The following is a 57671-nucleotide window of genomic DNA, read 5'->3' as shown; positions in this document are numbered from 1 at the left end:
TGTGCTGGAGGAGATGAAGGAGCACGGGTACACGCTGGGCGGTGAGCAGTCCGGGCATGTGATCATCCTCGATCACGCGACGACCGGGGACGGCACGCTGACGGGCCTGATGCTCGCGGCTCGGGTCGCCGAGACCGGGCGGTCGCTGCGGGAGCTGGCCTCTGTGATGGAGCGGCTGCCGCAGGTGCTGATCAATGTGCCTGATGTCGATCGGTCGCGGGTGAAGACGTCCGGGGAGCTGGCTGCCGCTGTCGCGGAGGCGGAGGCGGAGCTGGGGTCCACGGGGCGGGTGCTGCTGCGGCCCTCCGGGACCGAGCCGCTGGTTCGGGTGATGGTCGAGGCGGCGGATATTGATCAGGCTCGGGCTGTTGCCGGGCGGCTGGCCGATGTTGTGAAGTCGGCGCTGGGTTAAGACTTCGGGTTCGGGGTGGGGGGTTCTGTGCTTCGCGGGCTGCGGGTTGTCTGTGGCTTGTCGGGCCCACGCGGCGGAGCCGCACATTGAGCACAGCCCCGCGCCCCTAGGTGGGCACCCCTGCCCGGCGTTTCGATCGTGCCCAGAACCACTTCTGGGCCAGCAGCGTCAGGGTGCCTGCCAGGACGATGCCCAGCAGGTTCAGCAGGAGCTGTTCCGTCGAGCCCCAGGTCTGTTTGGTGTCGCCGAAGCTCAGGGCCACCGCCGCGTTGGCGGCTGCCGGGACCGTGGTGACCGAGATGGCCACGCCGACCAGGGTGCCCGACTTCGACGAGGTCAGGGAGAGGGTGCCGGCCGCGCCGGCCAGGACCGCGACGATGAACGAGAGCCAGTCGGGGGCGTAGACGAAGCCGGTCTGGGGGCGGTCGGCGTCCAGTTGCTCCTGGCTGAACAGGTCGATGGCGTCCATGAAGAAGCTGAAGCCGACCGTGACCGCCATGGCCACCGCGAAGCCCACCAGCAGCGCGATCAGCGACCGCATCGCCAGGCGGGGGGCGCGCTGCACCAGGGCCGTGCTGAATCCCGCCAGGGGGCCGAACTCCGGGCCCACGGCCATCGCGCCCACGATCAGGATCGCGTTGTCCAGCACCACACCGCAGGCCGCGATCATCGTGGCGAGCGTGATGAACGCGAGGTAGGTGAAGGAGAGCGTCGACTCCTCGTGGGTCGCGTCCGTGAGGTGCTCCCACACGACCGCGTCCGCGCCTTCGCCGGGAGCTTCCGCCTCGGCCTTGTCCGCGCGCTTGGACAGGGAGAGGTTGATGTTCTCCACGGCGATGGAACCGCAGTCCTCGATCTCCAGGCGCTGGAGCCCGGTGAGGAGTTCGTCGCCGGCCTCCCGCGCCACATCGCACAGCACCACGTCCCCGGCGGGGTTGCGGGCGGCGCCCGGCAGCACCACGAGGTGGGTGGTGCCGACGGTGGCCTCGATCAGGCGGACCACGGTGTCCGTCTTGTCGGACGGTGTGATCAGGCGCAGATGCAGCATGAGCGCCTTTCTACCAGCTCACAACTTCCGCAGGCTCAGTCGTTGCACCTTGTGGTCGGGGCCCTTGCGGACGACGAGGGCGGCGCGGCCACGGGTCGGGGCCACGTTCTCCACGAGGTTGGGCTTGTTGATCGTCCGCCAGGTCGTCCGGGCGTAGTCCAGGGCCTCCTCCTCGGAGACCTGGGTGTACTTGCGGAAGTACGAGGACGGGTTCTGGAAGGCCGTGTCGCGGAGCTTGCGGAAACGGTTCAGATACCAGCGCTCGATGTCCTCGGTGCGGGCGTCGACGTACACGCTGAAGTCGAAGTAGTCGGCGAGGCCGACGCGGGTGCGGCCGTCCTTGCCGGGGAGGGCGGGCTGGAGGACGTTCAGGCCCTCGACGATCAGGATGTCCGGGCGGCGGACGGTGAGCTTCTGGCCCGGGACGATGTCGTAGATGAGGTGGGAGTAGACGGGGGCGGTGACCTCGTCCTTGCCCGCCTTGATGTCGGCGACGAAACGGGTCAGGGCACGGCGGTCGTACGACTCCGGGAAGCCCTTCCTCGACATCAGGCCGCGGGCCTCCAGCTCCTTCGTCGGGAGGAGGAAGCCGTCCGTGGTGACCAGCTCCACGCGCGGGTGCTCGGGCCAGCGGGAGAGCAGGGCCTGGAGGAGGCGGGCGACCGTGGACTTGCCGACGGCGACCGATCCCGCGACCCCTATGACGAAGGGGGTGCCGGACTGGGAGCCCTGTTCGCCGAGGAAGGTGTTGAGCGCGCTTCTGAGGCCGTCCGTGGCGCCGACGTAGAGATTGAGCAGACGGGAGAGCGGGAGGTAGATGTCCCGCACCTCGTCGAGGTCGATGACATCGCCGAGGCCGCGCAGCTTCTCGACCTCCTCGGCGGTGAGCGACAGCGGCGTCTTGTCGCGCAGCGCGCTCCACTCGGCTCGGGTGAGGTCGACGTAGGGAGTCGCCTCCGGCCTGGGCCGGTGGGCGCTCCGGGGCATCGGAGAGACCGGAGAGATCACAGTCCATTGTTACGGGAGTACGAACGGACGGTGGGGTGGGATCCGTCACGCACCCAGGATTTCGGGACGAACACGGGCAAGGCGGGGAATGTCAGTGGCGTGCGTCACAGTTGTGGGAGAGGTGGGCCCAGGCCGGGGTCCACCCGGACATGACGAAACCCGTAGGGGTGACCCATGACGTATGCGATCGAGGCGGAAGGCCTGGTCAAGCGGTTCAAGGAGACCGAGGCGCTGGCCGGGGTCGACCTGGGGGCCCGGCAGGGCTCGGTGCTCGGGCTGCTGGGGCCCAACGGCGCGGGGAAGACGACCGCCGTACGGATCTTCGCGACGCTGCTCCAGCCCGACGGGGGGCGGGCTCAGGTGGCCGGGCACGACGTCGTGCGGGAGGCGGGGATCGTGCGCGCGCTGGTCGGGCTGACCGGGCAGTACGCCGCGGTGGACGAGAACCTGACCGGTACGGAGAATCTGCTGCTCATCGGCCGTCTGCTGGGACTGCCACGGCGGGAGGCGAAGGCGCGGGCCCGGGAGCTGCTGGAGCGCTTCCAGCTCACGGACGCGGCCGGACGGGCCGTGAAGACGTACTCGGGCGGTATGCGACGGCGCCTCGACCTCGCCGCGAGCCTGGTGGGCCGGCCCCGCATCCTCTTTCTCGACGAGCCCACGACCGGCCTCGATCCGCACAGCCGGGGTGAGCTGTGGGACCTGCTGCGGGGCCTGGTCGCGGACGGTGCGACGGCCCTGCTGACCACGCAGTATCTGAACGAAGCCGATGTGCTCGCCGACGACATCGTGGTGATCGACAAGGGCCGGGTGATCGCCGAGGGCACCCCGGACCAGCTGAAGTCCCAGGTCGGCGGCCAGGTGCTGCAGGTGCGGCCGCTGGTCGCGGCGGAGCTCGGGCGGGTGCACACGCTGGTGGCCCAGGCGGCCGGAACCCAGACCCAGATCGAGGGCGAAACGGTCACGGCCCCGGTGAAGGACCCCGAGCTGATGCCGGCCGTCGTGCGCACGCTGGACCGGGAGGGGATAGCGGTGGGCGAGCTGGCGCTGCGGCGCTCCTCGCTCGACGAGGTGTTCCTCGCCCTGACCGGTCACCGTGCGGAGCCCACCGATGAGCCGGAGGACGAGCCGGTTCCGGAGGACGCCGAGCTGGAGAAGGCGGTGAACTGACCATGGCCGCCACCACCCTCACGGCCCCCATCACCAAGTCGGGCCGGGTACGCCCCCTCTCCGGACTCCAGCAGATCTTCACCATGGCCTGGCGCAGCCTGGTCGCGGTCAAGCACAACCCGCTCGAACTGGTCGACTACAGCATCACGCCGATCATGTTCGTGTTCCTGTTCACCTATGTCCTGGGCGGGCAGATGGCCGGATCGCCCGAGGCGTATCTGAAGTACGCGCTGCCCGGGATCATCGTGCAGAACACCCTGTTCATGACGATGTACACGGCGATGGCGCTCAACACCGACCTCACCAAGGGCGTCTTCGACCGGCTGCGGAGCCTGCCGATAGCCCGCTCTGCGCCGCTGATCGGCCGGATCACGGCTGACCTCGCCAAGCACCTGTGGGCGCTGCTGCTGATGATCGGGCTCGGGCTGCTGCTCGGCTTCCGTGTCACGGGCGGGCTCGACGGCTTCCTGCTCGGCACCCTGCTGGTCATCGTGTTCGCGGCGGCCGTGTCGTGGAGCGCGGTGCTGATCGGGATGCTGGCGGGGGACGCGGAGAAGGTGCAGGCCTTCGCCTTCACCCTCATCTTCCCGATCACCTTCACCAGCAGCGCGTTCGTCAGGGTGGACACGATGCCGGGGTGGCTCCAGGCATGGAGCGATGTGAACCCGGTGACCCATCTCTCCGACGCCTTCCGGGGGTTGCTGCTCGGCGGGCCGGTGGCGGAGCCGGTGATGTGGTCGCTGGTGTGGGCGGCGGGGATAGCCCTCGTGTTCTATCCGCTGGCGATGAGGGCGTACCGGGCGAAGACGTGAAGCCGTCGATACGGCTGATACGTAAGGGCGTGGGAATTTCCGAAATCGGGCACGAAGTGGCCGGTTCGGCGGCGGATTCGATCGTAGGCTGCCGCTCATGTGCGGAATCGTGGGATACGTGGGGTCTCAGTCGGCGCTCGATGTCGTGATGGCCGGGCTGAAGCGACTGGAGTACCGGGGATACGACTCGGCGGGCGTGGCCGTGCTCGCGGACGGCGGGCTGGCCGCCGCGAAGAAGGCCGGCAAGCTCGTCAACCTGGAGAAGCAACTGGTCGAGCGCCCGCTGCCGAGCGGCTCCACCGGCATCGGGCACACCCGGTGGGCGACACACGGCGGACCCACGGACGCGAACGCGCATCCGCACCTGGACAACGCCGGACGCGTGGCCGTCGTCCACAACGGCATCATCGAGAACTTCGCCCTGCTGCGGGCGGAGTTGGCGGAGCGGGGCCATGAACTGACCTCCGAGACCGACACCGAGGTCGTCGCGCATCTGCTCGCCGAGGAGTTCTCCTCCTGCGCCGACCTCGCGGAGGCGATGCGGCTGGTGTGCCGGCGGCTGGAGGGGGCGTTCACGCTGGTCGCGGTGCACGCGGACGAGCCGGACGTGGTGGTGGGCGCGCGCCGCAACTCGCCGCTGGTGGTGGGCGTGGGGGAGGGCGAGGCGTTCCTGGCCTCGGACGTGGCGGCCTTCATCGCCCACACCCGCTCAGCCATCGAACTGGGCCAGGACCAGGTCGTGGAGCTCCGCCGCGACGGCGTCACGGTGACCGGCTTCGACGGCAGGCCGGCCGAGGTCCACTCGTACCACGTCGACTGGGACGCCTCGGCGGCCGAGAAGGGCGGCTACGACTACTTCATGCTCAAGGAGATCGCCGAGCAGCCCAAGGCGGTCGCCGACACCCTGCTCGGCCGCATCGACGCGTCCGGCGCCTTGACGCTGGACGAAGTGCGCATCTCCGCTTCCGAGTTGAGGGAAGTGGACAAGGTCGTCATCGTCGCGTGCGGTACGGCCTTCCACGCGGGGCTCATCGCCAAGTACGCCATCGAACACTGGACGCGGATTCCCTGCGAGGTGGAGCTGGCGAGCGAGTTCCGGTACCGGGACCCGATCCTGGACGCGCAGTCCCTGGTCATCGCGATCTCCCAGTCCGGCGAGACCATGGACACGCTGATGGCCCTGCGGCACGCGCGTGAGCAGGGCTCCCGGGTGCTCGCGATCTGCAACACCAACGGCTCGACGATCCCGCGCGAGTCGGACGCGGTGCTGTACACGCACGCGGGCCCGGAGGTGGCGGTCGCCTCGACGAAGGCCTTCCTGACCCAGCTGGTGGCCTGCTACCTGGTGGCGCTGTACCTGGGCCAGGTGCGCGGCACCAAGTGGGGCGACGAGATCCGGGCGGTCGTCCGGGACCTCGCGGACATCTCCGGAGAGGTGGAGCGCGTCCTGGAGACCATGGAACCGGTACGTGCCCTGGCCCGCTCGCTGGCCGCCAAGAACACGGTGCTGTTCCTGGGCCGGCACGTGGGCTATCCGGTGGCGCTGGAGGGTGCGCTGAAGCTGAAGGAGCTCGCGTACATGCACGCGGAGGGCTTCGCGGCGGGGGAGTTGAAGCACGGGCCGATCGCGTTGATCGAGGACGACCTGCCGGTGGTGGTGGTCGTCCCGTCACCGCGGGGGCGGTCGGTCCTCCACGACAAGATCGTGTCCAACATCCAGGAGATCAGGGCCCGGGGCGCCCGGACGATCGTGATCGCGGAGGAGGGGGACGAGGCGGTGGTGCCGTACGCCGACCATCTGATCCGCATTCCGGCGACGCCGACCCTGCTCCAGCCGCTGGTGGCGACGGTGCCGCTCCAGGTGTTCGCCTGCGAGCTGGCGACGGCTCGGGGGAACGAGGTGGATCAGCCGCGGAACCTGGCGAAGTCGGTGACGGTGGAGTAGGGCCTCCCGACGACCAGGTCTGGTTCTGAACCGGTCCGGCGTCACCACGTCAGTGTGAGCGAGCCTCCCACCGGCAGGGCGTGCCAGCGTTCGGAGTACTCGTCGAGGCGGGAGACGATCCGGTCGACCACCGGGGGGATCTCCCGCACCGTCACATACGCCGGCAGCTCCGCCGCGTGACCGTGCCGCACCTCCCACACCGGCACCGCGATGCCCGCCAGCTCCTCCGACCTGGCCATGTCGGCCTGGGCCCCGGGGGAGGACTTCGGGCGCTTCGACTTGCGGTGCCGGGCGGCCTTGGCGCGCTCCGCGGCATCGGCCGGCCAGAACAGGCCGTTGTCGCCGGCGGCGATGCGGCCGTACACCCCGAGCCTGATGCCTGCCTCGGCCTCGACCAGGAAGTGCACCAGGTCGTGGGGGAGGTACGGGTGCCCGCCCGGGCCGTTGCGCGGAGCCAGCTCGGCGCCGGTTTCGCGGTGGACGGCAATGTCGTAGCTGGTTCCGGGGCCCTTGGTGAAGACGACGCGCATGCTCTGCACGGTAGGGGGCCGTCAGCGCCGCACGCACCCGTATTTCAGTCCCGCACGTCCCGCCAGGCCCTGGCGATCCCCTCCGCCACGTCCTGCGCCCCTACCGGCGCCCCGTCCGCCGCGTACCGCCCCGCAAGACCGTGCAGATACGCCGCCACGCTCCCCGCGTCCCGGGCACCGAGCCCCGAGGCCAGCAGGGAGCCGGCCAGGCCCGACAGGACGTCGCCGCTTCCTGCCGTGGCGAGCCAGGACGTGCCGGTCGCGTTGACCCGTACCGCCGTCTTCGCGTCCGGGTCGGCCACCAGCGTCGTCGAGCCCTTCAGCAGCACCGTGGCCCGGTAACGGCCCGCCAACTCCCGTACCGCGGACAGACGCGCGCCCTCGACCTCCTCGCGCGAGACACCGAGCAGCGCCGCCGCTTCCCCGGCGTGCGGGGTCATCAGGGTCGGTGCCGTGCGCGCCCCCACCGCCTCCCGGGCCGCCAGGCGCAGTCCGTCCGCGTCGATCAGCACCGGTACGTCCGCCTCCAGCACCTGCGCCACCGTCACCGCGTCGTCACCGGCGCCCGGGCCGACGACCCAGGCCTGTACCCGGCCGGCCTTCTTCGGCCCCTTGTCCGAGACCAGCGTCTCCGGGAAGCGGGTGAGCACCGCCTCCCCGGCCGGGCCGACGTACCGCACGGCTCCCGCGCCGCCCCGCAGCGCGCCCGCCACCGCCAGCACCGCCGCCCCCGGGTACCGCGCGGAACCGGCCGCGATACCCACCACGCCCCGCCGGTACTTGTCGCTCTCCGCCCCCGGCACCGGCAGCATCCGTGCCACGTCCGCGTGCTGCAAGGCCTCAAGTTGCGCCGCTTCCGGCAGTTCCAGACCGATGTCGACCAGGCGGACCGTGCCGGCGTACTCCCGCGCCGGATCCACCAGCAGGCCCGGCTTGTGTGTGCCGAAGGTGACCGTGAGGTCGGCGCGGACCGCCGCCCCCGGGACCTGGCCGGTGTCCACGTCCACACCGCTCGGCAGGTCCACGGCGACCACGGCGGCCCGGGCCCGCGAGGCGGCCTCGGCGAGGGGCGCCGCGTCCGGACGCAGACCGCCCTTGCCGCCGATCCCGACGATGCCGTCCATCACCAGGTCCGCCCGGTCGATCAGCGTCGCCGCGGAATCGGCCCCTGCCACGCTTCCGCCCGCCCTGCGCAGTGCCGCGAGCCCGCCCGCGTGGGCCCGTTCCGGCGCCAGCAGTACCGCCGTGACCCCCGCGCCCCGCCGGGCCAGCCGGGCGCCGGCGCAGAGCGCGTCGCCGCCGTTGTCGCCGCTGCCGACCAACAGCACGATCCGGCTGCCGTACACCCTGCCGAGGAGGTCCGCGCAGGCCGCGGCGAGGCCCGCCGCGGCCCGCTGCATCAGCGTCCCCTCCGGCAGCCGCGCCATGAGGTCCCGTTCCGCCGTCCTGACCGTCTCCACGCTGTACGCAGTACGCATACCGTCGAGTCTCTCGCGCCCCTCAGCCTTCCGCGACCACCACCGCCGAGGCCACGCCCGCGTCATGACTCAGCGACACATGCCAGGCCCGCACGCCCAGTTCCGCAGCCCGGGCCGCCACCGTCCCCGTCACCCGAAGCCGCGGCTGACCGCTGTCCTCGACGAAGACCTCCGCGTCCGTCCAGAGCAGACCCGCAGGGGCGCCCAGCGCCTTGGCCAACGCCTCCTTCGCCGCGAACCGGGCGGCCAGCGAGGCGACACCCCGCCGCTCCCCGCTGGGCAGCAGCAACTCGCTGTCCCGGAACAGACGTCGGGCCATCCCGGGCGTGCGCTCCAGGGATGCCGCGAAACGGTCGATCTCCGCCACGTCGATACCGACCCCGATGATGCTCATGCCGAGCACCCTATGACCGGTGCCGTGATGCCTGCGTACGTCCGAGTGACCCCGCCGCGCGGCACGTCCCCGGCGGTTCGGGGGCGCGGTTCGCTGATCGCATGATCTGTTCGCGTGTGGTGTGCCGGGGTGTCGCGGTGGTGATGGCCGCGGCTTGTGTGGTGCCGGTGGGGAGTGCCGTTGCGGTGCCCGGGCCTCCCGCGCCGGTGCCTGAGGCGGAGTTGGTGCCCGGGGTGGCGCCGAAGTCGTGGGTGATCGACACACCCGATCAGGTTCTGGCGCCGGACGTGTACACACCCGGCGCTCGTGAAGACGCGGTCGAGCCGCGGGAGGCCGAGCCGGGGGCTTACGACCTCGTCGAGTACGTCCCGCTCGGCGATGCCGTCTCCCGTGTCACGTGCAGCAAGCAGACCGGGCCCTATCAGCGGCAGGCCGAGCGGTGGCTCGGGCTCAAGGCGGACGGGAAGCAGTCCGCCGCCGACTGCCGGGCCGTCCGGGCCTTTCAGCTCAAGCACAAGATCAAGCCCGCCATCGGCTTCGCGGGGCCCGTCACCTGGGCCACCATGCAACTCGTCGGCGCGCGCAAGAACCCGAACGCCGCCAAGAAGTGTCCGGTGCGGCCGTATCGCGTCGCCTGCGTCGATCTCGGCCGGCAGCTGACCTGGGTGCAGAAGGGCACGAAGGGGGACCGGGTCCACGTATGGGGGCACAGGCCCTGAGGGCTCGACCGGTCTGTCAGACCCCTCTGAGACACTGGGGGCGCCATGACTGAAACAGCTGCCCCGCGGACCGCGCCCCTGCGGGCCCGCGCCGAGATCGATCTCGCCGCCGTGCGGGCCAATGTGGGGACCCTGCGCGCGCTCGCGCCGGGCGCGGCCCTGATGGCCGTCGTGAAGTCCGACGGGTACGGCCATGGCGCGCTGCCGTGCGCCCGCGCGGCCGTCGAGGCCGGGGCGACATGGCTGGGCACCGCCACGCCCGAGGAGGCCCTCGCGCTGCGGGCCGACGGGCGGCTGCCGGACGACGTCCGGATCATGTGCTGGCTGTGGACCCCGGGCGGCCCCTGGCGGGAGGCGATCGAGGCCCGTCTCGACGTCTCGGTGAGCGGGATGTGGGCCCTGCGCGAGGTCACCGCGGCCGCCCGCGAGGCCGGTCGTCCCGCGCGCGTGCAGCTCAAGGCCGACACCGGCCTCGGCCGCGGCGGCTGTCAGCCGGGCGAGGACTGGGCCGAGCTGGTCCGGGAGGCGCTCGCGGCCGAGGGTGAGGGGCTCCTGAAGGTGACCGGGTTGTGGTCGCACTTCGCGTGCGCCGATGAGCCCGGGCATCCCTCCATCGACGCCCAGCTCGAACAGTTCCGGGAGATGGTCGCGCACGCCGAGGGCCAGGGCGTACGCCCCGAGGTCCGGCACATCGCCAACTCACCGGCCACGCTCACCCGGCCCGACAGCCACTTCGACCTCGTACGGACGGGCATCGCCGTCTACGGTGTCTCGCCCAGCCCCGAGCTGGGCAGCCCCGCCGACCTGGGGCTGCGGCCGGTGATGACGCTGTCGGCGTCCGTGGCGCTCGTCAAGCACGTGCCCGGTGGACACGGCGTCAGTTACGGGCACAAATACACCACCGCGGGTGACACCACCCTTGGACTCATCCCCGTCGGGTATGCGGACGGTATCCCCCGGCACGCCTCCTCCGCCGGTCCCGTGCTGGTCGGCGGCAAGTGGCGGACGATCGCGGGACGCGTCGCGATGGACCAGTTCGTCGTGGACCTGGGTGGCGACGAACCCGAACCGGGTGAGCGCGCGGTGCTGTTCGGGCCCGGCGACGGCGGTGAGCCCACCGCCGAGGACTGGGCGCAGGCCGCCGGCACCATCGCCTACGAAATCGTCACCCGGATCGGAACCCGTGTTCCCCGCGTCTATGTGAACGAGGGCCAGGCTGGGTGATGGCCCAGTGGCCAACAGCAGTCCGGTGAAGAGGAGCGGTACGTGAGCGAGAGCAGTGCGGAGGCCGTCGCGGCCGTCGCCTCCGCCGGGAACTGGCGCCGCGCGACCGGTTTCGCGGGCGCCGCGATAGGCGTGGTCGCCGCGGGCGCGGCGGCAGGGGTCGCCATAGAGCGGCTCACCGTCGGCCGGGGGATGCGCCAGAAGGCCCGTCTCGCGCTCGACTCGGCGGGCCCCTACGGCTCGCTGCGCGGCATGCCCGGCAAGGTCTGCTCCGACGACGGCACCGAGCTCTACTACGAGGTCGACGACGTCGAGCCCGAGGGCGGCTCCGCCCCTCGCCGGCGCCGGCTCTTCGGACGCAAGGCCCCGGCCCCCGTCACGGTCGTCTTCAGCCACGGCTACTGCCTCAGCCAGGACTCCTGGCACTTCCAGCGGGCGGCGCTCAGAGGTGTCGTACGGACCGTGCACTGGGACCAGCGCAGCCACGGCCGCTCCGCGCGGGGCGTGGCACAGGTGCAGGAGGGGGTGCCGGTCGACATCGAGCAGCTCGGGCGGGATCTGAAGGCCGTCATCGACGCCGCCGTGCCGGAGGGGCCGATCGTGCTGGTCGGGCATTCCATGGGCGGGATGACCGTGATGGCGCTGGCCGACCAGTTCCCCGAGCTGATCCGGGACCGGGTCGTCGCTGTCGCTCTCGTCGGTACGTCGTCGGGGAAGCTCGGCGAGGTCAACTTCGGGTTGCCCGTCGCGGGTGTCAATGCCGTACGGCGGGTGCTCCCCGGTGTGCTGAAGGCGCTGGGGCAGCAGGCCGCGCTGGTGGAGAAGGGGCGCCGGGCCACCGCCGATCTGTTCGCCGGGATCATCAAGCGGTACTCCTTCGCCTCCCGGGACGTCGACCCGGCGGTGGTGCGGTTCGCCGAGCGGATGATCGAGGGCACGCCGATCGATGTCGTCGCCGAGTACTACCCGGCCTTCGCCGACCACGACAAGACCGAGGCCCTCGCGCACTTCGCGGACCTGCCGGTGCTGGTGCTGGCCGGGGTCAAGGACCTGGTCACGCCGAGCGAGCACAGTGAGGCGATCGCCGATCTGCTGCCGGACGCCGAGCTGGTGCTCGTGCCCGACGCCGGGCACCTGGTGATGCTGGAACACCCGGAAGTGGTCACCGACCGTCTCGCCGACCTGCTCACCCGCGCGGGTGCGGTGCCCGCGGGCGCTACCGTGGGTGGCTATGGAAGCAGCACCGCACAACCGGGCTGAGACCCGGCTGACCGTCACCGCTCCCGAGCAGATGCGAGAGCTCGGCCGCCGTCTCGCCAAGCTGCTGCGCGCCGGGGACCTCGTGATGCTCAGCGGGGAACTCGGCGCGGGCAAGACGACGCTGACCCGGGGGCTGGGCGAGGGCCTCGGGGTCCGGGGCGCCGTGACCTCGCCGACCTTCGTGATCGCGCGCGTCCATCCGTCCCTCGGGGACGGCCCGCCGCTCGTTCACGTCGACGCGTACCGCCTCGGCGGCGGGCTCGACGAGATGGAGGACCTCGACCTCGATGTCTCGCTGCCCGAATCCGTGATCGTCGTGGAGTGGGGCGAGGGCAAGGTCGAGGAGCTGACCGACGACCGGCTCCAGATCGTCATCCACCGGGCTGTCGGCGACACGACCGACGAGGTGCGGAAGGTGACGGTGACCGGGCTGGGCGCGCGCTGGGCGGAGGCGGGGCTGGAAGCACTGTCCGCCTGAGTCGTCCATGAACATTCCGACAAGACGTCGGCAAGATATTGCTTTCGGTGTCCCGGGCGTGGTCACATGGTACCCAGCCCGTAGTTAGGTGTACCTAACTACATCCGCCCCCGGCTCCCAGGAGGCGTCCATGTCGGTCACGCAGAGGGACGCGACGCATCCGCGTCCGTCGTCCGGAGTGTCCATGCGCGACCTGCTGGCGGCGTGCGCCGCGGCAGACGCCGTATCGACGCCCCCGCGCGCCCCGGAACCCAGGGCTCCGCAAACGCAGGAGCGTAAAGCGGCCTGAGGCCTAACGGATCACGACGACCTTCTGGCCGATCGTCGCGAAGTCCCACATCGCGTCGCCGTCCGCCCTCGACTCGCGGATGCCGCCCGTACGGACCGACCGGGCGGGTGCCTGGTTCGAGTCGTCCACCGCCGCGCTGAAGCCGATGGCCACGCCGTCCACGCTGGTGAAGCGGACCACGTGCTCGATCGGGACGCCGTCCGTACCGGTGACCGCGTTCGAGCGGGAGGTGACCGTGTAGACGCCCGGGGCGGGGTTCACCGTGCCGGGGTACACCGTGAAGGTGCGCTTGACCTTGCCGCCCGCGCCGACGAGCCAGACCCGGTCGTCGTCCACCGAGTACACCACCCGTTCACCCTTGCCGGAACCGGCGGGCAGGGCGGCGGGGTGCTGCTTGTCGCGGGGGGCCTTGGAGACGGCCGCGGCGGGCGCGCTCGTGTCCGCCCGCCCCAGGTCGGCCGGGACGGTCGACGAGGCCTGATAGGCGAGGAAGCCGACGGTCACGAGGGCCGCCGTGGTGAGCCCGGCCACGAATCCGGAGCTGCTGCCTGCCACCGTCGCCCACCTCTTTGTCGTACGTCGTGCTTCCCGGCGACGGTAGCAGCCGGTGACCGCTCCTCCCGGGCGGCCGTGCGGCGGCGCGGGGAGCCGTAGGCTGTTCGCGTGCTCTTGCTCGCTCTGGATACCGCCACCCCCGCCGTCACCGTCGCGCTGCACGACGGCACGGACGTCATCGCCTCGTCGAGTCAGGTGGACGCCCGCCGTCACGGCGAGCTGCTGCTGCCGGCCGTCGACCGCGTGCTCGCCGAGGCGGGGCTGAAACTGGACGCCGTCACCGGCGTCGTCGTAGGGACCGGGCCAGGCCCGTACACCGGGCTGCGGGTCGGTCTGATGACCGCCGACACCTTCGGGCTCGCGCTCGGCGTCCCCGTGCACGGTGTGTGCACTCTCGACGGTCTCGCGTACGCGGCCGACATCGACAAGGCCCCCTTCGTCGTGGCCACCGACGCCCGGCGCAAGGAGGTCTACTGGGCGACGTACGCCGACTCCCGCACCCGTCTGACCGACCCGGCGGTCGACCGGCCCGCCGACATCGCCGAGCGGGTCGCGGGGCTGCCCGCGGTCGGGGCCGGCGCGCTGCTGTACCCCGACACCTTCCCCCAGGCGCACGAGCCCGAGCATGTCTCCGCGGCGGCGCTGGCCGCCCTCGCCGCCGAACGGCTGGCCGCGGGGGAGGAGCTGCCCGCGCCCCGGCCGCTGTATCTGCGCCGGCCCGACGCCCAGGTCCCCAAGAACTACAAGGTGGTCACCCCCAAGTGACAGCGGTGCTGCGCGAGATGCGCTGGTGGGACATCGATCCCGTGCTGGAGCTGGAGAAGGACCTCTTCCCCGAGGACGCCTGGTCCCGGGGGATGTTCTGGTCCGAGCTGGCCCACGCGCGCGGGCCGGAGGCGACCCGGCGGTACGTCGTCGCGGTCGAGGGCGACCGGATCGTCGGGTACGCGGGCCTCGTCGCGTCCGGAGACCTCGCCGACATCCAGACCATCGCCGCCGCCCGCGACCACTGGGGCACCGGCCTCGGCGGGCGGCTGCTGACCGAGCTGCTGCGGGCGGCCACCGCGTTCGAGTGCGCCGAAGTGATGCTGGAGTGCCGGATCGACAACGTCCGCGCCCAGAAGCTGTACGAGCGCTACGGCTTCGAGGCCATCGGGTTCCGGCGCGGCTACTACCAGCCGGGCAATGTGGACGCCCTGGTGATGCGCCTGACCGACCCAACAACCTCCGTACAAGGAACCGAGATCCATGGCTGACGAACCCCTGGTCCTGGGGATCGAGACCTCCTGCGACGAGACCGGTGTCGGCATCGTGCGCGGGACGACCCTGCTGGCCGACGCCGTCGCGTCCAGCGTCGACGAGCACGCCCGCTTCGGCGGCGTGGTGCCGGAGGTCGCCTCCCGGGCGCATCTGGAGGCGATGGTGCCGACCATCGACCGCGCGCTGAAGGAGGCGGGAGTCTCCGCCCGCGACCTGGACGGGATCGCCGTGACCGCCGGTCCCGGCCTCGCCGGCGCCCTCCTCGTCGGTGTCTCGGCGGCGAAGGCGTACGCCTACGCGCTCGGCAAGCCGCTCTACGGCGTGAACCACCTCGCCTCGCACATCTGTGTGGACCAGCTGGAGCACGGGGCGCTGCCCGAGCCGACGATGGCGCTGCTGGTGTCCGGCGGGCACTCCTCGCTGCTGCTGTCGAGCGACATCACCTCCGACGTCCGGCCCATGGGCGCCACCATCGACGACGCCGCCGGTGAGGCCTTCGACAAGATCGCGCGCGTGCTGAACCTGGGCTTCCCGGGCGGTCCCGTCATCGACCGGTACGCGAAGGAGGGCGACCCCCGGGCCATTGCCTTCCCGCGCGGGCTCACCGGGCCCCGGGATCCGGCGTACGACTTCTCCTTCTCCGGTCTGAAGACGGCCGTGGCGCGCTGGATCGAGGCCAGGCGGGCCGCGGGGGAGGAGGTGCCGGTGCGCGATGTGGCGGCCTCCTTCCAGGAGGCGGTCGTGGACGTGCTGACCCGCAAGGCCGTACGGGCCTGCAAGGACGAGGGCGTCGACCACCTGATGATCGGCGGCGGGGTGGCCGCCAACTCCCGGCTGCGGGAGCTGGCCCGGCACCGCTGCGAGGCCGCCGGTATCGAACTGCGCGTGCCGCGGCCGAAGCTGTGCACCGACAACGGCGCGATGGTCGCGGCGCTGGGCGCGGAGATGGTCGCGCGGAACAGGGCGGCGTCGAGCTGGGACCTGTCGGCGGATTCATCCCTTCCGGTGACCGATCCGCATGTGCCCGGACACGATCACGTGCACGAGATCAGCAAGGACAACCTGTACCCGTGACGGTCGCGCTGATGTGGGAGGCGCGGGCGGCCGAGGGCCGGGGCGAGGAGCTGCTGGCCTGGGTCTCCGAGCAGGAGCTCCCTGAGCCGCCCCTGCGCCGGGAGACCTTCCGGGCCCCGCAGGACCGGGTGCTGGTCATCACCTGGTGGGACGGGGACTACGACGCCGTGGTCCCCGAACTGCCCGAGCCGGATGGTGAGTTGGTCACTCGGGCAGTGCACCGGTGGCGGTTCGAGGCAGTGGCCGGGGGCTGACGGACAGCCGCCAGGGCTTGTCCGGGTCGTGGCCCCGCCACAGCGTCTTGCCGTGCCGGCGCTCCCAGTTGACGGCCAGGTAGGCCTGGCCCAGCCAGGCCAGCGCAAGCCAGAGCGGGAACAGGGCGGCCGCGGGGTCCAGGGCGAACGCGAAACCCAGGGTCGCGGCCGTCATCATGGTGAACAGCCAGGGATTGACCGGACGCCGGCGCAGGGGCGTCTCGGCGGGCGGCTCCTCCAGGGGGACCGCGGCCTCGAAGTCCAGTACCTCGCTGAGCCACTTGATCCGGGTCGACTGGAGGAGCGTGAACACGGTCGCGAAGGCGATCAGGCCGAGCAGGAACAGCGGCAGCCCGGACGCGCTGACCAGCGCCCCGCGGGCGACGCCGGTCACCGGCACACAGACGGCGGCCACGGCCAACGCGCTGAAGACGGACCGCAGTTCATGGTGGACGTACCTGTCCATCGCAACCCTCCCCCGAGGATCAGGACACCACCGCCTCGCACACGAGCCGTCGGTCCGGGCCGAGCACCCGTACCGGGCCCACGAGAGTCAGTCGTGCCGTGTGCAGCACCTGAGCGCTGGATGTCCCCAACCGTAGTTCCAGCGGACCGGGTTCGACCACCTTCAGATTTGAACGATCGGTGAAGGCTGACAGGTCCGCGTGGAAGTGGAAGCTCACCCGACGGCTTTCACCGGGCGCCAGCTCCAGCCGCTGGTAACCGATCAGCCGGACATCGGGGCGGGTCACCGAGGCCACCGGGTCGTGCAGATACAGCTGCACCACCTCCGCGCCCTCACGGTCACCGGTGTTGCGGACGGTCACGCTCATCTCGTACGAGCCGTCCGTGCCGATCTCCGCCTCCGCCGCGTCCGACTCCCAGGCGAAGCTGGTGTACGAGCGCCCGTGGCCGAAGGCGTACAGCGGGGTCGGGTCCAGGTTGCTGACCTCGCCCGCGAGGCCCAGCGGCGGCTGGAGATAGGTCCACGGCTGGCCGCCGGGCACCCGTGGGACGCTCACCGGGAGGCGCCCCGACGGGTTCACCCGGCCCGACAGCACTCCCGCGACCGCCGGGCCGCCCTCCTCGCCGGGGAAGAAGGCCTGGACCACCGCGCCCAGGCGGCCGTGCCAGCGGCCCAGCGCGTAGGGGCGGCCGGTGAGCAGGACCAGCACCACCGGGACGCCGGTCGCCACCAGCGCGTCCAGCAAATCGCCCTGTACGCCTGGGAGTTGCAGGTCCGTCACATCGCAGCCCTCGCCCGAGGTGCCGCGGCCGAACAGGCCCGCCCGGTCGCCCAGTACCGCCAGGCACACATCCGCCTCGGACGCCCGCCCCACCGCCTCCTCGAAGCCGGAGGGATCAGGGTCCGACACCCCGCACCCTTCCGCGAACGTCACCTTGGCGTCGGGGAGTTCGGTGCGCAGCGCCTCCAGGACGGTCGGGATGTCGATGCCCATCGGGACGTCGGGGTGGTGGGTGAGGACATGGGACGGGAAGGAGTAGCAGCCCAGCATCGCGAGGGCGTCCGCCGCGCGCGGGCCCACGACCGCGATCCTGGTGTCCGGGGCCAGCGGCAGTACTCCGTCCGGGTTGTCCAGCAGCACCACCGACTCCTCCGCCAGGCGCCGGGCCAGGGCGCGGTTGGCGGTGGAGTCGAGGTCGATGCGCGACTGCGGTTCCGGGTCCCAGTCCTCGTCCAGCAGGCCCAGTTCGCACTTCTGGAGCAGGACACGGCGGGCCGCCAGGTCCACCAGTTCCTCGGCGATCTCGCCGGCGCGGACGGCGTCCACGAGCGGTGTGCCGTAGCACTTCAGGCTCGGCAGCTCCACGTCGATCCCGGCCCGCAGCGCCGCGTGCGCCGCCTCGGCGTCGGTGCCCGCCACGCGGTGCAGCGACTGGAGGAAGCCGATGCCGAAGTAGTCGGCGACGACCGTCCCGGTGAACCCCCACTGGTCCCGCAGGAGGTCGGTGAGCAGCCCCGGGTCCGCCGAGGCGGGGACTCCGTCGGTCTCGGTGTACGCGGCCATCACACTGCGCGCCCCGCCCTCGCGCAGCGCCATCTCGAACGGCGGCAGCGTCACATCGGCGAACTCGCGCACCCCCGCCCGCACCGGCGCGAGATTGCGGGCGCCCGCTGAGGAGGCGTACCCGGCGAAGTGCTTGAGCGTGGCGATCACCCCGGCGGACTCCAGGCCGCGCACATAGGCGGTGCCGATCGTGCCGGTCAGATACGGGTCCTCGCCGATCGTCTCCTCGACCCGTCCCCAGCGCGGGTCGCGGACGACGTCCAGGACGGGCGCGAGCCCCTGGTGGACACCGACCGAGCGCAGGTCCTCGCCGATCCGGCGGGCCATCTCCTCGACGAGCGGCGGGTCGAAGCTCGCTCCCCAGGCCAGCGGCACCGGATAGGCGGTGGCCCGCCAGGTGGTGAAGCCGGCCAGGCACTCCTCGTGGGCGACGGCCGGGATGCCGAAACGTCCGGCGGCCGCGATACGGCGCTGGGCGCGGGCCAGTGCCTGCGCGCCCAGCGCCGGGTCCACGGGGGCGGTGCCGAAGGAGCGGGTGAGCTGGCCGAGGCCCTGGGTGATCAGCTCGTCCCAGTCGTACTGGGCGGTCATCTCGCGTTGCAGCGGCGCGACTCCCTCGCCGTCCGTGGCGGCGCCCACCCATACGCCGTACAACTGGGCGGTCTTCTCCTGAAGGGTCATCCGGGAGAGCAGGTCGTCGACGCGGGCGGAGGCGGGCAGGGCGGGGTCGCGCCAGGGGGCGGTGGTCATGAAACTCCTGTCGGGGCGGTGGCCTCTCACGAATGAACGTATGACCTGTCGCGAATGTTTCGTTGTTCACCTCGAATGTTCCGGGAACCTAGGGGCGGTGAGAAGGGTTCGTCAAGAGGGGGCGCAGGGATACGATCGCCGCCATGACACCCTCCGAGCCCGCTGAAACCCGGACGACAACCCGCGCGACAGGTCGGTCCGCGCAGACCGCGACGCTCGCCGAGATCGCCCGCGAGGCCGGCGTCTCGGCGCCGACTGTTTCGAAGGTCCTCAACGGCAGAGCCGACGTCGCCCCCGCCACCCGCAGCCGGGTCGAGGAGCTGCTGCGCGCCCACGGCTACCGGCGCCGGCGCGCCGAGGCCAGCCGTTCGCCCCTGATCGACCTGGTCTTCCACGAGCTGGAGAGCGCGTGGGCGATGGAGGTCATCCGGGGCGTGGAGAACGTCGCCCGGGACGCCGGGCTGAGCGTGGTGCTCAGCGAGAGCGCGGGACGGCTGACCCCGGGGCGCACCTGGGCCGACCAGGTCGCCGCCCGGCGGCCGCACGGTGTGATCCTGGTGCTCTCCGGCCTCGACGAGTCCCAGCGCGCCCTGCTCACCAGCCGCTCCATCCCGTTCGTGGTGATGGACCCGGCCGGCGACCCGGGCGCGGACGTGCCGTCCATCGGCGCCACCAACTGGCAGGGCGGGCTCGCCGCCACCCGGCATCTCGTCGAGCTCGGGCACACCCGGATCGGCGCCATCACCGGACCCTCGCGGATGATGTGCAGCCGCGCCCGGATCGACGGCTACCGGGCCGCCCTGGAGACGGCCGGACTCCCGGTCGACCCGGCGCTGGTCCGGCCCGGCGACTTCCATCACGAGACCGGCTACCGGGAGGGCCTGAAGCTGCTGCGCGTCCCGGACCGGCCCACCGCCGTCTTCGCCGGCAACGACCTCCAGGCGCTCGGCCTGTACGAGGCCGCGCGCGAACTGGGTCTGCGCATCCCGGAGGACCTGAGCGTCGTCGGCTTCGACGATCTGCCGGTCGCCCGCTGGGTCGGGCCGCCGCTGACGACCGTACGGCAGCCGCTGACCGAGATGGCCGAGGCGGCGGCCAAGCTGGTGCTGGACCTCGCCAAGGAGGACGGCGACCCGGCGGCGACCAGGGTGGAGCTGGCCACGAGCCTGGTGGTGCGCAGCAGTACGGGAGGGCCGCCCGCCGTTTAGCGGGGATGTGTTGACGGGTGTTCCGTGCCGCCTCCACACTGCCCGAAGCCAGTCGGCTGAACGACCGAAACTTTCGGAGGCACCCGCAATGAGATCTCTGAGAACGGGCTTATCCCTGGCATCCCTTGTCGCCGGCCTCGCGCTGCTCCTCGGTGCACCCCCGGCGCAGGCCGCCGATGTTCCGCTCCGCGACCTCGCCGACGCCAAGAGCAAGGTCATCGGCACCGCCGTGACCGGCTCCAAACTCACCGGCACCTACGGCGAGATCGCGGCCCGCGAGTTCAACGCGCTGACCCCGGGCAACGCCATGAAGTGGGGCTCGGTCGAGCCCACGCGCGGCAGCTTCAACTGGGCCGAGGCCGACCGGATCGTCGACTTCGCCGAGGCCAACGGCCAGCAGGTGCGCGGCCACACCCTGGTCTGGCACAGCCAGAACCCGAGCTGGCTGACCAACGGCACCTGGACCGCGGCCCAGTTGCGCCAGCTCATGACCGACCACATCGCCACCGCGGTCGGCCGCTACAAGGGGCGGGTGGAGACCTGGGACGTCGTCAACGAGCCCTTCAACGAGGACGGCACCTACCGGCAGACCCTCTGGTACAACGGCCTCGGCGCCGACTACATCGCCGAGGCGCTGACCGCGGCCCGCGCGGCCGACCCGAGCGCCAAGCTGTACATCAACGACTACAACGTCGAGGGCGTCAACGCGAAGTCCACCGCCCTGTACAACCTGGTCAAGTCCCTGAAGGAGCGCGGCGTCCCGATCGACGGCGTCGGACTGCAGGCCCACCTCATCCTCGGCCAGGTGCCGTCCACGCTCCAGCAGAACATCCAGCGCTTCGCGGACCTCGGCGTCGACGTGGCCATCACCGAGCTGGACATCCGGATGAACCTTCCCTCGGACAGTGCCAAGCTCGCCCAGCAGGCCGCCGAGTACAAGCAGGTGGTGAACGCCTGCGTGGCCGTGGCCCGCTGTGTCGGCGTCACCGTCTGGGGCTTCACCGACTCCGACTCCTGGATCCCTGACACCTTCCCCGGGCAGGGCGCGGCGACGCCGTACGACGAGAACTACGCACCCAAACCGGCGTACCGCGCCATCGCGGAGGCCCTCGGCGGGACGACGACACCGCCGCCGACCGGTTGCCAGGTGACGTACGGCGTCGCCCACCAGTGGAACGGCGGCTTCACGGGGCAGGTGCGCATCGACTGTTCCGGGGCCTCGCTGGCGTCCTGGAAGGCGAACTGGACGTTCGACGCGGGCCAGCGGATCACCCAGGCCTGGAACGCGACCTGCACCCAGTCGGGGTCGGCGGTCAGCTGCTCCAATGCCTCCTACAACGGGACCGTGCCGGACGGCGGTTCGGTGACCTTCGGCTTCAACGCGTCCTGGAGCGGGAGCAATCCGGTGCCGGTGGTGACCCTGGGCTGAGAAGTCTGAGAATTTCCGAAGAAAGCGGTCCCGCGGGCGGTCGCCGTAACAATTCGGACGTACGTTCCTGTCCGTGACGGGAGACGACGAGGCAAGACCAGTGGGCCGGCGGTCGAGAGCGCTGAAGATCGCCGGCTTCACCCTCGCGGGCGTACTGGTGCTCGCCGCCGGGGCGGCGGGCTGGGCGTACTGGCAGCTCAACGACAACATCAAGAGCGTCGACATCAACAGCGCGCTCGGCGACAACCGCCCGGCGAAGGCGACACCGTCGGCCACCGCCGAGGACGAGGACCTGCCCACCGAGGCCCTGAACATCCTGGTCCTCGGCTCCGACTCGCGCAGTGGCGCGGAGAACCAGGCGCTCGGCGGCGGCGACAGCACCGGCGCCCGCTCCGACACCGCGATGGTGGTGCACCTCGACGCGGGACGGTCCGAGGCGACGGTGGTGAGCATCCCGCGCGACACCCTCGTCACCCGTCCCTCCTGCCCGCTGGAGGACGGCGGTTCGACCGAGGTCGCCCACAACGCGATGTTCAACAGCGCCTACGCGGTCGGTGGTCCCGTCTGCGCGGTGAAGACGGTCGAGTCGATGACGGACATCCGCATGGACCACTACATCGAGATCGACTTCGCGGGCTTCGCGAAGCTGGTGGACGCCCTCGGCGGGGTCACGGTCACGACCGAGGAGGACATCGACGACGAGGACAGCCATCTCACCCTTCGGGCCGGCACCCACCAGCTCGACGGCGAGCAGGCCCTCGCCCTCGCCCGCACCCGGCACGGCATAGGCGACGGCAGCGATCTGGGCCGGATAGGCCTCCAGCAGCAACTGGTGAAGGCGCTGCTGGAGCAGATCTCCACGACCAGTCTGCTCAGCGACCCCGCCCAGCTGTACCGGGTCGCCGACGCGGTCACCGGCAGCCTCACCACCGACACCGGGCTGGACTCCCTGACCGAGCTGACCCGGCTGGGCCGCAGCCTGCGGGCGCTGTCGGCCGACTCGGTGACGACGGTGACCATGCCCGTCGTACCGGCGCCGTCGGACGCCAACCGGGTGGTCGCCGAGGAGCCGGAGGCGGGGGAGCTGTGGGAGTCGCTGCGGTCAACTACTCGGCGCTAAAGGCACCGGGCTTGCGCAGCGGGCATCACTGGCGGTGATGCTGCGTTCGCGTCCAGCCCCACCCCGCTGTGGCGGTGGTGGGGCGGGGGCCGTTGACTGGGCCCCGCGCCGCCACAACTCCCACGCTCTGGCGCGGATGTTGCGGGAGCCGTTCCGATCCGCGTGATCAACGAATCCGCATGACCGGCACGCGAACCAGGCCTGGGAGACCCGGTTCGCGCTGTCGAGGTGCCCGCATTCGGCGCAGGTGCGGGAGGTGTACGCCGGATCGACGTGAACGACCGGCACCCTCGTCATAGGGCTGCGCGCCCTCGGGCCGGAAGGCGATCGGCTTTGCGGTGGCCTTGCGGTAGCGCCCGGAGCCCGGCCTGCCGAGGTTTCCGGCCTTGAGGTTCGCCTTCAGCGTGGTGTAGGCGTCGCGGGTCTTCTTCACGACGTGCTGGGCGGCCTGCGCGCCCAGGTTCCACCGCGCCCTGATCTCGCCGCAGATGTGCTCGCGCAGCGCGAGGTTGCGTTTCACGCCCTTCTCGAACGCGACCTCGCTGGCCCAGGTGGCGGCCTCGTTGCAGGCGTGCAGGGTTGCCTCAAGCGCTGCCGCCTGCGCGGGCGTCGGCAGCAGTCTGATCTGCACCGTCAGCTTCACGAGCACTCAACTTACGCACACGTACGACCACCCGCCGCACGTTCGGCCTTGATCACCCGACCGGGTGAACCGTCAACGTGCGGCGGCGTCTCCAGACACCGCCGGAGACGACGTTCGGCCGCTCCGAGGGCCGAGCACCCAGCAGTTCGAACGGGCGGCTTCCCTGACCCGCAACGAGCGGGAGCTGCTGCTGCGCAGGGCGGCTCAGACGGGATGACCGACCAGCATGGTGGGAGCGCCGTGCACCCGGGTCAGGAACACCGTCGCCGAGTTGGGCCCCTGCGGCTTGACCTTCTTGCGCAGCTCCTCCGGCTCGACGGCGGACCCGCGCTTCTTGACGGTGAGGACACCGACCTCGCGCTCCCGTAGCAGTGCCTTCAACTTCTTGACGCTGAAGGGAAGTCGGTCGGTGATCTCGTACGGCGTCGCGAAGGGCGTGGGGCGCAGTTCGTCGGCGGTGATGTAGGCGATGGTCGCGTCGATGAGCCCGCCGTCCAGCGAGTCGGCGACCTCGGCGACCAGATGCGAGCGGATGACGGCGCCATCGGGCTCGTACAAATACCGCCCGACGGGCCGGACTCCGGGGTCGGGCAGACCTCGGGAGAGGAGGGTGCGCGGGCCTGGCAGCAGCGTCGCCCTGATCGCCCCCGGCGTGGTCCCGAACCACAGCACCGCCTCCTTCACCTCCCCGCCGTCGGAGATCCACTCGGCCTCGGCCTCGCCGGGGATCGCCTCGTGCGGGATGCCGGGAGCGATCTTGAGGGCGGCGTGCGGGGCCTTGGCGGCGGCCTGGACCGCCCAGGAGAGGGGTGGCGAGTAGGCCTCGGGATCGAAGATGCGACCCCTGCCGCCTCTGCGCGCCGGGTCCACGAAGACCGCGTCGTACCCGGCCGTGTCCACCTCCGTCACATCCGCCTCGCGCACCTCGATGAGGCCGGCGAGGCCGAGGGCGTCGGCGTTGGCGCGGGCGACGGCCGCCGTCAGGGGGTCCCGGTCGACGGCCAGTACCCGGATCCCGGCCCGCGCCAGCGCGATGGCGTCCCCGCCGATCCCGCAGCACAGGTCGGCGACGGAGGTGACGCCCAGTTCCCGGAAGCGCCCGGCGCGGTACGTCGCCACGCTCGCCCGTGTCGACTGCTCGACCCCGTTCGGCGTGAAGAACATCCGCCGCGCGTCCTCGGCGCCGAACTTGGCCTCCGCCCGCTGCCGCAGCCGCGCCTGTCCGAGCGCCGCCGACACCAGCTCGGCGGGGTGGTCCCGGCGCAGCCGGGTGGCGACCACGAGTTCGTCGGCGGGGGCCGTGCCGCGCACTTCGTCGAGGAGGGCGCGGCCCTCGGGGGTCAGGAGGGGAGCCAGGTCGTTCACCGGATCATTGTGGGCCAGTCGGTGGATGGCGCGCCCGCGGCGGAGGTGTCGGCGGGGGATCGGAGCGGGGGGCTGGGAGGATCCGGCCCCATGCGAGTAGTAGTACAAAATGATAAAAACCGTTCCATTCGAGGGCTGCGGATCCGCGGTGGAATCGCCGTGCTCGCCGTCGCCGCCATCGCCTCCGGCTGCTCCCAGGCAACCGGCTCGAAGGCCCGCCCCGCCCCCGGCCAGCAGCCCCTCCTGGCGCCGCCCGCCCGCGCCCTGGACTTCTACGCGACCAAGCTGCGCGCCTCCGCCGCCGCCCGGGCCGCCGCCGCGAAACGCTGGGGCCTGGCCAAGGTCCCGCTGACGCCCCCGGCGCCCCCCGCGAAGAAGCCGAGGATCACCACCCGCAAGGGCTTCGAGGTCGACGGCCACGCCGAACGCGGCCTCCCGCCGGTCTTCACCACGGTCCCCACCGAGCGGAAGATCGTCTTCCTCACCATCGACGACGGCGCCGAGAAGGACCCGGCGTTCCTGCGCATGATGACCGAGCTGAAGATCCCGTACACCGCCTTCCTCAGCGACTACCTGGTGAAGGAGGACTACGCCTACTTCAAGCGGATGCAGGACCAAGGCGTCGGCCTCAACAACCACACCCTCCAACACCCCTTCATGCGCGGCCTCTCCTACGCCCGCCAGAAGCGCGAGATCTGCGGGATGCAGGACGTGATCGAGAAGCGGTACGGCAAACGGCCCGTCCTCTTCCGCCCGCCCTTCGGCAGCTACGACGCGAACACCCTGCGCGCCGCCCAGGCCTGCGGCATCACCCATGCGCCCCTGTGGAACGAGGAGGTCTTCGTCGACCGCTGGGAGTACCGCGAGTGGGACCGGGACATCCACCCCGGCGACATCGTGCTCAGCCACTTCCGGGGCAAGGAGCACTGGAAGGGCACCATGCCCGACATGATCCGCCGGTTCCTCGACAAGATCACCGCCAAGGGGTACGCGGTGGCACGTCTGGAGGACTACCTGTGAGGCCCGGGGCCCGCTCGCCGGGGCGCCGGCGGCCGTACTCCCGACGGGCTGCGCCCGGGCCGCGGGCCCCTCGGACCGGCCAGGAGAACAGGCGGTACGCGCTCCCCTCCCGCCCGTCGTGGAACACATCCCGGCCCGCGACAGGGTCGTCTTCCTCACCTACGACGACGGCGCCGAGCAGGACCCCGCCGACCTGGTCCGTGAACTGCGGCTCCCGGTCGCCGTGTTCCTCACCGACAGCGTGGCCGGACCGGGGTACGCCCACTTCGCCCGCCTGCAGTCGGTGGGCGCCTCGATCCAGAACCACACCCTCGACCACACGGCCCTGCGCGGACTCCCCTACGTGGGCCGGCGCGCACGCACCACACTCCGCGCGGCGGCCGGCTGCGCCCCCGCGACATGAGGGTGGGGCGCCTGGAGGACCACCCGTAATCATCCGGCCTTCGGGACGCGATTGGCACTCCGCTTGACCGAGTGCTAATCACGGTCATAGTCTCGGCTCTGGCACTCCCCAGTGGAGAGTGCCAACTACGCGACGGGCAGGTCCGGCACCCGCGACGACGGATCCACCTGGTCGCCACCTCAGACAGTTAACCCCGTGAGATCTCCGAAGGGGGAGGTCGGATCGTGACGACCACCAGCTCCAAGGTTGCCATCAAGCCGCTTGAGGACCGCATCGTGGTCCAGCCGCTCGACGCGGAGCAGACCACCGCCTCTGGCCTGGTCATCCCGGACACCGCCAAGGAGAAGCCCCAGGAGGGCGTCGTCCTGGCCGTGGGCCCGGGCCGCTTCGAGAACGGCGAGCGCCTGCCGCTCGACGTCAAGACCGGCGACATCGTGCTGTACAGCAAGTACGGCGGCACCGAGGTGAAGTACAACGGCGAGGAGTACCTCGTCCTCTCGGCTCGCGACGTGCTCGCGATCATCGAGAAGTAATCACCGCGAAGCACCTCTGCTTCCAGCTGCGCCCCTGGCCCCCGCGACCACATAAGAAGCCGGGCGCCCGGGGCGCAGTGCCTTTTCCACCCACAGATTTCCGAGAGGGCTCCCGCTGTCATGGCGAAGATCCTGAAGTTCGACGAGGACGCCCGTCGCGCCCTTGAGCGCGGCGTCAACAAACTGGCCGACACGGTCAAGGTGACGATCGGCCCGAAGGGTCGCAACGTCGTCATCGACAAGAAGTTCGGCGCCCCCACCATCACCAACGACGGCGTCACCATCGCCCGCGAGGTCGAGGTCGAGGACCCGTACGAGAACCTCGGCGTCCAGCTGGTGAAGGAGGTGGCGACCAAGACCAACGACGTAGCGGGTGACGGTACGACCACCGCCACCGTGCTGGCCCAGGCGCTCGTCCGCGAGGGCCTGCGGAACGTCGCCGCGGGTGCCTCCCCGGCCGCCCTGAAGAAGGGCATCGACGCCGCGGTCAAGGCGATCTCCGAGGAACTCCTCGCGACCGCCCGCCCCATCGACGAGAAGTCCGACATCGCCGCCGTCGCCGGTCTGTCCGCCCAGGACAGCCAAGTCGGCGAGCTCATCGCCGAGGCGATGGACAAGGTCGGCAAGGACGGTGTCATCACCGTCGAGGAGTCCAACACCTTCGGTCTGGAGCTGGACTTCACCGAGGGCATGGCCTTCGACAAGGGCTACCTGTCGCCGTACTTCGTTACGGACCAGGAGCGCATGGAGGCCGTCCTGGAGGACCCCTACATCCTCATCAACCAGGGCAAGATCTCCTCCATCCAGGACCTGCTGCCGCTGCTGGAGAAGGTCATCCAGGCCGGTGCCTCCAAGCCGCTGCTGATCATCGCCGAGGACGTCGAGGGCGAGGCCCTGTCGACCCTGGTCGTGAACAAGATCCGCGGCACCTTCAACGCGGTCGCGGTCAAGGCCCCCGGCTTCGGTGACCGCCGCAAGGCGATGCTGCAGGACATGGCGGTCCTCACCGGCGCCACGGTCATCTCCGAGGAGGTCGGCCTCAAGCTCGACCAGGCCGGGCTGGACGTGCTGGGCAGCGCCCGCCGCATCACGGTCACCAAGGACGACACGACCATCGTCGACGGCGCCGGCAAGTCCGACGACGTCCACGGCCGCGTCGCCCAGATCAAGGCCGAGATCGAGAACACCGACTCCGACTGGGACCGCGAGAAGCTCCAGGAGCGCCTCGCGAAGCTGGCCGGCGGCGTGTGCGTGATCAAGGTCGGCGCCGCCACCGAGGTGGAGCTGAAGGAGAAGAAGCACCGTCTGGAGGACGCCATCTCCGCGACCCGCGCCGCGGTCGAGGAGGGCATCGTCTCCGGTGGTGGCTCCGCTCTGGTCCACGCCGCCAAGGTCCTGGAAGGCGGTCTGGGCAAGACCGGCGACGAGGCCACCGGTGTCGCCGTCGTCCGCCGCGCGGTCGTCGAGCCGCTGCGCTGGATCGCCGAGAACGCCGGCCTGGAGGGCTACGTCATCACCTCCAAGGTCGCCGAGCTCGACAAGGGCCAGGGCTTCAACGCCGCCACCGGCGAGTACGGCGACCTGGTCAAGGCCGGCGTCATCGACCCGGTGAAGGTCACCCGCTCCGCCCTGGAGAACGCCGCCTCCATCGCCTCCCTGCTGCTCACGACCGAGACCCTGGTCGTCGAGAAGAAGGAAGAGGAGGAGCCGGCCGGCGGTCACGGCCACGGTCACGGCCACTCCCACTGACATACGTCAGCACTGAGGCCCGGCACCCGTGAGGGTGCCGGGCCTTCGCGTTCCGCCCTACTGCTCCAGTTCGTCCAGCGCGCCCAACTGCTCCATCAGCCCCAGCCGGTCGTACTGCCACCAGCCCTCGGCGATCTTCCCGTCCGGAGTGCACCGCTGGATGGTGCACCCGGTCATGGACACCTTCCTCCCGGTGGCCTCGATGCCCATGAAGTCGCCCTTGTGCAGGCCGCTCCAGGTCCAGCGGGTGCACACCAGGTCGCCCTGCGCCAGTTGGTCCTCGATCGTGAACGAGAAGTCGAAGCCGCTCCGCCACATCTCCACCTCGCGCCGGATCGCATCGAGGCCGATGTTGTCCTGCGGGTTGGCGGGATCGTGGTCGTGATAGTCCTCGATGAGCACGTCGTTGAACGTGGGAGCAGCGCCCTTCCCGGCCACTTCCTCGAAGAACCGCCGCGCGGTCGCCTCGTACAACTGCTCGTCACGCACGACGTCCAGATCGGTGAACGTCGGCATCTCGTCGCAGAGGGCGACCATCTCCCGGAAGATCCGGTCGGTCTCCGGGAGGTTCGAGTTCCGCATCGCCTCCTCGTACGAGGGGAACTCCACGATCTCGATGAAGTGCGACGCGTCGGACCGGTCCTTGCCGATCACGCTGTGCGTCGCGGTCCGCTTCCCCTTGGTCTGCTCGACCCACGTGTCCATCAGCCGGTTCATCTCGTCGAACCGGTTTGTCTTGCAGTCGATGAGCTGTACGAACGTCATGGCGTCGCCTCCGTCCCCCCGAGGGTCCGGTCGAAACAGCTCCATTCTCCTCCGGTTGCCCGATCTCGCGCTCTACTGCGGCCCGTACTTGCGCCCCGTCTTCGAGCTGATCCCGCCGAGCATCCCGCGCGGCACCACCTTCGTGACGCCCATCAGCACCTTGTACCGGGGGTCCGGGATCGACAGCGTCTTGCCCCGCGCCAGATCGCCCAGAGCCGACGCGACGAGCTTGTCGGCGTCCAGCCACATCCAGCCCGGGATGTTGTCCGTGCCCATCCCGGCCCGCTCATGGAACTCGGTGCGCACAAAGCCGGGGCACAGGGCCATCAGCCGTACGCCGGTGCCCGCCAGGTCGCGCGCCGCACCCTGCGTGAACTGCACGACCCACGCCTTGGAGGCGCCGTAGGTCCCGCGCGGCACGAAGGCGGCGACGGAGGCGACATTGACGACCCCGCCCCGGCCGCGCTCGCGCATCGCCTCGGTCGCGGCGGACGTCAGCCGCAGCACCGCCTCGCAGTGCACCTTGAGCATTTTCAGCTCGTCGGCCATGGAGACGTCGAGATAGCGGCCCTTGTTGCCGAAGCCGGCGTTGTTGATCAGCAGGTCGACGGGGTTTCTGCGGTCGGCGAGCCGGGCGGCCACCGCCTCGATGCCGTCGTCCGTCGCCAGGTCCGAGGTCAGGACCTCCGCCTCGATGCCGTGCCGGTCGTGCAGCTCGGTCGCCTGTTCCCGCAGCCGTTTGGTGTCCCGTGCGACGAGGACGAGGTTGTGCCCGTCGGCGGCCAGCCGCCGCGCGAACGCGGCGCCGATGCCCGCGGTCGATCCCGTGATGAGAGCCGTTGTCATGGCGCAAGATTAGTGACCCGGACGGGAGCAGTCCGCTCCGCGACGTGCTCCTGCCCAGGACCCACCCACCTCGACGCCGGACGTTACGTCAGACGCCGTACGGCGCGACGTACTTGCGCCGCCGCCGACGACTCCGCGTGCAGCGCCTCGCCCGCCGGCAGCAGCCGCGTCAGCAGCAGCCGCGCCAGCAGCTCCCGCTGGGTGGTGACCGCACGGAACCGCAGCGCCACCGTGACCTCGTGGTCCGGCCGGTGCACGATCTCGACGGAGTCGCCGGCGCGCACCTCACCTCCAGCAGCACACCCGAGCCGATCCGCCGGCGCTCGCCGACCAGGGCGTTCCCCTGCGGGGCTGCCGGCGTTCCGCGCGGCCTGGAGGAGCCATCGCCTGAGCCTTGAGGCACGAACCGGCACTCCGGGGACACGGGCGGGGCGTTGAGGGCCATGGCGTCGCCGTGCTCTTCGGCACGGCGTGGGCCCGCGCCGTCCCGCCCGTACCGGGACCTCCCGGCAGATGCGGCCCATACGACCGCGTGGCGGCGCCTGGCCAAAGCCAGACCGGGAGAGCGCCGGGCCTCCCCAAGGTTCGCTTATGCTCGACGTGTGATCGAGGCCCGACATCTCCGCGTGCTGCGCGCCGTCGCCGCGACCGGCTCCTTCTCGGCGGCGGGGCGCGAACTGGGCTGCACCCAACCCGCGGTCAGCCAGCAGATGAAGGCGCTGGAGGCGTCCGTCGGCACGCCCCTGCTCATCCGCAGCGGCCGCGAGATGCGCCTGACCCAGGCGGGCGAGGCCCTCGTCCGGCACGCCGCCGGGATCCTCGCCGGGCTCACCGCCGCCGAGGAGGAGGTCGCCGCCATCGCGGGCCTGCGCGCCGGACGGGTGCGCCTGGTCTCCTTCCCCAGCGGCAGCTCCACTCTCGTCCCCACCGCCCTCGCCGCCCTGCGCGCCGCCCACCCCGGCACCCGGGTCTCCCTGGAGGAGGCCGAGCCGCCGAACTCCGTCGAACTGCTCCGCGAGGGCGACTGCGACCTCGCGCTCGCCTTCCGCTACGAGGGCGCGGCCCAGGAGGGCGAGTGGGACGACCTCGTCGTACGGCCCCTGCTCACCGACCGCCTGGTCGCCCTCGTGCCGGAGCGGCACCGGCTCGCGCGCGCCGCGTCCGTGGCGATCGGCGAACTCGCCGCCGAGCCCTGGATCGCCGGATGCCCGCGCTGCCGCGGCCAGTTGGTCGAGGTGTGCGAGGGCGCGGGCTTCACCCCTCGCATCGACTTCGCCACCGACGACTATCCGGCGGTGGTCGGCCTGGTCGGCGCGGGTCTGGGCGTGGCGGTCCTGCCCCAGCTCGCGGTCGAGTCGGTACGCCCGCGCGGGGCGCGCATGGTGACGCTGGAACCGGCGGTACGACGGGAGATCGTCGCCCTGACCCTGCCCGACCTCGCCCAGGTGCCGGCGGTGACGGCGACGCTGGAGCAGCTGGCGCGGGCGGCGGAGCGTCAAGTGCGGGACGCCCGGCGGTAGTCGGGGCGCAAGAAGTAAGGGCACGCGTGCGCGTGCCCCGGTTTGAAGAAACGTTACTTCAGGTGTTCGAGGCGGTATGACCGCCGCCGGTCGACGCCGACACCAGCCGGTGGCGCGCCCGCCCCATGAGCTCCTCGCGCTCGTCCTCGGTCAAGCCGCCCCACACGCCGTACGGTTCGCGTACCGCCAGCGCGTGTGCCGCGCACTGGGCACGGACAGGGCACCTCATGCAGACCTCTTTGGCCGAGTTCTCACGAGCGCTCCGAGCCGCCCCGCGCTCGCCCTCCGGATGGAAGAAGAGCGAACTGTCGACCCCGCGGCAGGCGGCCAGGAGCTGCCAGTCCCACAGGTCCGCGTTCGGTCCGGGAAGGCGGGAGAAATCTGCCATTGCGTGACCCCTTGTAGCCGTTCTGGGCGGATACGGTGTCCACGACCGTACATCTACGATCTAAGGAGATGAAAATATGACTCATTGCGAATCTAGCCGCAGACACCAGTAAATGGGAAGAAAAAGGGCTGAATGGGGCACGGCTTGTGATGAAAGCTTGAGGGTCTGCCCTGCATGTCTGCACCGTGTCCGCCCCCTCACGTAGAGTGCCGAAGACGGCGCACGGCCCCGTAACTCTTTCGAGTGACCGTCGTTGAGAGTGCGGAGGCGGTTGAAACAACAAGCGCTCGGGCAGGCGTCCGAGACGGTCGACCGCACAGGTGACGATTTCGTACCAGCCTGGAGGCTCAAGGTGACGTGCATCAGCTGCGGAGGGCGGCCATGACATCCGTCCTCGTCTGCGACGACTCCCCGCTTGCCCGAGAAGCGCTGCGCCGCGCGGTCGCGACCGTGCCCGGTGTCGAGCGCGTGACGACGGCGGCCAACGGCGAGGAAGTCCTCCGCCGCTGGGGCGCCGACCGCTCGGACCTGATCCTGATGGACGTACGCATGCCCGGCCTGGGCGGCGTCGAGACCGTGCGGCGGCTGCTGTCCGCCGACCCCGGTGCGCGCATCATCATGCTCACCGTCGCCGAGGACCTGGACGGCGTGGCCCTCGCGGTGGCCGCCGGCGCCCGGGGCTATCTGCACAAGGACGCCTCGCGCGCCGAGCTGCGCGCGACGGTGACGCAGGCGCTCGCGGACCCGACGTGGCGGCTCGCCCCCCGTCGGCTGCGGTCCGCCGAGATGGGCGCCGCGCCGACGCTCACGGCGCGTGAGATCCAGGTCCTCGAAGGCATGAGCCACGGTCGGTCCAACGCGGAGATCGGGCGTGAGCTGTTTCTCTCCGAGGACACCGTCAAGACGCATGCTCGGCGTTTGTTCAAGAAGCTCGGTGCCTCTGACCGGGCGCATGCTGTGGCGCTCGGGTTCCGATGGGGCCTGGTTCGCTAAGAGCTCGGTCGTGCAGGTCGGCTGTGGCTGGTCGTGCAGTTCCCCGCGCCCCTTAGGGGCGCGGGTGCTCGTTTCGCCGCGGATGCCGCATCCTTGAGATGTGGAGTCTCTCGGGGACAAGTCGGTCGAGCGGAAGGGGAGGGCGCAGGAGATGAGTTCCGGCGCACCTGCTCATAACGCTTCGGTGCACAACATCGGACGCGGTGCCACGGACCGCGGCGCCACAAGGCACCATGGACCGATGCGCGACGACGAGGCGGCCACTGCCGCAGGGGCGATCGGTGCACTCGTCCATCGCGCCGTAGACGGGGACGAGCAGGCCACGCACGACCTGCTCGCCCATGTCCACCCCCTCGCCCTGCGCTACTGCCGCACCCGTCTGTCCCGGCTTCCGGGCGATGCCCGGCACTTCGTGGAGGACCTCGCGCAGGAGGTCTGCGTCGCCGTCCTGCTCGCCCTGCCGCGCTACAAGGACACCGGCCGCCCCTTCGAGGCGTTCGTCTTCGCCATCGCCGCGCACAAGGTCGCCGACCTGCAGCGGGCCGCCATGCGCCACCCCGGTTCGACGGCCGTTCCCTCCGACGAGATGCCGGAACGCCCCGACGACTCCCTCGGCCCCGAGGAGCGCGCCCTGCTCAGCAGCGACGCCGAATGGGCCAAGAAACTCCTGGCCAACCTCCCCGAGAACCAGCGCGAGCTGCTCCTGCTGCGGATCGCGGTGGGGTTGACGGCGGAGGAGACGGGTCAGATGTTGGGAATGTCACCCGGTGCGGTCCGTGTTGCCCAGCACCGGGCGCTGAGCAGGCTGCGGGCGCTGGCCGAGCAGTAGTCCGCCCTTTGTTGAACAGGCGTCCCGTCGATTCCGTACGAACATACGAAGCCTGGAGTCAGCAGGAACCGTGGAATTTGATGACCGCGCTTCCCGTTAGCATGGACATCCGCACCGATCAAGGCCATTTGGGGAAGGTGTCATGACTGCCAACGTCGACGGAGTGCCCGTCAAATTCGCGACACTCGGGCTGACCTACGACGATGTGCTGCTGCTGCCGGGCGCGTCCGACATGGCGCCCGACGACATCGACACCGCCTCGTACGTCTCCAAGAACGTGCGGGTCAACATCCCGCTGCTGTCCGCCGCCATGGACAAGGTCACCGAGTCGCGCATGGCGATCGCGATGGCCCGCCAGGGCGGTGTCGGCGTACTGCACCGCAATCTCTCCATCGAGGACCAGGCCAACCAGGTCGACCTGGTGAAGCGCTCCGAGTCCGGCATGGTGGCCGACCCGATCACCGTGCACCCGGACGCCACGCTCGGCGAGGCCGACGCGCTGTGCGCCAAGTTCCGCATCAGCGGTGTGCCGGTCACCGACGGCGACAAGAAGCTCCTCGGCATCGTCACCAACCGTGACATGGCCTTCGAGACGGACCGCTCGCGCCGCGTCCGCGAGGTCATGACCCCGATGCCGCTGGTCACCGGCAAGGTCGGCATCTCCGGTGTCGAGGCCATGGAGCTGCTGCGCAAGCACAAGATCGAGAAACTTCCGCTGGTCGACGACGCGGGTGTCCTCAAGGGCCTGATCACGGTCAAGGACTTCGTCAAGGCGGAGAAGTACCCGAGCGCCGCCAAGGACGCCGAGGGCCGCCTGCTGGTCGGCGCCGCGGTCGGTGTGGCCGGTGACGCCTTCGAGCGCGCCCAGGCCCTCATCGAGGCCGGTGTCGACTTCATCGTCGTGGACACCGCGCACGGCCACTCCCGGCTGGTCGGCGACATGGTCGCCAAGATCAAGTCGAACTCCGCGGGCGTCGATGTCATCGGCGGCAACATCGCCACCCGCGAGGGCGCCCAGGCGCTCATCGACTCCGGCGTGGACGGCATCAAGGTCGGCGTCGGACCCGGCTCCATCTGCACCACCCGGGTCGTCGCCGGCATCGGCGTCCCGCAGGTCACCGCCATCTACGAGGCCGCCCTCGCCGCCAAGGAGGCCGGTATCCCGGTCATCGGCGACGGCGGTCTCCAGTACTCCGGCGACATCGCCAAGGCCCTGGTCGCGGGCGCAGACACGGTGATGCTCGGCTCGCTGCTCGCGGGCTGCGAGGAGTCGCCGGGCGAGCTGATGTTCATCAACGGCAAGCAGTTCAAGTCGTACCGCGGCATGGGCTCGCTGGGCGCCATGCAGTCCCGCGGCGACCGCAAGTCGTTCTCCAAGGACCGCTACTTCCAGGAGGGCGTCGCCTCCGACGAGCAGCTCGTGCCCGAGGGCATCGAGGGCCAGGTGCCCTACCGCGGCCCGCTCTCCTCGGTCGTCCACCAGCTGGTCGGCGGCCTGCGCCAGTCGATGTTCTACGTCGGCGGCCGCACGGTTCCCGAGCTGCAGGCCAACGGCCAGTTCGTCCGGATCACCTCGGCGGGCCTGAAGGAGAGCCACCCGCACGACATCCAGATGACGGTCGAGGCGCCGAACTACAGCCGTAACAAGTAGTCGCGAGCTTCTTCGAGGGCGGCCCCGGAGCATCCGGGGCCGCCCTTGCCGTGCCCGTCGGCGATACTGGAAGACGCTGAAACGCATCAGGGAAAGGCCACAGACGTGACTGAGATCGAGATCGGGCGCGGCAAGCGCGGCCGCAGGGCGTACGCCTTCGACGACATCGCCGTCGTCCCCAGCCGCCGTACGCGGGACCCGAAGGAGGTCTCGATCGCCTGGCAGATCGACGCCTACCGCTTCGAGCTGCCCTTCCTGGCCGCCCCCATGGACTCGGTCGTCTCGCCGGCCACCGCGATCCGCATCGGCGAGCTCGGCGGCCTCGGCGTGCTGAACCTCGAAGGCCTGTGGACGCGGTACGAGGACCCGCAGCCGCTGCTCGACGAGATCACCGAGCTGCCCGACGAGGCCGCGACCCGCCGCCTCCAGGAGATCTACGCGGCTCCCATCAAGGAGGAGCTGATCGGCGCGCGCATCAAGGAGGTGCGCGACTCGGGCGTGGTCACCGCGGCGGCGCTCTCCCCGCAGCGCACGGCGCAGTTCTCCAAGGCCGTGGTGGACGCGGGCGTGGACATCTTCGTCATCCGCGGTACGACGGTCTCCGCGGAGCACGTCTCCGGCTCGCACGAGCCGCTGAACCTGAAGCAGTTCATCTACGAGCTCGACGTCCCGGTGATCGTCGGCGGCTGCGCCACGTACACCGCGGCCCTGCACCTGATGCGCACCGGTGCCGCGGGCGTGCTCGTGGGCTTCGGCGGCGGCGCGGCGCACACGACGCGCAATGTGCTCGGCATCCAGGTGCCCATGGCGACGGCGGTCGCCGACGTGGCCGCGGCGCGCCGCGACTACATGGACGAGTCCGGCGGCCGTTATGTCCACGTCATCGCGGACGGCGGCGTGGGCTGGTCCGGTGACCTGCCGAAGGCGATCGCCTGCGGCGCGGACGCGGTGATGATGGGCTCGCCGCTGGCCCGTGCGACCGATGCGCCGGGTCGCGGTCACCACTGGGGCATGGAGGCCGTCAACGAGGAGCTGCCGCGCGGCAAGAAGGTCGACCTCGGCACGGTGGGCACGATCGAGGAGGTGCTGACGGGCCCGTCGCACACTCCCGACGGCTCGATGAACCTCTTCGGCGCGCTGCGTCGGGCCATGGCCACGACCGGGTACAGCGAGCTGAAGGAGTTCCAGCGGGTCGAGGTCACGGTGGCTGACTCGCAGCACAAGCGGTAGGGCTTACGGCGGCTGAAGGGCCGGTCATCCCGACGGGGGTGACCGGCCCTTTTTCGCATGCCCTGAGGCTTGCGCGGGGCGCGTGGGGTGGTGTGGGGCGTGCGGTTGCGTCCGGGCCTGATCTGGGCTGGTCGGATGGGGGGAGGGCGATACCGTCCGTGTCGGCGCCCCAGGTTGCTGGAGGCGCCCCCTTCCAAGGATTTGGTTCCGGACCCCGCTCCTCGGGGCCCGGGCCGATTTCCAGCGGACCGTCCACGGGCCTCTGGGCGGCGTCGTGGAAGGGGGCGCCCATGGGACGTCACCGCAAGCCCACTCGCTGGGATCGGATCCGTCTGTGGATGGTGAAGTGCCGGAGGAGGTGGATCTTGCGGATTTTCGGATGGTGAGCGGCCGCCCCCAAGCGACCTGGGAGCGGACACTCCGTGAACCATCCAGGAGCCTGCCGCAGTGCCTGCTGCGGTGGGCTCCACCTGCTTCCAAGGTACCGGTGGCCGGGTGCCCCACGCCACGAGCCCCGAGGCTCGGCAACCCCGCGCGCCCCCCTTCACAACCGATGCGCCGCCCCCGTAGGCGTGGCCCCCCGCGTGTCGAGCAGCAGCTGTGCCTTCACCGAGAGTCCCTGCAAGTCGTACGTCCGGTGCTGCTGCAGCAGGATTGTCAGGTCCGCGTCGGCTGCCGCCTCGTACAGGGAGTCCGCGCGCGGGACGGGGCGGTCCAGGACGTTCCAGGAGGGGATGTGCGGGTCGTGGTAGCTGACGGAGGCGCCGAGGCTCATCAGGCGGACGGCGATCTCCTCGGCGGGGGTGGACTGCTGGTCGGCGAGGTCCGCTTTGTAGGTGACTCCGAGCAGTAGGACGCGGGCCCCGCGCGCGGACTTGCCGTGCTCGTTGAGGAGGGTGGCCGCGCGCTGGATGACATAACGCGGCATCTGGTTGTTGACCTGCTGGGCCAGTTCGACCATGCGCAGGGTGCGGCCGGGGTGGGGGGTGAGATCCTGGGGGACCGAGTGGCCGCCGACGCCGGGGCCTGGGCGGAAGGCCTGGAAGCCGAAGGGTTTTGTTTCCGCGCAGCGGATGACGTCCCAGAGGTCGACGCCCAAGTCATGGCAGAGGACGGCCATTTCGTTGACCAGGGCGATGTTGACGTGGCGGAAGTTGGTCTCCAGGAGCTGGACCGTCTCCGCTTCACGCGGGCCACGCGCGCGTACCACCTTGTCGGTGAGCCTTGAGTAGAACGCGGCGGCCGACTCCGTGCACGCGGGCGTGAGGCCGCCGATCACCTGGGGGGTGTTGGCGGGGGTGAAGTCGCGGTTGCCGGGGTCCACCCGGCTGGGGGAGTAGGCGAGGTGGAAGTCGCGGCCCGCGCGCAGGCCCGAGCCCTCTTCGAGGAGCGGGCGCAGGACGTCCTCGGTGGTGCCCGGGGGCACCGGTGACTCCAGGATCACCGTGGTGTGCGGGCGCATGTGCGCGGCCAGGGTGCGGGCGGCCGACTCCACCTGGCTGAGGTCGAGCCCGCCGTCCGCCCCGCGCGGGGTGGGCGCGCAGAGGACGGCCGTGCGGACGCGGCCGAGTTCGGCGGGGCTCGTGGCGTGCCGGAAGCCCGCCGCGAGCATGCGGCGCAGTTCGGCGGGGCTGAGGGAGCCGGGTTCGGGCCCGGTCCGGTAACCGAGCGTGGGGATGCCGGCGGCCACGGCGGCCTGGGCCAGCGGCAGCCCGTACGGGCCGAGTCCGATGACGGCGAGATCTGCGGGCATGGCGTGGGCCGTCCTTCCCAGTAACCGAAGCGGGACAGGTGCGCAAGCCCTGTGGACAGGACGGGCGAAGCGCGATGTCAGACTAGGAGTAAATATGACCGAAATACGGCATTGATCGGCTGTGTCTTTCTGGCGGGAGGGCGACGCCCGCCGGACAGATCCGTGAAGGTTGTCCACAGGCTGGGGGCGACTGGTGGCTGAAGTCGGGCAAGCCGGTCAGAATTTGGGCATGGGGGATTCGACCGGGCTTCGCCCCACGGGTGCGGCCGGTGCGACCTACAGCGGGAGGCAGCGGTGAGGACAGCGACACTGGGACCGGCGCAGCGCGCCGAGTCACTCGCAGCAATGGCCGAGCGCGAACTGGATCTGCTGGTCGTGGGCGCCGGAGTGGTCGGTGCGGGCACCGCGCTCGACGCGGCGACCCGGGGCCTGTCCACCGGCCTGGTCGAGGCGCGTGACTGGGCGTCGGGCACATCGAGCAGGTCCAGCAAGCTGATCCACGGCGGCCTGCGCTATCTGGAGATGCTCGACTTCACGCTCGTCCGCGAGGCGCTCAAGGAGCGCGGCCTGCTGCTGGAGCGGCTCGCCCCGCACCTGGTGAAGCCGGTGCCGTTCCTGTACCCCCTTCAGCACCAGGGCTGGGAGCGGCTGTACGCCGGTTCCGGCGTCGCCCTCTACGACGCCATGTCGATGGCGCGCGGCCATGGCCGGGGCCTGCCGATGCACCGGCACCTGAGCCGCCGTCACGCTCTGCGGGTCGCGCCCGCCTTGAAGAAGGACGCGCTGGTCGGGGCGTTGCAGTACTACGACGCCCAGATGGACGACGCCCGCTATGTCGCCACCCTCGTCCGCACCGCCGCCGCGTACGGCGCCAAAGTCGCCAACCGCGCGCGGGTGAGCGGATTCCTGCGCGAGGGCGAGCGGGTGGTCGGCGCCCGGGTGCAGGACGTCGAGGCCGGCGGGGAGTACGAGGTCCGCGCCAAGCAGATCGTCAACGCCACCGGTGTGTGGACCGACGACACCCAGGCCATGGTGGGGGAGCGGGGGCAGTTCCATGTGCGCGCCTCCAAGGGCATCCATCTGGTCGTGCCCAAGGACCGCATCCACTCCACGACCGGGCTGATCCTGCGCACCGAGAAGTCGGTGCTGTTCGTCATCCCCTGGGGGCGGCACTGGATCATCGGCACCACGGACACCGACTGGGACCTCGACAAGGCGCACCCCGCCGCGTCCAGCGCGGACATCGACTATCTGCTGGAGCATGTGAACTCCGTGCTCGCGGTGCCGCTCACCCGCGACGACGTACAGGGCGTGTACGCGGGCCTGCGGCCGCTGCTGGCCGGTGAGTCCGACGCCACCAGCAAGCTGTCGCGCGAGCACACCGTGGCCCATCCGGTGCCGGGGCTCGTGGTCGTGGCGGGCGGCAAGTACACGACGTACCGGGTGATGGCCAAGGACGCCGTCGACGAGGCGGTGCACGGGCTCGACATGCGGGTGGCCGAATGCGTCACCGAGGACGTCCCGCTGCTGGGCGCGGAGGGCTACCGGGCGCTGTGGAACGCGCGGGCGCGCATCGCCGCCCGGACCGGGCTTCATGTGGTGCGCGTGGAGCATCTGTTGAACCGGTACGGCGCGCTGGCGGAGGAGGTGCTCGACCTCGTCGCCGCGGACCCCTCGCTGGGCGAGCCGCTGCGGGCGGCCGACGACTATCTGCGCGCCGAGGTGGTGTACGCCGCCTCGCACGAGGGCGCACGGCACCTGGACGACGTCCTGACCCGGCGCACCCGCATCTCCATCGAGACCTTCGACCGCGGCACGCTCAGCGCCCGCGAGGCGGCCGAGCTGATGGCGCCGGTCCTCGGCTGGGACAAGGACCACATCGAGCGCGAGATCCAGCACTACGAGAAGCGGGTGGAGGCGGAGCGGGAGTCCCAGCGGCAGCCGGACGATCTGACGGCGGACGCCGCGCGGTTGGGGGCGCCGGACATCGTGCCGCTGTGACCGCGTTGCGCCCCGCGCTTCACTCGAACGAGTGTCGTGAGCTGGGATCTTCGTTCGGAACCCGGCCGTTCTACCGGGTGCGGGGGCAGAACTCGGCGGTGAGCAGCCGGGGTTCGATGCCAGGGTCTGCCACCGCCGTCGTGTTCACCCGGTAGGTCAGGACACGGCGTCCGTCGACGGTGGCCGCGGTGCGCACATAGCTGCCGGAGATGATCCCGTTGTGCCCCCACACCGTGGTGCCGCAGGGGAAACAGGCCCATGCCGTACGAGCCGTGTGCGGCGCGGGTGTCGAGCAGGCGAAGCGGCCACGGTCGGCCGGGGGGCGGGTGAGAGCGAGGCGTACGGCCTGACGAGGGGGGAGGGGGACCATGCCCCGGTGTCGGCGGTGAAGTCGTACAGACCGCTGGTGTGGGTGAGCAGGGCAGGCAGGGTCAGCGCGCGCCCCGTCGTTGCCGGCACCGCGCACCCGGCACGGAAGGTGCTTCTCCACCGTGTCGGACAGGGACAGCCGGTGTCCGGCGGCCAGTTGCAGGACGACCGTGGCGACGAAGGTCTTCGTGATGCTGCCCGCCCGGAAGTGGTCGGAGGCGGAGATGCCGAGCCCGGCCTGGGCGTAACGGGTTCCGCTCTCCTCTTGGGCGAGCAGTGCCGCGGCCGGGGCGCCGCCGTCGGTGACCAGCAGCGGAAGCACCGCATCCGTGGCCGGTGCGGTGGGCGCGGAGGAGGCGGACGGGGCCAGCACGAGGAGGGCCAGGGCCACAGGAACGGCCGGTAGGGTCCTGAGCGGCGGCATGGCGGGACCTCCTTGTCGCGGCCCATCATGCAGGGTGCGGAACGATCGGTTCCGCCGGGGGCGCCCCCGGCCGCGGGAGCTCTCGCGCACCACCGGCACCCTGGGCGTCGGGCACTTGTCGGGTGAGAGACAATGGAGGCTCTGTCAGGGCGGGTTGCATGAGGGGACGCATGTCGGAGGCGGAGCGGGCGGGAGCATCCCGTCAGGACAACAGCGGTCGTCTCCTCGCCGGGCGGTACCGGCTGGGAGATGTGCTGGGCCGCGGCGGCATGGGCACGGTGTGGCGGGCCGAGGACGAGACCCTGGGCCGGACCGTCGCCGTGAAGGAGCTGCGGTTCCCCTCGAGCATCGACGAGGAGGAGAAGCGCCGGCTGATCACGCGGACGCTGCGGGAGGCCAAGGCCATCGCGCGGATCCGCAACAACAGCGCGGTGACGGTCTTCGACGTGGTCGACGAGGACGACCGGCCCTGGATCGTGATGGAGCTCGTCGAGGGCAAGTCGCTCGCCGAGGTCATCCGGGAGGACGGCCTGCTGGAGCCGAGGCGGGCGGCGGAGGTCGGGCTCGCGGTGCTCGACGTGCTGCGCTCGGCCCACCGCGAGGGCATCCTGCACCGGGATGTGAAGCCGTCGAACGTGCTGATCGCCGAGGACGGCCGGGTCGTGCTGACCGACTTCGGCATCGCCCAGGTCGAGGGCGACCCGTCCATCACCTCCACCGGCATGCTCGTCGGCGCGCCCAGCTACATCTCCCCGGAGCGGGCCCGCGGGCACAAGCCGGGACCGGCGGCCGACCTGTGGTCGCTCGGCGGGCTGCTGTACGCGTCGGTGGAGGGTGTGCCACCGTACGACAAGGGCTCCGCGATCGCGACGCTCACCGCGGTGATGACCGAGCCGTTGGAGGAGCCGAAGAACGCCGGGCCGCTGAAGGAGGTCATCTACGGCCTGCTCACCAAGGACCCGGCGAAGCGGCTCGACGACGCCGGTGCGCGTTCGATGCTGAACGAGGTCATCCACGCACCCGCGCCCACAGCGGCCGAGCCGGAGGCGCAGGACGCGACGAAGGTCGTGCCGCTGCCGGCGCAGCCCGACGCGCCTTCGGAGGCCGGGGAGCGGTTGCGGGGGGCGCTGCGTTCCGTGCGTAAGGCCGCCGTCTCGGCGGGAGCGGGGGCTGCGGCCGCCTCTCGGGCCAAGTCGGGTGGTGAGACGGCGGCTTCGGACTCGGGCAGTGCCGGTGCCGGTGCCGAGCAGCGGAGTGGGACTGCGGGTACCGGGCAGTCGGGTGGGCGTAGTTCGGGGTGGCCCGTGATGACGCCGCCGGATCTGCCGCCTCGGCCGGTGCCCAGGGCGCCGCTCACCGATGTGGTGCCGCGGCGGACTTTGGTGATCATCGCCGTGGTCGTGGTGCTGGCTGTGGTCGGTGCCGTGCTGGCGTACGCCTTCAGCGGGGACGACTCCAAGGACTCGGCGAGCGGTGGTGGCGCGAAGGCGTCGGCCAAGGCGAGCGCGAGCGCCGACACCAAGGAGGACGAGAGCGGCGGGGCACAGCCGGACGGGCAGGCGAGTCAGTCCGCCACGACCGGATCGACGCCGAGTGCCAGTGCGAGCGCTTCCGCCGGCGGTGGTGGGGGCACGGGCGGTTCGTCCGGTGCCGACCGGGGCGTGGTGTCCACGCACCAGGGCAGCCAGGGGTATTCCATCGGGCTGCCCAAGGGGTGGAAGTACCAGTCGACGGGGGCCGCGGGTGACCGGTTCACCGGGCCAAACGGGCAGCGGCTGCTCATCGGTTGGACCACCACGCCCAAGGACGACCCCGTCGCCGACTGGAAGAACCAGGAAGGCGCCATGCAGCGCTCCCAGTACCAGCGGATCCGCATAGAGGCGGTGGACTACCGGGGCTGGAACACGGCCGACTGGGAGTTCACCTATGTCGAGGGCGGCACCAAGTACCGGAGCATCGACCGTGGGTTCGTGGTCGACGACAATCTCGGGTATGGGCTGATGTACACGGCGAAAGCCGCCAATTGGGGCAGCGGGCTGCGTAAGGACACATGGCGGACGCTCACGAAGTCCTTCGAACCGAAGTCGTGATCCACCGCGTGTACTGAGTGGTCACGGTTTGGTGCGTGAGATCTGGCATCCCCTCTTTGCGGGTTGCCTACGGCACGTATCGTGAGTGCTTGCGGACCGTACGCATCCAGGTATGCGGCCACAACGGGACGCAAGGCGAACGGAATTGACCAACCGGGCGGCCGGGGGAGGCGTCGTGGACGACTATGCGGGTCGGGTGCTCGCCGACCGCTACCGCCTGCCGCTGCCGCCGTCCGACGAGTACGAACTGACCGAGACCCGCGCCTTCGACACCTACAGCGGACAGGAAGTCCTGGTCAGGCAGGTGCCGTTGCCCGAGGTCGTCGAGGCGGAGGTGCTCGACGACCAGGGGCTGCCCGATGGTTTCACCGCGCGTGAGCGGGGCGCGGTGCGGCGGCCCGCGGCACGTGGCAGTACCCGGCGGCCCACCGATCCGGCCGTGCGGCGGGCGGTCGAGGCCGCGCAGGCCGCGGCCCGGTTACCGGACCATCCCCGGCTGGACCAGGTCTTCGACGTGTTCGCCGAGGGCGGTTCGCTGTGGATCGTCAGCGAGTTGGTGTCGGCGCGACCGCTGGCCGCGCTGCTCGCCGAGAAGCCGCTGACGCCGTACCGGGCGGCCGAGGTCGCCTCCGATGTGCTGATGGCGCTGCGGGTGCTGCACGCGCACGGCTGGGTGCACCGGAACATCACCGCCCGTACCGTCCTCGTCTGCGACGACGGGCGGGTCATGCTGACCGGGCTGGCCGTCGGGGCGGCGGAAGAGGCGCTGTGCGGGTACGACCCGGTGCCCGCGGACGATGACGAGGGCGGCGCGGGCTTGAGCGGGCCCGGCGGTGCTTCGGGCGGCGCCCCGGGCGATTCCGTCTCCGTCGAGGTGGACCCCGAGGCCGCCCGGCGGGCCGCGATCGAGGCCCGGGAGGCCGGTGGGCTGCCGCCGGTCACCGCGACGGGCGGCAGCGCGAATCCCGGCGGCGGAGCCGGTGCGCCCGCGCCCCGGGCCGTGGAGGCCGGCGGGGACGTCCGGGCGGCGCGGGCCGGAGCGATCGCCGCGTACCGGGCGGGGGCACGGGCCGCGGCCCGGGTGCAGGAGGCGCAGAACGGCCGAGCCGCCTTGCCGGGTGCGCGTCCGGCCCCCGAGGCCACCGGTGCGGGCCAACCGCCGTATCCCTCGGCCGGCGGCGCGCCGTCGCCGTATCCCTCGGCAACCGGTGTCCAGCAGTCCACCCCGGCCGCCGGTCCCCCGGGGCAGATCGCCGACCCGTACGGCGTACGCCCCACGTCCTGGCACGGTGCCGCACCTCGCACCGGGGCCGGTGGCGTCCTGCCGGAGGCCGGTGAACGGCAGACGGGCCAGGCCGGACCTGGTCGTACCGCGCTGCCCCCGGGCGGGGCCGCCGCCGGATTCGTACCCAACCCCACCGTCCCCGCCCCCGCCGCCCCGCCCCCCAGCCGCTGGGACGAGCCGGCCGCCACCGCCCCCGTCCGCCGGGGTCCCGCCACCGCGCTCGCCGCCGAGCGTGCCCGCCAGGCCCGTATGGCCGTGGTCGGCCCCGTCACCGAGCGGTGGGCGCCCGAGCAGGCCGGGCCCGTGCACGAGAACTGGCAGTTGGCGGCGCCGATCGGCCCGGCGACCGACCTGTGGGCGCTCGGGGCGCTGCTGTTCCGGTCCGTACAGGGGCATGCGCCGTATCCGGAGGAGTCCACCGCCGAGCTCGTGCAGATGGTGTGCGCCGAACCGCCCGCCTTCGCGGAGGAGTGCGGGCCGCTGCGGCCGGTCGTCGAGTCGTTGCTGCGGCAGGACCCCACCGAGCGGATCGACTTCGAGGAGCTGCGCGGCTGGCTGCGTTCCCTCGTGCGGTCCGCACCCGAGCCGGAGGCCGGGGCGCATGTCGTCGCCGTGCCGCCCGCCGACGCCAGCCGGCTGCCGGTGGTGCGCCGCAGGGGCGAGCTGGTGCGCAGGCGGCGCGCCGGGCTGCCGGCGCACCACGGGCGGCACAAGCGCGCCCGGCAGGAGGCGGGTTCGCCCCGCCGCCTCGGCCGTACCCTGCTCGTGCTGATCCTGCTGCTGATGGCCGGGGCCATCGCGTACGCCATGCTCTTCATGCCCAAGGCCGACACCAGCGGCGCCGACGACACCGACCGGACCGGCGCCACGGGCGAGGTCAGCCAGGCGCCGGAGGCCAGCAGTGAGCCCCGGCCCGACCAGACCTCGCCCGCCGGGGAACCCGGGGACAACGCCCGCTCGGAGTCGGCGGGTTCGGCCGGGTCACAGACCACCGGCCCCGACGTCGCCGACGGCTTCGCCCTGCGCGCGGACGACGAGGGCTTCCGCGTCGCCGTCGCCAACGGCTGGGACCGCACCGGGAAGAACGGTCGCGGACAAGTCGTCTACGCGCTCGGCGACTTCGAGCTCATCGTCGTGCCGGGCCGGGACACCGCCGACGAGTTCGGCAGCGATCCGATGGCGTACCAGCGCGAGGACGAGCCCGAGCTCCAGCCGTACCGGGACTCCAGCTGGGCCACCTCGACCGGTCTGAAGACGATCGAGGTGGGCGGACGGACCATGGCCGAGGGCCAGTTCACCTGGACCGACGACGAGGGGCGCGAGCGGTTCGTGCGCAATCTCGCGATCCTGATCGGGGACCGGTACCACGTGGTGCAGGTGCGCGGCCCGGAGGCGGAACGGGACGAGGTGACGCGGCTGTTCGAGCAGGCGTCGGCCACCTATCAGGTCACCGGCTGATCCGCACCCCGAACTCTGGGTGACGGCAACCGTCACAGTGCTGTCTCTGTGTCACCCCGCTTGTTCCCTGCACGCGACCCGGTCCCTAATCTGACCCTGTCAAGAGCATTGCGGGGCAACGTGAATCAGATGCAGGGCCGGCTCCTCGCCGGGCGTTACCGACTGGCCGACGCCATCGGCAGCGGCGGTATGGGCCGCGTGTGGCGTGCGCACGACGAGGTGCTGCACCGGGCCGTCGCCATCAAGGAGTTGACCGCCGCGCACTTCGTCTCCGACAGCGACCAGGAGCGGCTCCTCGCCCGCACCCGGGCGGAGGCCCGGGCCGCCGCGCGGATCAACCACTCCGCGGTCGTCACCGTGCACGACGTGCTCGATCACGACGCCCGGCCGTGGATCGTGATGGAGCTGGTCGAGGGGCACTCGCTGGCGGACGCGGTCAAGGAGCGCGGCCGGGTCGAGCCGCGCGAGGCCGCCCGGATCGGCCTGTGGGTGCTCCGTGCCCTACGTGCCGCCCACTCCGCCGGCGTCCTTCACCGAGACGTCAAGCCCGGCAACGTCCTCCTCGGCGACGACGGCCGTGTCCTGCTCACCGACTTCGGCATCGCCCAGATCGAGGGCGATACGACGATCACGCGCACCGGAGAGGTCGTCGGCTCCGTCGACTACCTCGCCCCGGAGCGGATCCGCGGCCACGATCCGGGCCCGGCATCCGACCTCTGGGCGCTCGGCGCCACCCTGTACACGGCGGTGGAGGGCCGCTCGCCGTTCCGCCGTACCTCGCCCCTCGGCACCATGCAGGCCGTCGTCGAGGAGGAAGCCGCCGCACCGGTCAACGCGGGTGCGCTGGGGCCCGTCCTCGCCGCGCTGATGCGCAAGGATCCAGCAGAGCGGCCCAGCGCGGCGCAGGCCGAGCAGATGCTCGCCGAGGCGGCGGGACGACCGTCGAGTGCGGCGCAGTCGTATGCGCTTGCGGGGCAGGCGGGGTACGACGCCACGGAGACGGGGACCGGCACCGGTACCCGCGCGAAGACGGCCGCCGCCACGCCGTATCGGCCGGTGACGATCGGACCCGTACCCGTGCCGCCGAAGCGGCACCGCCTGCGTACGTTCGCCCTGGTCGTCGCCCTCGCGGCGATCGTCGGCGGGGCTGTCGCGGTCGCGCTCCAGCAGTTCGGCACGGGCAGCTCCGGCGACTCCGCCTCTGTATCGCCGACTCCGACTCCGAGTGCCAGTGCCCCGCCGAGCGACGATGGCGGTCAGGGGGCGGTTCCCGCCGGTTGGGAGCGGCGCAACGACCCGGTGGGCTTCAGCATCTCCCTGCCCAAGGGGTGGAAGCGGTCCGTCTCCATCGACCAGGACGGCCTCCAGCAGGTCGACTACTCGCCCGACAATGGCAAGCACCTCGTGCGGGTCGCCGTCGACACCGCGCCGGACTTCAGCACCTCGTACGAGCACATGAGCAACCTGGACCAGAAGTGGCTCTCACAGCGGCTGCGTGACTACAAGCGGCTAAGCCTCAAGGAGGAGCTTTTCCGCGACCTGCCGGGCGCCCGCTGGGAGTACACGTGGAACGCGCTGGCCAAGGACGGGCCGCACTACTTCCCGGGGCCCTACCGTGCGATCGACGTCGGGTACATGAATAGTGACGGCACCGAGTACGCCATCTACGCGTCCTCGCCGGCCGACGACTGGGCCACCACCAGAAAGCAGTTCGACTGGATCCTGCGGGGCTTCCAGGAAGCGTCGTGACCCACCGGGGCGACGAATTCACGGAAAGCAGTCGCGTATCGGCCCATCCGCAAATCGCGTGGGCCGATACGTCAACGATTCCAATGCCATTTGCCTGAGTCGCAGTTACAGCGGGTTGTTGTGCGGGGGCTTCAGGCCCAGTCAAAGCAAGAGCGGACTACCGTACCGCCTTCCATATGGTGACCGTCGGCAGCCTTGTCCTGATGGCGTCCCGCCGAGTGGTGTAGCCGATCAAGCTGGCGGAATCCGCAGGTCGCGGCCCGAATCGCCCTCGCCGGCGGCCCTGTTGGGGCTCGCCGAGCCGGGACCAGCGGTGATCGCACGACGGACCGCAGCGGCACGTACCGGACGGCTCCGAAGCGGAGGCGACGGACCGTGATCGGCTACACCACGACGGGGGACACGACCCTTGTCCTTGACCCAGCCGCTGATGTCCACATAGTTCTCTGACCAGTTGGTGAACGTCATGCTCCCCGAGGCGCCGGTCACCGGGCACGCGGCTCCGCCACTCGCCGCGCTGGCGTTGGTCACTGTGGTCGTAGCGAATATCGCCACCGCCGCGACGCTCGTGACGGAAAGGCGCTTCAGCGTGCTTCCCATAAGGGAAAGGCAAAGCTTCCGTGATCCACATGACAGCATGATTCCAGCCATCCGTTTTGCCCTGTATGGCGCGTATCCCTTGGTTATTTACCGTGCTCTATATCATTTTCGAAACAGGCCGTGGCCGAGAATGATCGCCCACCGGCTCCAGCATTGGGTGACCGCACACTTGGCCGGTCAGCGCCGCGGAAGGGGGCCGTCCGGCGGGGCATGATGGGGCGTATGGCGGCCCATGAGGATCAGGGGGAGAGCAACTTCCGTGTCATATCGGGCCGTTACCGTCTGGACGAGCGGATCGGGCGTGGCGGGATGGGGGTGGTCTGGCGGGCCACCGACCAACTGCTCAAGCGGCGCGTGGCGGTGAAGGAGTTCCCCTTCGACGAGGCCGAGTTGCTCTCCCCGGGGGCCCTGCGACGGCGCCGTGAGCGCACGCTCCGCGAGGCCCGGGCGGTCGCGCGGCTGCGGCATCCGCACATCATCGTCGTGCACGATGTCGTGGAGCACGCAGAACGGCTGTACATCGTCATGGAGTTGATCGACGGCGGCTCGCTCGACGACCGGATCTCCGGGCACGGGCCCGTCGACGCCGTGGAGGCCGCCCGGATCGGCGCCGATCTGCTGAGCGCGCTGCGCGCCGCGCACGCCGCCGGTGTGCTGCACCGGGACATCAAGCCCGCGAACGTCCTCATCGAAGCCGCCACCGGCCGTGTCGTGCTCACCGACTTCGGCATCGCCCGGATCGCAGGGGCCAGCACCCTCACCGAGACCGGCACCTTCGTGGGCTCGCCCGAGTACACGGCACCCGAGCGGATGGCCGGCGCCAGGACCGGGCCCGCCTCCGACCTGTGGTCCGTGGGAGCGCTGCTGTGCACGGCTGTGAGCGGTGAATCGCCGTTCCTGCGCGACTCGTTGGGCGGCATCCTGCACGCGGTCGTCTTCGACGAGATACGGCCGCCCTCGCAGGCCGAGCCGCTGCTGCCGGTCGTACAGGGCTTGCTGGAGCGCGATCCGCTACGGCGCCTGGACGCGGCGCGGGCGGAGCGGATGCTGCGGGACTTCCTGGCCATGGGCCGCCCACCGGGACCGGCGCCGGTCCCGTCGGTGTGGCGGTCCCGGCGGGGCGTGCTGGTGAGCGTGCTCCTGGTTGCCGCGGTGGCGGTGGCGGGGGTGTCGGCGGTGGCGCTGCTGGTGAACGGGGAGGGCAGCGGAAACGTTCCGCCACCGTCGAGTTCGAGTCCGGGAACATCAGTGAGTACGTCGGTCTCCCCCTCGGTCACCCCTTCACCGTCGCTGTCCCCCCGCACGTACATAAATGGGAGATAAGCCCCGCCCCGGGTCACGGGTGTGTGACCGGACACTGTTCGAAGTGGATAACGGGGCCCTTGGCGCGATATGGATGGACGCATGAGCAACAACGGGGGAGTCCCTTACGGGTCCGACGAGCCAACCAGTTTTGGCCTGCAACCGCCGAGACCGTCGGCAGCCGTGCCGCACGCGGACCATGTGCCGCATCCGGGCAACCCGTACGCGGCGCCCACCCAGGTCGTTCCGCCGCAGCAGGCCGCCGCCGCCCAGGACCCTGGTGCCGGACGGCTGATCGGGGGCCGTTACCGCCTGTTGAGCAAGCTCGGGCACGGCGGTATGGGCACGGTGTGGCGGGCCAAGGATGAGACGGTGGACCGTGAGGTGGCCGTCAAGGAGCCCAGGATCCCGGACCATCTTCCCGAACGCGAACGTGCCAACGCCTTCGAGCGGATGCGCCGCGAGGCCCGCGCCGCGGCCCGGCTCGACCACCCGGCCGTCGTGAATGTGCACGACGTCGCGGTCGTGGACGACCAGCCGTGGATCGTCATGGAGCTGGTGCAGGGCCGTTCGCTGGGCGACGTCCTCCAGGAGGGCACCCTCGGCGCCCGCGAGGCGGCCCGCGTCGGCCTCGAAGTGCTCGGCGCGCTGGAGGCCGCGCACGCGGCGGGCATCCTGCACCGGGACGTGAAGCCGGACAATGTGCTGCTCGGCCGGCACGAGCGCGTCGTGCTCACCGACTTCGGCATCGCCCAGATCGAGGGCGAGACCAACCTGACCGACACCGGCGGTTTCGTCGGCTCGCCCGAGTACATCGCGCCCGAGCGCGTGCTGGGCCAGCGTCCCGGCCCCGCGAGCGACCTGTGGTCCCTCGGGGTGGTGCTGTACGCGGCGACGGAGGGCGTCTCGCCGTTCCGCCGCAGCAACACCCCGGCCACGCTCCAGTCCGTCCTCAACGCGACCCCGGCCGCGCCCGCTTCCGCGCAGGGCCCGCTCGCCGAGGTCATCACCGGCCTGCTCCAGAAGGACCCGGCCCGCCGGCCCAACGCCGCGCAGACGCGGGCGCTGCTGGAGAAGGCGGCGAATCCTCCGGCGCCCGCGCCGACGCAGGTGGTCCAACTCGGGGGAACCCAAAGGGGGGTCCGGCTCGGCGGCAAGTCGCTGACCGCGATCGGCGCGGCGGTCGCGGCCATCGCGGTGGCTGCCGCGTACCTGGTGATCGCCGACCCGTTCGCGGGTGAGAAGACGGACTCCTGGAAGACGAAGGACCTCGGCACGAAGGTCGGGGCCAGCATCAAGGTGCCCCCGGGCTTCAAGGAGCTCCCCGCCGCGACCGACTCGGACGGGACCGTCGTGGCGTACGCCGACCCCAGCGGGGTGGTGCGGATCACCGTCGACCGCGACGTGAAGAAGGACGACACGGACGGCGAGATCCCGGCCACCGCCAGCGAAAAGGCGTTCGCCGACTGGGAGATGCTCAAGGACGGCGAGTACACCTGGGACATCGCCGATTCCCCCGCGCCCAGGGGGAAGCCGAAGGAGACCACGTGGAAGGAGCGGGAGGCCGCCGAGAACACCGTCTTCTACACGACGACGAGCACGACGGCCCCGCTCAAGCGTGAGGCCCGGGTGCTCTACTACCGGGCGGGCAACGGCGACATGTACCGGCTGTGGATCGACTACCCGGCCGAGGGCTACTTCACCGAGGAGAGCCGGGAGATCGCGCGGACGACGATCGACAACTGGGAGATACACAAGCCCTGAGCGAGACCTGAGCAAGCCCTGAAACGCCTCGCGTCGACAAGCACCCGCCGCGCACGATAGGCATGGGGCATGAGTGACGGCGGCGAACGCCAGCGCGACGGACGTGTGGTCGGTGGGCGCTACCGGTTGACCGAGCGGATCGGCCCCGGCGGCATGGGTACCGTCTGGCGGGCCCACGACGAGCTCGTGAGCCGCGAAGTCGCCGTAAAACAGCCCCGGTTGCCCGGCGAGCCCGAGGACGAGGCCTACCAGCGGGCCGCGCACCGGCTCCACCGCGAGGCCCGCGCCGCCGCTCGGATCGATCATCCGTCCGCCGTCTCCATTCATGACGTCGTCGTGGAGGAGGACGGACTCCCGTGGATCGTCATGGAGTTGGTGCGCGGCGAGTCCCTGCACGAGGTGCTCCGGCGCGGCCCCCTGGAGCCCTCCGAGTGCGCCCGTATCGGCCTGGCCGTCCTCGGCGCCCTGCGCGCCGCGCACTCCGTCGGCATCGTGCACCGGGACGTCAAGCCCGCCAACGTCCTGCTCGGACGGCACGACCGGATCGTCCTCACCGACTTCGGCATCGCCCATGTCCAGGGCGAGGAACCCCTCACCGCGACCGGCGAGTTCGTCGGCTCCCTGGAGTTCATCGCCCCCGAGCGCATGTCCGGCCGCATTGCGGGCCCCGCCTCCGACCTGTGGTCCCTCGGCGTCCTCCTCTACGCCGCCGTGGAAGGCTGGTCGCCTTTCCGTCGTACGACGATGGAGTCCACGCTCGCCGCGATCCTCGCCGCCGACCCGCCCGAGCCGAAGCGTGCCGGCGCCCTCGGCCCGCTCCTCGTCCGGCTGCTGGCCAAGGACCCCGGCGAGCGTCCTGACGCCGAGGAGACCGCGGCGGCGCTGAAGGCGGTGGCGCCCGAGGAGCCGGAGCCGCAGGACGCCTCAAGGCTGGAGGAGTTCGGCGACGACATCGCAACGATGCGGCCGGCGGCGGACGAGGACACGTCCGCCGAGCCGGTACCGGTCGTACGACCCCGCCGCCGCCCCCTTCTGCCGGCCCTCGTGGGCGGTCTCCTGATCGGCGGCGCCTGGCTCGGCATCTCCTTCCTCACCGGGCCCGACAGCGGCGCGGAGACGAAGAACACCTCGGGTTCCGCCTTGACGTCCCACCCCGAGAAGGCCATGCACGCCACCCTCGCCCTCCCCGCCGAGTACGAGGAGTTCGCCCGCCAGGGCAGCGACACCTACCAGCCCCGCATGGTCGAGTACGCGGCCGGAACCGTCCAGGTCCGCCTCACCCAGTGGGACAAGGCCCCCGGCACCCCCCTGAGCCAGGCGAAGCAGCACGCGGCGACCTGGGAGTTCTCCGGCGGGGCGAACACGCAGTACACGGACACCACCCTCAAGGGCTGGGAGGCCGTGCAGTCCGACAGCACCTACGGCGACAAGGACGCCCGGCGCCGGGTCATGGAGCTGTTGGTCCGCACCGACGACGGCCGGCTGTACGAGCTGCGGGTCGAGATGCCCAAGGGCACGGCGGACGAGCAGCAGGGCACCGCGGTTTTCAAGAACGCCCGCGACCGGCTCAGGATTGCCCCAACGCCCTGATCAGCGCATTCGTTGCCAGCGGTCACTGGCACCATGTGAGCACTCGGTGAATCCCCGTTACCGCCGGGTACACAAAGGCTCCGCCGCGGCATACCCTGCGCGTCATGACGGACTCGCAGGCCCCGGCACAGACCGGCACGAACCCCCTCGCCCCCGCTCCGGAGGGCGCCCGCACCGCCGCAGACGTGGTCACCCCCGAGCTGGTCGCCCAGCTGACCCGGGGCGTGGCCGGTTCGGGCCGTACCGCCAACCACACGCCGTTCACCGGCGAGAAGCTGGCGGACCTGCCGGAGTCCACGCCCGAGGACGTGGAGAAGGCCTTCGCCGCGGCCCGCGCCGCCCAGGCGGTCTGGGCGGAGACCCCGGTACGGCAGCGCGCCGCCGTGCTGCTGCGCTTCCACGACCTGGTGCTGGAGCGCCAGGCCGAGGTCCTGGACCTGATCCAGCTGGAGACCGGCAAGGCGCGGCTGCACGCCCACGAGGAGGTGCAGGCCGTCGCCGTCGCGGCCCGCCACTACGGCCGTAGGGCCGCCGCTTACCTGCGTCCGAAGCGGCACACCGGCGCCATCCCGACCCTCACCAAGGTGACCGAGCTGCGCCACCCGCGCGGCGTCGTCGGCCAGATCGCGCCCTGGAACTACCCGCTGGAGCTGTCGGTCGGCGACGCGCTGCCGGCCTTCGTCGCGGGCAACGCCGTCGTCATGAAGCCGGACACGGAGACCTGCCTGACCGCCCTGTGGGCCCGTGACCTCCTCATCGAGGCCGGTCTGCCCGCCGAGGTCTTCCAGGTCGTGCTCGGCGACGGGCCGGTCATCGGACCCGAGGTCGTCAAGCACGCCGACTACGTCTCCTTCACCGGCTCCACCCGCACCGGCCGCGAGGTCGCCCAGGGCGCCGCCGCCCGCCTGGTCGGGGTCTCCCTCGAACTCGGCGGCAAGAACGCCATGCTGGTGCTGGAGGACGCCGACATCGAGAAGGCCGCCGCCGGCGCCGTCCGCGCCTGCTTCTCCTCCGCCGGCCAACTGTGCATCTCCATCGAGCGGTTGTACGTCCACGAGTCGATCGCCGACGCCTTCCTGGAGCGCTTCGCCGCCCGCACCAAGGCCATGCGCCTCGGCCGCTCCCTCGCCTACGGCGCCGACATGGGCTCCCTGGTCGGCGAGCGCCAGCTGGAGACCGTCAAGCGGCATGTGGAGGAGGCCGTCGCCAAGGGCGCCAAGCTCGTCGCCGGCGGTGTCGCCCGCCCGGACATCGGGCCGTACTTCTTCGAGCCGACCATCCTCGACGGCGTCGAGGCGCCCATGGCGGTCTGCACGGAGGAGACCTTCGGCCCGGTCGTCTCGATCTACCGCTTCAAGTCCGAGGACGAGGCCGTCGAGCACGCCAACTCCACGCCGTACGGGCTCAATTCCTCGGTCTGGACGAAGGACGGCAGCCGCGGCCGCGCGGTCGCCGCCCGGCTGCGCACCGGCACGGTCAACGTCAACGAGGGCTACGCCCCCGCCTACGGCAGCGTCCAGTCCCCGATGGGCGGCATGAAGGACTCCGGCCTCGGCCGCCGCCACGGCTCCGAGGGCATCCTCAAGTACACCGAGGCCCAGACGGTGGCCCACCAGCGGCTGCTGCCGATGGCGCCGTCGCTGGGCATGGACGACGAGAAGTACGCGGCGTTCATGAGCCGCAGCCTGCGCCTGATGAAGGCTTTCCGGTTCCGTTAGACCCCTTTGGGGACCCCCTCCGCACTGCTTGCTCAAAGGAGAGAACGCACGTGCCTCAGGACGCTTATGACTACGACGTCATCGTCGTCGGCTCCGGCTTCGGCGGCTCGGTGACCGCCCTCCGCCTCACGGAGAAGGGCTACACCGTCGGCGTCCTGGAAGCCGGCCGCCGCTTCACCCGCGAGACCCTCCCCAAGAACTCCTGGGACCTGAAGAACTACCTCTGGGCGCCGAAGCTCAAGATGTTCGGCCTCCAGCGCATCCATCTGCTGGGCAACGTCATGGTCCTGGCCGGCGCGGGCGTGGGCGGCGGCTCGCTCAACTACGCCAACACCCTCTACGTACCGCCGAAGCCGTTCTTCGAGGACCCGCAGTGGCGGGACATCACGGACTGGCAGGAGGAGTTGAAGCCGTACTACGACCAGGCCCAGCGCATGCTCGGCGTACGGCTCAACCCGACGATGACCCCGTCCGACGTCCATCTGAAGGCCGCGGCGCAGCGGATGGGCGTCGGCGACACCTTCCACATGGCGCCGGTCGGTGTCTTCTTCGGGGACGGCGAGGACGCGGACGGTACGACGAAGGCCAAGCCCGGTGAGCAGGTGAACGACCCCTACTTCGGCGGAGCGGGACCGGCCCGCAAGGCCTGTACCGAGTGCGGCGAGTGCATGACGGGCTGCCGCCACGGCGCGAAGAACACCCTGAACGAGAACTACCTGTACCTCGCCGAGAAGGCCGGCGCGGTCGTGCACCCCATGACGACGGTGGTGTCCATCACCGACGACTCGCAGGGCGGGTACGCGGTCGCGACCCTCCCGACGGACCGGAGGAAGGGCGAGGGCCGCACCTTCAAGGCCCGCCGCGTCGTCCTCGCCGCCGGCACCTACGGCACCCAGACCCTGCTGCACCGGATGAAGGCCGGCGGCCAGCTGCCGTATCTCTCGCCGAAGCTGGGCGAGCTGACCCGGACCAACTCCGAGGCGCTGGTGGGCGCGCAGACCGACAACCGGCGCTACCGCAAGGTCACCGGCGAGAAGAAGGTCGACTTCACGCGCGGTGTCGCGATCACGTCGTCCGTCCATCCCGACGCCAACACCCATATCGAGCCGGTCCGTTACGGCAAGGGCTCCAACTCGATGGGCAGCCTGACGATCCTTCAGGTCCCCTACACCGAGGGCGCCTCACGCGTCGCCGCGTGGCTGGGCAACGCGGTCCGGCATCCGCTGCTGATCCTGCGCTCCCTGTCCAACCGGCGCTGGTCGGAGCGGACCATCATCGGCCTGGTGATGCAGTCCCTGGACAACTCCCTGACGACGTACCTGAAACCGGACGGCGTGGGGAAGGGCATGCTCACCGCCCGCCAGGGGCACGGCGCCCCCAACCCCATGCAGATCAGCGCCGCCACCGAGGCCGCCTCGGCGATCGCGGCCGAGATCAACGGCTTCGCGGGCTCCAACGTCGGCGAACTGATGGGCACCCCCCTCACCGCCCACTTCCTCGGCGGCTGCCCCATCGGCGCCTCGCCCGAGACCGGAGTCATCGACCCGTACCACCGGCTCTACGGCCACCCGGGCATCTCGGTGGTCGACGGCGCCGCGGTCTCCGCGAACCTGGGCGTGAACCCGTCCCTGACCATCACCGCACAGGCCGAGCGGGCGATGTCGTTCTGGCCCAACAAGGGCGAGGAGGACCCGCGTCCGGCGCAGGACCGGCCGTACGAGCGGCTCCAGCCGGTCGAGCCGAAGGCGCCCACGGTCCCGGTGGAGGCGTTCGGCGCGCTGCGGCTGCCGTTCCTGGGGATGCCGGCGGTGCCGCCGAAGAGGCAGTAGCGGGAAACGAGAAGGACCTGCGCCCCCCTCCGAGCGCAGGTCCTTCTCTTTTCTTGCGTTGAGTCTGTCGAGGCTCTTTTGTCGAGGCTTTACGCCTCCGCGCCCACCTTGCGGCGCTTCATCGCGAACACCACGCCCGTACCGGCGACGATCGCGATACCACCGATGGTGGCGAGGGCCGGCAGGTTGGAGTCCGAACCGGTCTCGGCGAGCTCACCGTCGACGTCGACCTCGTTGACGTCGGTGATCTCGTCCTTGCCGCCGGTCTGCGGCTTGGAGTCGTTCGGCTTGCCCGGCTTGGAGCCGGCGGGGAGGACCTCGAAGAAGTAGATGCCGTAGTTCTCGTCCTCGGAGGTCCAGCAGGCGTTCTCGGTGGAGTACTCGGCCAGACCGATGGCGATGCCGACCGCGCTCGGGACCTCGCGGCTGATGTTCACCCGCAGGTCGTAGCTGATCGACTGGCCGCCCTCAAGCGTGAAGGTGTTGAGCGCGCCGCCCTCGCCGAACTGGGTGGCGAGGTCGACCCAGCTGCCGCCGCTCCTGACCTGGACGGTGACGAGGTCGGTGTAGTCGTCCTCCAGCTCCCGGTCCATCGCGGCGACGCCGACGACGGGCATGATGTCCTCGATCGTCTCGTCGCTGGAGTTGCTGACGTTGAACGTGAAGTTCGTCCAGCCGCTGCCCGCCACCACGGTCTCGGGCAGGCCGGTCAGCGAGCTGTGCAGCACCTCGCTGATGTCGTAGATCGGGTCGCCCTCTTCGTCGACCGGGCACTCCTCGACGACCTCGTCGCCGCCCTCCTCGTCCTCGGACCCGTCGTCGGACGGGGTGCTCCCGGTCGGGGCCGGGGAGCTCTCGGTGGCGGCGGGGCTGCTGGCCGACGGGGCCGGGCTGCTCTCCTCGGTGGACGGGGAGGAGCTGCTGGGCGCGGGTGTCGTGTCCTGGGCGGCCGGGGTCGACGCGTCGGCGCTGGGCGTGCTCTCGGGGGTGGTCTCCGGAGCGCTCGGCGTGCTCTCGGTCGCGGACGGCGACGGCGACGTCTCCTCCGTGGCGAACGCGGGCGCGGACAGCAGTGCGATCGGCGCTATGGCGGCCGTCGCGGCCGCTGCGGCCAGGGCACGGCGAAGCTTCATGAAGACCTCGGAAAGTCGATGGTGAGGCCTCCGCGCGAGGCGCGGGTGTGGCCCTTGGTACACATGGTTTGATCCACGAGGCCTGTGAATGGTTGTACCGCGTGCTCACAGAATTTTTATGTACGGCGAAGGGCCCCGCGGCGCTCGGGACGCTGTTGGTTAATCCGGGGCCCTGCGTGACGTCGGCCTTCGAGACCCGGTTGTGGTCTTGAAGGCCGACGTTG

General features: G+C 71.1%; 48 protein-coding genes and 2 pseudogenes (1 of these 50 running past the window's edge). 33 read left to right on the top strand and 17 right to left on the bottom strand.

The window, feature by feature from the left end; genetic code table 11:
• A protein-coding gene (gene glmM, locus RMT89_RS18515; protein WP_315884857.1) for a phosphoglucosamine mutase crosses the window boundary here: on the top strand, positions 1 to 412 show its final stretch. 947 nt of this gene lie to the left of the window's left edge; the window shows 412 of its 1359 coding nt (coding positions 948-1359); its start codon lies off the left edge, out of view; it ends in the stop codon at positions 410 to 412.
• Between the two features lie 106 nt (positions 413 to 518).
• Here the strand turns inward: glmM and RMT89_RS18510 are convergent, their stop codons facing one another.
• A complete protein-coding gene (locus RMT89_RS18510) occupies positions 519 to 1460 on the bottom strand; it encodes a DUF389 domain-containing protein (RefSeq protein ID WP_315884856.1) in 942 nt (313 codons plus the stop codon).
• A gap of 18 nt (positions 1461 to 1478) precedes the next feature.
• Complete coding sequence (coaA, locus tag RMT89_RS18505) at positions 1479 to 2447, bottom strand: type I pantothenate kinase (protein ID WP_315884855.1); 969 nt, start codon at positions 2445 to 2447, stop codon at positions 1479 to 1481.
• A 195-nt stretch (positions 2448 to 2642) separates the two neighbouring features.
• Here coaA and RMT89_RS18500 point away from each other — a divergent pair, with 195 nt between their 5' ends.
• The 3 genes from RMT89_RS18500 (at position 2643) to glmS (ending at position 6395) form a co-directional block, all read left to right on the top strand.
• Positions 2643 to 3638, top strand: coding sequence for an ATP-binding cassette domain-containing protein (locus tag RMT89_RS18500; RefSeq protein WP_315884854.1), 996 nt, complete (start codon positions 2643 to 2645; stop codon positions 3636 to 3638).
• 2 nt (positions 3639 to 3640) lie between these two features.
• A complete protein-coding gene (locus tag RMT89_RS18495) occupies positions 3641 to 4450 on the top strand; it encodes an ABC transporter permease (RefSeq protein ID WP_315884853.1) in 810 nt (269 codons plus the stop codon).
• A 97-nt stretch (positions 4451 to 4547) separates the two neighbouring features.
• Positions 4548 to 6395 carry a glutamine--fructose-6-phosphate transaminase (isomerizing) gene (gene glmS / locus RMT89_RS18490; RefSeq protein WP_315884852.1) on the top strand — a complete coding sequence of 616 codons (1848 nt, stop codon included), beginning with the start codon at positions 4548 to 4550 and terminating at the stop codon, positions 6393 to 6395.
• 41 nt (positions 6396 to 6436) lie between these two features.
• Here the strand turns inward: glmS and RMT89_RS18485 are convergent, their stop codons facing one another.
• From RMT89_RS18485 to RMT89_RS18475, 3 genes are read right to left on the bottom strand one after another with little or no spacing between them, the layout of a single operon-like run.
• Positions 6437 to 6925 carry a hypothetical protein gene (locus tag RMT89_RS18485; protein WP_315884851.1) on the bottom strand — a complete coding sequence of 163 codons (489 nt, stop codon included), beginning with the start codon at positions 6923 to 6925 and terminating at the stop codon, positions 6437 to 6439.
• Between the two features lie 44 nt (positions 6926 to 6969).
• The gene (locus tag RMT89_RS18480; protein WP_315884850.1) at positions 6970 to 8403 is read right to left on the bottom strand and encodes an NAD(P)H-hydrate dehydratase; all 1434 of its coding nucleotides are present in this window, start codon (positions 8401 to 8403) and stop codon (positions 6970 to 6972) included.
• A 22-nt stretch (positions 8404 to 8425) separates the two neighbouring features.
• Complete coding sequence (locus RMT89_RS18475) at positions 8426 to 8797, bottom strand: holo-ACP synthase (RefSeq protein WP_315884849.1); 372 nt, start codon at positions 8795 to 8797, stop codon at positions 8426 to 8428.
• Between the two features lie 101 nt (positions 8798 to 8898).
• Between RMT89_RS18475 and RMT89_RS18470 the strand changes: the two genes are divergently transcribed.
• From RMT89_RS18470 to tsaE, 4 genes are read left to right on the top strand one after another with little or no spacing between them, the layout of a single operon-like run.
• Positions 8899 to 9516 carry a peptidoglycan-binding protein gene (locus tag RMT89_RS18470; RefSeq protein WP_399498387.1) on the top strand — a complete coding sequence of 206 codons (618 nt, stop codon included), beginning with the start codon at positions 8899 to 8901 and terminating at the stop codon, positions 9514 to 9516.
• 45 nt (positions 9517 to 9561) lie between these two features.
• On the top strand, positions 9562 to 10740 hold the full coding sequence (gene alr, locus RMT89_RS18465) for an alanine racemase (protein ID WP_315884848.1): 1179 nt from the start codon (positions 9562 to 9564) through the stop codon (positions 10738 to 10740).
• A gap of 42 nt (positions 10741 to 10782) precedes the next feature.
• A complete protein-coding gene (locus RMT89_RS18460; RefSeq protein ID WP_315884847.1) occupies positions 10783 to 12000 on the top strand; it encodes an alpha/beta hydrolase in 1218 nt (405 codons plus the stop codon).
• Positions 11972 to 12478, top strand: a complete 507-nt coding sequence (tsaE, locus tag RMT89_RS18455; RefSeq protein ID WP_315884846.1) for a tRNA (adenosine(37)-N6)-threonylcarbamoyltransferase complex ATPase subunit type 1 TsaE — start codon at positions 11972 to 11974, stop codon at positions 12476 to 12478. Before RMT89_RS18460 ends, tsaE begins: the two co-directional genes overlap by 29 nt.
• 292 nt (positions 12479 to 12770) lie before the next feature.
• Here the strand turns inward: tsaE and RMT89_RS18450 are convergent, their stop codons facing one another.
• Positions 12771 to 13322: a hypothetical protein gene (locus tag RMT89_RS18450; RefSeq protein ID WP_315884845.1), complete on the bottom strand. Its 552-nt coding sequence runs from the start codon at positions 13320 to 13322 to the stop codon at positions 12771 to 12773.
• 108 nt (positions 13323 to 13430) lie between these two features.
• Between RMT89_RS18450 and tsaB the strand changes: the two genes are divergently transcribed.
• The 4 genes from tsaB to RMT89_RS18430 are packed head-to-tail and all read left to right on the top strand — an operon-like array spanning position 13431 to position 15910.
• On the top strand, positions 13431 to 14087 hold the full coding sequence (gene tsaB, locus RMT89_RS18445) for a tRNA (adenosine(37)-N6)-threonylcarbamoyltransferase complex dimerization subunit type 1 TsaB (RefSeq protein WP_315884844.1): 657 nt from the start codon (positions 13431 to 13433) through the stop codon (positions 14085 to 14087).
• A 17-nt stretch (positions 14088 to 14104) separates the two neighbouring features.
• The gene (rimI, locus tag RMT89_RS18440) at positions 14105 to 14578 is read left to right on the top strand and encodes a ribosomal protein S18-alanine N-acetyltransferase (protein ID WP_315884887.1); all 474 of its coding nucleotides are present in this window, start codon (positions 14105 to 14107) and stop codon (positions 14576 to 14578) included.
• A complete protein-coding gene (tsaD, locus tag RMT89_RS18435) occupies positions 14571 to 15656 on the top strand; it encodes a tRNA (adenosine(37)-N6)-threonylcarbamoyltransferase complex transferase subunit TsaD (protein WP_315884843.1) in 1086 nt (361 codons plus the stop codon). The genes rimI and tsaD overlap by 8 nt, the downstream gene beginning before the upstream one ends.
• On the top strand, positions 15653 to 15910 hold the full coding sequence (locus RMT89_RS18430) for a hypothetical protein (RefSeq protein WP_315884842.1): 258 nt from the start codon (positions 15653 to 15655) through the stop codon (positions 15908 to 15910). The genes tsaD and RMT89_RS18430 overlap by 4 nt, the downstream gene beginning before the upstream one ends.
• On the opposite strand, the gene RMT89_RS18425 is transcribed toward RMT89_RS18430, so the two are convergent.
• Entirely contained in the window at positions 15861 to 16376 is a 516-nt protein-coding gene (locus tag RMT89_RS18425) for a hypothetical protein (RefSeq protein ID WP_315884841.1), read from the bottom strand. The genes RMT89_RS18430 and RMT89_RS18425 overlap by 50 nt on opposite strands.
• A 19-nt stretch (positions 16377 to 16395) precedes the next feature.
• Positions 16396 to 18690, bottom strand: coding sequence for a glycoside hydrolase family 3 N-terminal domain-containing protein (locus RMT89_RS18420; protein WP_315884840.1), 2295 nt, complete (start codon positions 18688 to 18690; stop codon positions 16396 to 16398).
• Between the two features lie 143 nt (positions 18691 to 18833).
• Here RMT89_RS18420 and RMT89_RS18415 point away from each other — a divergent pair, with 143 nt between their 5' ends.
• From RMT89_RS18415 to RMT89_RS18405, 3 genes are all read left to right on the top strand, one after another.
• The gene (locus tag RMT89_RS18415) at positions 18834 to 19898 is read left to right on the top strand and encodes a LacI family DNA-binding transcriptional regulator (protein ID WP_315884839.1); all 1065 of its coding nucleotides are present in this window, start codon (positions 18834 to 18836) and stop codon (positions 19896 to 19898) included.
• A gap of 88 nt (positions 19899 to 19986) precedes the next feature.
• Positions 19987 to 21327, top strand: coding sequence for an endo-1,4-beta-xylanase (locus tag RMT89_RS18410; protein ID WP_315884838.1), 1341 nt, complete (start codon positions 19987 to 19989; stop codon positions 21325 to 21327).
• A gap of 73 nt (positions 21328 to 21400) precedes the next feature.
• Positions 21401 to 22447, top strand: coding sequence for an LCP family protein (locus RMT89_RS18405; protein ID WP_315884837.1), 1047 nt, complete (start codon positions 21401 to 21403; stop codon positions 22445 to 22447).
• On the opposite strand, the pseudogene RMT89_RS45980 reads toward RMT89_RS18405, so the two are convergent.
• Both RMT89_RS45980 and RMT89_RS18395 read right to left on the bottom strand, forming a co-directional pair.
• Positions 22430 to 23090: pseudogene (locus RMT89_RS45980) on the bottom strand (transposase). The gene RMT89_RS18405 and the pseudogene RMT89_RS45980 overlap by 18 nt on opposite strands.
• A 204-nt stretch (positions 23091 to 23294) precedes the next feature.
• Positions 23295 to 24563, bottom strand: coding sequence for a THUMP-like domain-containing protein (locus tag RMT89_RS18395; protein ID WP_399498380.1), 1269 nt, complete (start codon positions 24561 to 24563; stop codon positions 23295 to 23297).
• On the opposite strand from RMT89_RS18395, the gene RMT89_RS18390 reads away from it, so the two are divergent.
• The 4 genes from RMT89_RS18390 (at position 24546) to groL (ending at position 28160) form a co-directional block, all read left to right on the top strand.
• Positions 24546 to 25475, top strand: a complete 930-nt coding sequence (locus RMT89_RS18390; RefSeq protein WP_315884834.1) for a polysaccharide deacetylase family protein — start codon at positions 24546 to 24548, stop codon at positions 25473 to 25475. The two genes, RMT89_RS18395 and RMT89_RS18390, sit on opposite strands and share 18 nt — an antisense overlap.
• Before the next feature lie 118 nt (positions 25476 to 25593).
• Entirely contained in the window at positions 25594 to 25878 is a 285-nt protein-coding gene (locus RMT89_RS18385; protein ID WP_399498378.1) for a polysaccharide deacetylase family protein, read from the top strand.
• Positions 25879 to 26102: 224 nt separating this feature from the next.
• Positions 26103 to 26411 (top strand): co-chaperone GroES, encoded by a 309-nt coding sequence (groES, locus tag RMT89_RS18380; protein WP_003998759.1) that lies wholly within the window; start codon positions 26103 to 26105, stop codon positions 26409 to 26411.
• 120 nt (positions 26412 to 26531) lie between these two features.
• Complete coding sequence (groL, locus tag RMT89_RS18375) at positions 26532 to 28160, top strand: chaperonin GroEL (RefSeq protein WP_315884833.1); 1629 nt, start codon at positions 26532 to 26534, stop codon at positions 28158 to 28160.
• Between the two features lie 57 nt (positions 28161 to 28217).
• Here the strand turns inward: groL and RMT89_RS18370 are convergent, their stop codons facing one another.
• The 3 genes from RMT89_RS18370 to RMT89_RS18360 form a co-directional block, all read right to left on the bottom strand.
• Positions 28218 to 28925 (bottom strand): ester cyclase, encoded by a 708-nt coding sequence (locus RMT89_RS18370; protein ID WP_315884832.1) that lies wholly within the window; start codon positions 28923 to 28925, stop codon positions 28218 to 28220.
• 72 nt (positions 28926 to 28997) lie between these two features.
• Positions 28998 to 29771 (bottom strand): SDR family oxidoreductase, encoded by a 774-nt coding sequence (locus RMT89_RS18365; RefSeq protein ID WP_315884831.1) that lies wholly within the window; start codon positions 29769 to 29771, stop codon positions 28998 to 29000.
• An 83-nt stretch (positions 29772 to 29854) separates the two neighbouring features.
• Positions 29855 to 30055 carry a hypothetical protein gene (locus tag RMT89_RS18360; RefSeq protein WP_399498376.1) on the bottom strand — a complete coding sequence of 67 codons (201 nt, stop codon included), beginning with the start codon at positions 30053 to 30055 and terminating at the stop codon, positions 29855 to 29857.
• A gap of 318 nt (positions 30056 to 30373) precedes the next feature.
• On the opposite strand from RMT89_RS18360, the gene RMT89_RS18355 reads away from it, so the two are divergent.
• Entirely contained in the window at positions 30374 to 31291 is a 918-nt protein-coding gene (locus RMT89_RS18355; RefSeq protein WP_315884830.1) for a LysR family transcriptional regulator, read from the top strand.
• Positions 31292 to 31349: 58 nt separating this feature from the next.
• Here RMT89_RS18355 and RMT89_RS18350 read toward each other — a convergent pair whose 3' ends face one another.
• Positions 31350 to 31679, bottom strand: a complete 330-nt coding sequence (locus RMT89_RS18350) for a WhiB family transcriptional regulator (RefSeq protein ID WP_315884829.1) — start codon at positions 31677 to 31679, stop codon at positions 31350 to 31352.
• A gap of 381 nt (positions 31680 to 32060) precedes the next feature.
• Here RMT89_RS18350 and RMT89_RS18345 point away from each other — a divergent pair, with 381 nt between their 5' ends.
• The 4 genes from RMT89_RS18345 to RMT89_RS18330 all read left to right on the top strand — a co-directional run bounded on the left by RMT89_RS18345 (position 32061) and on the right by RMT89_RS18330 (position 36382).
• The gene (locus RMT89_RS18345; RefSeq protein ID WP_003948568.1) at positions 32061 to 32672 is read left to right on the top strand and encodes a response regulator transcription factor; all 612 of its coding nucleotides are present in this window, start codon (positions 32061 to 32063) and stop codon (positions 32670 to 32672) included.
• 241 nt (positions 32673 to 32913) lie between these two features.
• Positions 32914 to 33501 (top strand): sigma-70 family RNA polymerase sigma factor, encoded by a 588-nt coding sequence (locus tag RMT89_RS18340; RefSeq protein WP_127178445.1) that lies wholly within the window; start codon positions 32914 to 32916, stop codon positions 33499 to 33501.
• Positions 33502 to 33643: 142 nt separating this feature from the next.
• Complete coding sequence (guaB, locus tag RMT89_RS18335) at positions 33644 to 35152, top strand: IMP dehydrogenase (protein ID WP_315884828.1); 1509 nt, start codon at positions 33644 to 33646, stop codon at positions 35150 to 35152.
• A 105-nt stretch (positions 35153 to 35257) separates the two neighbouring features.
• Positions 35258 to 36382, top strand: coding sequence for a GuaB3 family IMP dehydrogenase-related protein (locus RMT89_RS18330; RefSeq protein ID WP_315884827.1), 1125 nt, complete (start codon positions 35258 to 35260; stop codon positions 36380 to 36382).
• 544 nt (positions 36383 to 36926) lie between these two features.
• Here the strand turns inward: RMT89_RS18330 and RMT89_RS18325 are convergent.
• The gene (locus RMT89_RS18325; protein WP_315884826.1) at positions 36927 to 38135 is read right to left on the bottom strand and encodes a nucleotide sugar dehydrogenase; all 1209 of its coding nucleotides are present in this window, start codon (positions 38133 to 38135) and stop codon (positions 36927 to 36929) included.
• A 294-nt stretch (positions 38136 to 38429) separates the two neighbouring features.
• On the opposite strand from RMT89_RS18325, the gene RMT89_RS18320 reads away from it, so the two are divergent.
• Entirely contained in the window at positions 38430 to 40136 is a 1707-nt protein-coding gene (locus RMT89_RS18320) for a glycerol-3-phosphate dehydrogenase/oxidase (RefSeq protein ID WP_315884825.1), read from the top strand.
• Between the two features lie 70 nt (positions 40137 to 40206).
• Here the strand turns inward: RMT89_RS18320 and RMT89_RS18315 are convergent.
• A pseudogene (locus tag RMT89_RS18315) lies at positions 40207 to 40929 on the bottom strand (serine hydrolase).
• 170 nt (positions 40930 to 41099) lie between these two features.
• Between RMT89_RS18315 and RMT89_RS18310 the strand changes: the two are divergent.
• From RMT89_RS18310 to RMT89_RS18275, 8 genes are all read left to right on the top strand, one after another.
• Positions 41100 to 43019 carry a serine/threonine-protein kinase gene (locus tag RMT89_RS18310; RefSeq protein WP_315884886.1) on the top strand — a complete coding sequence of 640 codons (1920 nt, stop codon included), beginning with the start codon at positions 41100 to 41102 and terminating at the stop codon, positions 43017 to 43019.
• Positions 43020 to 43194: 175 nt separating this feature from the next.
• A complete protein-coding gene (locus RMT89_RS18305) occupies positions 43195 to 45762 on the top strand; it encodes a protein kinase (RefSeq protein WP_315884824.1) in 2568 nt (855 codons plus the stop codon).
• Between the two features lie 129 nt (positions 45763 to 45891).
• Positions 45892 to 47511, top strand: a complete 1620-nt coding sequence (locus RMT89_RS18300; RefSeq protein ID WP_315884823.1) for a serine/threonine-protein kinase — start codon at positions 45892 to 45894, stop codon at positions 47509 to 47511.
• Between the two features lie 822 nt (positions 47512 to 48333).
• Positions 48334 to 49434 (top strand): serine/threonine-protein kinase, encoded by a 1101-nt coding sequence (locus RMT89_RS18295; protein WP_315884822.1) that lies wholly within the window; start codon positions 48334 to 48336, stop codon positions 49432 to 49434.
• Positions 49435 to 49515: 81 nt separating this feature from the next.
• The gene (locus RMT89_RS18290; protein WP_315884821.1) at positions 49516 to 51177 is read left to right on the top strand and encodes a serine/threonine-protein kinase; all 1662 of its coding nucleotides are present in this window, start codon (positions 49516 to 49518) and stop codon (positions 51175 to 51177) included.
• Between the two features lie 69 nt (positions 51178 to 51246).
• On the top strand, positions 51247 to 52767 hold the full coding sequence (locus tag RMT89_RS18285) for a serine/threonine-protein kinase (RefSeq protein WP_315884820.1): 1521 nt from the start codon (positions 51247 to 51249) through the stop codon (positions 52765 to 52767).
• A 104-nt stretch (positions 52768 to 52871) separates the two neighbouring features.
• The gene (locus RMT89_RS18280) at positions 52872 to 54485 is read left to right on the top strand and encodes a succinic semialdehyde dehydrogenase (protein ID WP_315884819.1); all 1614 of its coding nucleotides are present in this window, start codon (positions 52872 to 52874) and stop codon (positions 54483 to 54485) included.
• Between the two features lie 50 nt (positions 54486 to 54535).
• Positions 54536 to 56314 (top strand): GMC family oxidoreductase, encoded by a 1779-nt coding sequence (locus RMT89_RS18275; protein ID WP_315884818.1) that lies wholly within the window; start codon positions 54536 to 54538, stop codon positions 56312 to 56314.
• 89 nt (positions 56315 to 56403) lie between these two features.
• On the opposite strand, the gene RMT89_RS18270 is transcribed toward RMT89_RS18275, so the two are convergent.
• Positions 56404 to 57447, bottom strand: a complete 1044-nt coding sequence (locus tag RMT89_RS18270; RefSeq protein WP_315884817.1) for an LPXTG cell wall anchor domain-containing protein — start codon at positions 57445 to 57447, stop codon at positions 56404 to 56406.
• Positions 57448 to 57671: the final 224 nt, after the last annotated feature.

The sequence above is a fragment of the Streptomyces sp. P17 genome, from assembly GCF_032436805.1.
GTDB lineage: Bacteria > Actinomycetota > Actinomycetes > Streptomycetales > Streptomycetaceae > Streptomyces.
This window is presented reverse-complemented; position numbering and strand designations above follow the sequence as displayed.

Bases quoted from the DNA above. Each gene is read 5' to 3' on its own strand.
- RMT89_RS18345 (WP_003948568.1), top strand. From the start codon at position 32,061: ATGACATCCGTCCTCGTCTGCGACGACTCCCCGCTTGCCCGAGAAGCG.
- RMT89_RS18290 (WP_315884821.1), top strand. From the start codon at position 49,516: ATGAGCAACAACGGGGGAGTCCCTTACGGGTCCGACGAGCCAACCAGT.
- RMT89_RS18365 (WP_315884831.1), bottom strand. From the start codon at position 29,771: ATGACAACGGCTCTCATCACGGGATCGACCGCGGGCATCGGCGCCGCG.
- RMT89_RS18325 (WP_315884826.1), bottom strand. From the start codon at position 38,135: ATGCCCGCAGATCTCGCCGTCATCGGACTCGGCCCGTACGGGCTGCCG.
- RMT89_RS18475 (WP_315884849.1), bottom strand. From the start codon at position 8,797: ATGAGCATCATCGGGGTCGGTATCGACGTGGCGGAGATCGACCGTTTC.
- guaB (WP_315884828.1), top strand. From the start codon at position 33,644: ATGACTGCCAACGTCGACGGAGTGCCCGTCAAATTCGCGACACTCGGG.
- alr (WP_315884848.1), top strand. From the start codon at position 9,562: ATGACTGAAACAGCTGCCCCGCGGACCGCGCCCCTGCGGGCCCGCGCC.
- RMT89_RS18415 (WP_315884839.1), top strand. From the start codon at position 18,834: ATGACACCCTCCGAGCCCGCTGAAACCCGGACGACAACCCGCGCGACA.
- RMT89_RS18485 (WP_315884851.1), bottom strand. From the start codon at position 6,925: ATGCGCGTCGTCTTCACCAAGGGCCCCGGAACCAGCTACGACATTGCC.
- RMT89_RS18510 (WP_315884856.1), bottom strand. From the start codon at position 1,460: ATGCTGCATCTGCGCCTGATCACACCGTCCGACAAGACGGACACCGTG.
- RMT89_RS18350 (WP_315884829.1), bottom strand. From the start codon at position 31,679: ATGGCAGATTTCTCCCGCCTTCCCGGACCGAACGCGGACCTGTGGGAC.
- RMT89_RS18280 (WP_315884819.1), top strand. From the start codon at position 52,872: ATGACGGACTCGCAGGCCCCGGCACAGACCGGCACGAACCCCCTCGCC.
- RMT89_RS18270 (WP_315884817.1), bottom strand. From the start codon at position 57,447: ATGAAGCTTCGCCGTGCCCTGGCCGCAGCGGCCGCGACGGCCGCCATA.
- RMT89_RS18480 (WP_315884850.1), bottom strand. From the start codon at position 8,403: ATGCGTACTGCGTACAGCGTGGAGACGGTCAGGACGGCGGAACGGGAC.
- RMT89_RS18300 (WP_315884823.1), top strand. From the start codon at position 45,892: ATGCAGGGCCGGCTCCTCGCCGGGCGTTACCGACTGGCCGACGCCATC.
- RMT89_RS18495 (WP_315884853.1), top strand. From the start codon at position 3,641: ATGGCCGCCACCACCCTCACGGCCCCCATCACCAAGTCGGGCCGGGTA.
- RMT89_RS18285 (WP_315884820.1), top strand. From the start codon at position 51,247: ATGAGTGACGGCGGCGAACGCCAGCGCGACGGACGTGTGGTCGGTGGG.
- RMT89_RS18420 (WP_315884840.1), bottom strand. From the start codon at position 18,690: ATGACCACCGCCCCCTGGCGCGACCCCGCCCTGCCCGCCTCCGCCCGC.
- tsaD (WP_315884843.1), top strand. From the start codon at position 14,571: ATGGCTGACGAACCCCTGGTCCTGGGGATCGAGACCTCCTGCGACGAG.
- coaA (WP_315884855.1), bottom strand. From the start codon at position 2,447: ATGCCCCGGAGCGCCCACCGGCCCAGGCCGGAGGCGACTCCCTACGTC.
- RMT89_RS18470 (WP_399498387.1), top strand. From the start codon at position 8,899: ATGATCTGTTCGCGTGTGGTGTGCCGGGGTGTCGCGGTGGTGATGGCC.
- RMT89_RS18340 (WP_127178445.1), top strand. From the start codon at position 32,914: ATGCGCGACGACGAGGCGGCCACTGCCGCAGGGGCGATCGGTGCACTC.
- RMT89_RS18410 (WP_315884838.1), top strand. From the start codon at position 19,987: ATGAGATCTCTGAGAACGGGCTTATCCCTGGCATCCCTTGTCGCCGGC.
- RMT89_RS18295 (WP_315884822.1), top strand. From the start codon at position 48,334: ATGGCGGCCCATGAGGATCAGGGGGAGAGCAACTTCCGTGTCATATCG.
- rimI (WP_315884887.1), top strand. From the start codon at position 14,105: ATGCGCTGGTGGGACATCGATCCCGTGCTGGAGCTGGAGAAGGACCTC.
- tsaE (WP_315884846.1), top strand. From the start codon at position 11,972: ATGGAAGCAGCACCGCACAACCGGGCTGAGACCCGGCTGACCGTCACC.
- groL (WP_315884833.1), top strand. From the start codon at position 26,532: ATGGCGAAGATCCTGAAGTTCGACGAGGACGCCCGTCGCGCCCTTGAG.
- RMT89_RS18370 (WP_315884832.1), bottom strand. From the start codon at position 28,925: ATGACGTTCGTACAGCTCATCGACTGCAAGACAAACCGGTTCGACGAG.
- RMT89_RS18390 (WP_315884834.1), top strand. From the start codon at position 24,546: ATGCGAGTAGTAGTACAAAATGATAAAAACCGTTCCATTCGAGGGCTG.
- glmS (WP_315884852.1), top strand. From the start codon at position 4,548: ATGTGCGGAATCGTGGGATACGTGGGGTCTCAGTCGGCGCTCGATGTC.
- RMT89_RS18310 (WP_315884886.1), top strand. From the start codon at position 41,100: ATGTCGGAGGCGGAGCGGGCGGGAGCATCCCGTCAGGACAACAGCGGT.
- RMT89_RS18425 (WP_315884841.1), bottom strand. From the start codon at position 16,376: ATGGACAGGTACGTCCACCATGAACTGCGGTCCGTCTTCAGCGCGTTG.
- RMT89_RS18500 (WP_315884854.1), top strand. From the start codon at position 2,643: ATGACGTATGCGATCGAGGCGGAAGGCCTGGTCAAGCGGTTCAAGGAG.